The organism is Nocardia niigatensis NBRC 100131, from assembly GCF_000308655.1.
Lineage (GTDB): Bacteria > Actinomycetota > Actinomycetes > Mycobacteriales > Mycobacteriaceae > Nocardia > Nocardia niigatensis.
Window position 1 is genome coordinate 287,548 of the sequence record NZ_BAGC01000071.1, and the last position, 57,671, is coordinate 345,218.

Here is a 57,671-nt window from a genome sequence, read left to right on the forward strand (position 1 = left end):
CATGCACGCGAGGCTGAAGTAGGCGCCGCGCAACGGAATCCGCGTCAGTCGAGCCTGCGGAAGCGGAGCGCCTGGCCCGGGCGCGCCTGCGCCACACAGTCCACATCGGCGTCCACGACCACCGCGATCACCGGATAGCCCCCGGTGATCGGGTGGTCCGCCAGGAAGACCACCGGCTGGCCGCTCGGCGGCACCTGCACCGAGCCCAGAGCCATGCCCTCCGTGGGCAATTCACTCGGCACACTGCGGCACAGGGCGGGACCGTGGCGCCGGTTCAGGCGCGCGCCGATCCGGTCGGTGTCCGAGGAGACCGTCCACTCGCCCGCGAAGAGCGCGGTGGCATCGGTGAACCAGTCGGCCCGCGGACCGGGCACGGCGCGCACCGTGAGCAGGTCGTTGCCCAGCGCGGGCACCGGCGCGACATCCACGATGGGCAGAGCGCGCGGCGGTTTGCCGACCGGGAGCCGGTCACCGGGGTGCAGCGGCTCCGGGCCGATGCCGGAGAGGGTGTCACGGCTGCGGGAGCCCAGCACGGGCGCGACCTCGATACCGCCGCGCACCGCCACATAGGTGCGCAGGCCGGTGCCGGCGAAGCCGAGCCGCAGCCGTCGTCCCTCCTCGATCTCCAGCACGCTGGCCGGGCCCATGGGCCGGTCGTCGACGGTGATCGGGGCCGGTGCGCCGGTCACCGCCACCGTGACGTGCTGATCGGCGAGCAGTTCCAGACCGCCCAGCAGTACCTCGATGCCCGCCATGCCCTCCGGATTCCCGACCAGGCGATTGGCCAGCCGCAGCGAGGCCCGGTCCGCCGCGCCCGCGGCGCCCACCCCGGAGTCGAACCAGCCCGGGCGGCCCAGATCCTGAATGGTGGCCAGCGGGCCGACCTTGACGACATGCAGTCCGCTCACGAGCCTGTCCCCTCATCCACGAATCGGACCGGGGTACCCGCGCGCACCAGGGCGGGCGGTTCCCGATCCACGTCCCACATCGATAGGTCCGTGGTGCCGATCAGCTGCCAGCCACCCGGACTGCGGCGGGGGTAGACGGCCGAGTACCCGCCCGCCAGCGCCACCGCGCCCGCGGGGATGACGGTGCGGGACCGAGTGCGTCGCGGCACGCTCAGGCGAGCGTCCGGCGATTCGAGATAGCCGAAGCCGGGCGCGAAACCCACGAAGGCACAACGCCATACGGCGCCGGTGTGCCGGGCGATGACCTCGGAGACGGTCAGGCCGAGCAGGCGCGCGACCTCGGGCAGGTCCGTGCCGTCGTAGCGGACCGGGATCACGACCGGATCGTTCGGGGAGCTGTCGCCGCCCGCCTCCTCGACCAGACGGTCGGTTCGATCCGGCCGCCGACCGCGCGGAAGACCGTCTCCCGCACTGACAGAAGCCGTAGTATCCAGCCGAACCAGCAAGGCCCGCAGATGTTTTCGCACGGAACCCGCCGACCGTGACGAATCCAGGATTACCAGTACGGTTTCGGCGGCGGGCAGGACATCGACCACTCCCGCCGGGCGCGGCCATAGAGCGGACACCAGATCGGCCACCATGGCGGGCAGCGGCGGAATCACCAGCAGCGCACGGTCACCCGCCGCGCGCACCGCGCCGGCACCGTCGAACTCCCCGAAATCGGTCATTGCCGTTCACCCCGGTTCAGGCGAAAGGCCGGACGGAGGCGCCGGATTCGTCGAGCGCGGCACGAATCCGGCGCGCCATCTCGACCGCTGCCGGCGTGTCGCCGTGTACGCAGATACTGACCGCCGACACCGCCACCGTGCCGCCGTCCATACTGGCGGCCTTCCCCTCCCGCGCGATCGACAGCGCCTGCACCACCGCGGCATCCGCGCCCAGCACCGCACCGGGCAGACCGCGCGGCGCGAGCAGGCCCTCCAGCGTGTAGGCGCGATCGGCGAAACCCTCACCGAAGAACGGGGTTCCGGCGGCCATCGCCGCCTGCTCCAGTTCGGTGGCGGCCGGGCCCAGCAGCGCCAGCCGCGCGTCGAACTCCCGCATAGCGGCGACGATCGCGTCCGCGAGCGCGCGGTCGGCGGCGGCCTGGTGATACAGCGCGCCATGGGGTTTCACGTAGCGCACCCGATCCCCGGCGGCGCGGGCGAAGGCGTCCAGACCACCGATCTGATGCAACGTCTCGTCGCGCAGGTCGGCCGGCGTGATGGAGATGACGCGGCGACCGAAGCCGGGCAGGTCACGATGACCGATGTGCGCGCCGATCCGGACGCCCTTCTCGACGGCCAGCGCACAGGTGCGGCGCATGGTGGCCGGATCCCCGGCGTGGAAGCCGCAGGCGATATTGGCACTGGTGACCACGTCCAGCATGGCGGCGTCGTCGCCCAGGGTGTAGTCGCCGAAACCCTCGCCGAGGTCGCTGTTCAGATCCAGCGTCATATGCGTCCTCCAGCTGTTGTCGTGATCCGATTGTGGGCGCACCCGCATCCGGCGACAAGAATGTCACGTCAGAAACTGTGTCATGGATCACAACTGTGCGCTGTCACTTCCGGCGGGCATTCCTTGTCCCATGGACATGAACGACACCAAGAACATTCTCCTCGCCGGTGCGAGCGGCGTCCTCGGCGGCCACATCACCCGCGCCCTGCGGCAGCGCGGCTACACCGTGCTGGCCCTCGGACGGGGCGCCGGCAACGACGTCGTCGCCGACCTCATGGACCGTGACCAGCTGCTGCGCGCGGTGGACGGCCTGACCGTCGACACGGTCGTGCACGCGGCCACGGCGCTGCGCAAGGCGCCCATGCGGCACCGGGACATGTTCGCCACCGACGACCTGCGCGTCACCGGCACCGCCCACCTGGTGGAGGCCGCACAGCAGCTCGGCGCGCGGCGCATGATCGCCGAATCGATGGTCTTCGGCTACGGCTACCGCGACTTCGGCGACCGGGTCCTCACCGAGACCGACGAATTCGGGCGCGGCGGAAGGGGGTCGGCCGTGCGGCACCTGGAAGGCATGCGCGTGAAAGAGGAACTCATGCTGAACACCCCCGGCATCGAAGGGATCTCACTGCGTTACGGCCTCTTCTACGGGCAGGGTGGCACCGAAGCGATCGTCGAGATGCTGCGCAAGCGGCAGCTGCCCGCGGTGCACGACCACGGGCGGGTGCTGCCCTGGATCAACCTCGCCGACGCGGGGGCGGCCATGGCGGCCGCCGTCGAGGGTGGGACCCCGGGCCGCGCCTACAACATCGTCGACGACACCCCGCTCGGCTTCGGGGCGCACGTGCGGCTGGTGGCCGAAACCTTCGGCACCCCCACGCCGTTCACCGTGCCCGGCGCACTGCTGCGTCCCATGTCGTACCTGTACGAGATGACGCGGGCCGGCATGCGGGTCGCGAATACCGAGGCCAAGGCCGAACTCGGCTGGAAGCCGCGGTACCCGAGCTGCGCCGGCGGCCTGCGCGCCCTGGCCGCCGCCTGAACCCGGCGGCCACACGTCAATATGGGTAGACCTCCACCTCGGTCGCCTTCACCGCGAAGTACACCTCGATCCCGGGGGCCACGCCCAGCTGGGCCACCGCGGCCGGAGTCAGATCCGCCGCCAGGCCCGCGGCCGCCCCCGGACCGTCCACAGCACGCACCCGCACGATCCCGCCGCGATCCTCCAGCTCCGACACCCGCACCCGGAACACATTGCGGGGACTGCCCTCCGGATGCTCCCGGTGCACCGCCACCGCCACCGGCGAGAACACCGCCGCCGCCCGTCCACCGGCGGTCCACTCGCCCTCGGACCTGCCGAACACCTCGGCCGTCCCGTCCGTCACCGCGCCCAGACCGGCGCTGCCGCCGCTCACGGCGGCACCCATGATCAGGTTGACGCCGGCGATCCGGGCGGCGAACCGGCTGCGCGGCCGCGCCAATACCGTAGCCACCGAACCGGATTCGATGACCCGGCCGGACTCGAGCACCGCGACCCGATCGGCCAGGGTCACCGCGTCGATGATGTCGTGGGTCACCAGAATCGTCGCGCGCGGACGAGCATCGGACGCGGATTCCCGCAGGACTCTCCGGAGCAGCGACCGCATGGCGGGAGCCACCGTCACATCGAGCGCAGCCATCGGCTCGTCGAGCAGCAGCACCTGGGGGTGCACGGCCAACGCGCGCGCCAGGGCCACGCGCTGCGCCTGACCACCGGACAGCGAACCTGGTGACCGGTCAGCGAATTCCTCCGCGTCGACCGCCCGCAACCATTCCCGAGCCAGCGCCCGCGCCGCACGACCTCGCAGGCCCCGGCTGCGCGGCCCGAACGCCACATTCGCCTCGACCGACAGATGTGGAAACAGCAGGGCGTCCTGCGCCAGCAAAGAGACGGACCGCTGATGCGGCGGGACCGCAACGCCTTTCGCGACATCGGTCAGCACCCGGCTGCCGAGCCGGACCTCCCCTCGGTCCGGAACCGCCAGTCCGGCAACCACATCCAGCAATGTCGACTTCCCCGCGCCGTTGGGACCGAGCACCGCCAGCACCTCACCGGCCGGAACATCCAGCTCCACCTGGAAATCCCGGGCGGCCAGGCATGCCGACACCGCCAGTCCATTCATCCCGGTGCCCCCTGACGAGGTGTCCGCACGGCAGCGACCGACGCGCAGGGGCGACAGCCGTCACGATGGCGGGCGCACGGTATCGGGCAGGTCATCGACTCAGCTCCCGTCGATCCCGAGCAGGGTGCGCAGATGGCGCGGAGCAGGGGAGCCGTGGGCGAGCATGGCGTCGTGCCAGGCGCGCGGGGGAGTGGTGGCCGGGCGAGCGGCGGCGATGGCGGCGACCTCGGTGTAACCGACGAAATAGGTGGAGAGCTGGGTGGAGCTGAGGAGGGTACGGCGCCACTTGCCGGCGGCCTCGCCCTCCTCCTGGAAGCCGCGGTCCAGCATCAGGCGCATGGCCTCGGATTCGGTCATGCCCTCGCAGTGCACCGACTGGTCGAGGATGGCGTTGACGGTCATGCGCAGGTGGGACTTCAGCTGCTGCAGCCGCACCGGCAGGCCGCCGAAACCGGTGTCGGCCATGAGCTTCTCGGTGTAGACCGCCCAGCCCTCGATGAAGGTGCCGCTCCAGCACAGCGCGCGGACAGGGGTGGAACCGCGAAAGCGGCGGGCCCGGGCGAGCTGCAGGTAGTGACCGGGCATGGCCTCGTGCACGGTCAGATTGCGCATCATGTGGTTGTTGTATTCGCGGTAGAACGAGGTCACGCGCTCGGGCGACCAGTCCGCCGGGGTCGGCGCGATGGCGAAAAAGGTGGGCAGCTCGGCGGTTTCGAGCGGGCCGACCGGATCGCAGTACGCCACCGCCACCCCGCGCGCGAACGCCGGCATCTCCTGGATGACCAGCGGATCGTCCACCAGGGTGACCAGGTCGTGCGCGCGGACGAAGGCGGTGGCCTCGGCCAGCGCGTCCGCCGCCACCGCGACCACCGTGTCATCGGCGGGTCGGTCCGCCGACAACTGCGCCAGCGCCCGGCGGACGGTCTCCGTGTCCGGATTCGCGACACCGAGCATTTCGCCTGCCGCGGAATGGATTTCCGCCGTCAGCTGGTCCAGGTGCCGATGCGCGCGGTCCAGGATCTCGCGTGAACTCAGCTCGGTGTCCAGGGTGTGCCAGAGCTTGGCCTCCCACACCCTGCGGCCCAGCCGCGGATCCCGGTCGGCGCCGTCCACCCGGCCGGTGAGCCACGTGGTGAACTCGGTCAGCGCCGAGATCGCCGCGGCGGCAGCGGGTTCGATTTCGAAGCCGGGCACCTCGGCGGCCAGCGCCGGCACCTGGCCGCGCACCATGGCGGCCACTCCGCCGAACTGCCCGATGGCGGTCTCGACGTGGACGCGCGGCATGTCGCCGAGCAGCGCGCGAGCGGTGGCCAGCGCGTCTGGCAGTGCCGTCAACCGGGAGCGCAGCGCCTCCAGCCGCACCTCGGCCGGCGCGAACGGGCGCGCCAGCAGGTGGTGCAGCAACGGTCCGGGATTGTGCACCAGCGGATTCCACTCGTGCTCACGCAGTTCGGTGAGCGCGAACAGCAGCTGGTCGACCTGCTGCTGCAGCAGCGCGAGATCGACGCCGTCCTCCGGGGCCAGGTCGTCCGCGTCGACCTCGGCCAGGGTGTGCGAGGCCTCGCGCAGCAGCTCGGCGTCCCCGCGCACCGCCTCCGCCGACCAGTCGGGGAGCCGATGGTCGGCGCGATGATCGCCGACCGAGGCGGCCAGCTGCGGGTCGGCGGTCAGCAGCGCCTCGACGATGCGCTCGGCACGGGAAGCGAAAATCGGCGACATGGCAGCCACGCTAGCGCGCCTCCGGCCGGCGATACGCGACCAGCACGATCACCGCCGCGACCAGCACCAGCAGCAGCGAAAGCGCCACCGCGGCATCCGGATCGGACTCGCGCTGCAGATAGATCTCCAGCGGCAGGGTGCGGGTCCGGCCCTGCAGGCTGCCCGCGAAGGTCAGCGTCGCGCCGAACTCGCCCAGCGCACGGGCGAACGCCAGAATCGTGCCCGACACCAGCGCCGGGCGCAGCAGCGGCAGCGTTACCCGCCACCACACCGCCGACGGCCGCGCGCCCAGGGTGGCGGCGACGCGCTCGTACCGGTCACCCGCCGTCCGCATCGCACCCTCCAGCGTGATCACCAGGAACGGCAGCGCCACGAAGGTCTGTGCCAGTACGACCGCGGTCGTACTGAAGGCGATCCGAACGCCCAGCGACTCCAGCTCGTGGCCCACCAGGCCGTTCCGCCCGAACAGGTACAGCAGCGCCAGACCACCCACCACCGGCGGTAGGACCAAGGGCAGCAACACCAGCGCCCGCAGCACCGGCAGCACCCGCCAGCCCGAACGGGCCAGCACCGCGGCCATCGGCACCCCCAGCAGCACGCACAGCACCGCGGCCGCCAGCGAGGTGCGCAGGCTCAGCAGCAGCGCCACCCGCGACGACTCCGAGGTGATCAGGCTCAGGAAATGCGACCAGTCCACCGCCCCGGTCAGCGCCACCAGCGGACCGGCCACCAGCACGAAGCCGATGGCCGCCGGCAGCAGCAGCCAGACCGGGGGCTTTCTCACGGCTGCCCGAAACCGGCCTGCTGCAGCGCCTTCCGGCCATCCGGACCGGTGACCAGCGTGACGAAGTCCTTGGCGGCCTGGGCATTCTTCGAATCCGCCACCGTGGCAATGGGATAGGTGTTCACCGCGGTCGTGGACTCCGGGAAGCTCACCGTCGTCACCTTGCTGCCCGCGCCCGCGGCATCCGTGACATAGACCAGGCCCGCATCGGCCTGGCCCGAGGTGACCTTGGACAGCACATCGGTCACCGAGGACTCCTCACTCACCGGCGAAATCGACACGCCCGCACCGGAGGTCACCTTCTTGGCGGCCGAACCACACGGCACCTGCGGTGCGCACACCACCAGCCGCAGACCCGACTTGGACAGATCCGCCAGCGAAGCGACGTGCGCCGGGTTGCCCGGCGGCGTCACTATGGTGAGGACATTCGTGGCGAAGGTCTGCGGCTGGTCGGTGATCCGGCCGCCCTTCACCGCCCTGTCCATGTTCGCCTGATCGGCGGAGGCGAAGACGTCGGCGGGCGCGCCCTGGTTCAACTGCGCCGCCAGATCCGAGGAACCGGCGAAGGAGAAGGTCACCTTCGTGCCCCGGTTCCGATTCTCGAACTGAGTACCCAGCTCGGTGAACACCTGCTTCAGCGAGGCGGCGGCGAAGACCGTGATCGTCCTGGCGTCCCGGGCGTCCGAGTCCGAACCGCAACCCGACAGCAGACCCGCGCCCAGCACCGCGGTCGCGGCAAGCGCCGCACCGGAACGGAAACCTAGGCTGTGCCACCGGTTTCTTTGAACGTTGGGGCCGCGGCGGTCTCCACCACCACCGTGGTGGCCTTCACGCTCGCCCACGCCACGCTGCCGGGCTGCAGGCCCAGCTCCCGCACCGATTCGCTGCTCATCAACGACACGACTGTGAACGGTCCGCATTGCATCTCCACCTGTGCCATCACGGTATCGGCCACCACCCTGGTGACCAGACCGGGAAAACGATTGCGTGCCGAACTGGCACCAGCCATCCGGGTCTGCGGAGTGCGTGCCTGCTCGACGGCCAGTTCCGCCAGCTCGCTGCCCTCCACCACCAGGCGACCGGATTCGTCCTTGCGTGCGGACAGCGCACCGCCGTCGATCCAGCGGCGCACCGTGTCGTCGCTGACGCCCAGCAGCTGGGCGGCGTCACGAATCCGAATGTCGGGCATGACAAGCAGAATAGATCCGCAGATACGGAAATAACAATTGAATTGAACCGTAGATGCGGAGCACAAGACCCCGAGAGGTGTTCCTGTTCACTTTCGTGACGGTGGCGCGGTCACCGGCGGCCAGTACGCTCGAAGCAATCATGGCCACGTATTTCGATCCGAAGGCCTGGTCACCTCTGCGCGCGGTGGACCTGGGCATGGACCTCGGAAGACGCTTGTTCGACCAGAGCTGGCTGGATCAGTGGACCGGATTCACCACCGCCTGGCTCGAACCAGCCGCCGACTTCGGTGCCGGGACAGTCACCGCGCTCATGCCCGACGTCCTCATGACACTGCTGTCCGAGGGCATCCTCAGCCAGTTCGGCGGGCGGGAGGTCAGCGCCACCCTGCTCGGCCACGACCTGCGCGCTACCCTCCACACGCTCAAGGTGCGCCGGCGCGGCGCCCACTTCCAGACCAAAACCGTGCTCACCGGGCTGCTCTGGAACAACCGCCCCATCGAGGAACTCACGGTCATCGCACACGGCGTCCGGCTGATCCCCGGCGTCCCCACCAAACTGCGGACCTCACAGCTCGACCTCAGCGGCGTGATAACCCTTGCGGCACTGCTGGAATGGATCAATACCTGGCAGCCCGACTGGCAACTGGAACCCGCCGCGGACGGGCTCATCCTGGCCCGGCACCGGCGACGCCCGATCCGGGCGCTGGCCACCGCCGAGATCACCGACAACGTCCTGGCCATCACCGTGCACCGAGCCCACTGGCGGAAAGTGCGCGCGCCCAGGCGATTCACCGCACTGAACCCGATCCCGCTGTCGGGCCTGCCCAGCGAGGCGCGCATCCGCCGGGCCGAGCACGTGGGGGAGCACGTGTTCTTCAGCGTCGACCTGCCCGCGACCACCGGCTCGTTCGATCTCGCCCAGATCCGCTCGGCCATCGTCGCGGGGACGACGCTGATCGTCTTCTAGCGCACCCGAACTCGCCGGGCGCTCAGGATTTCCGAGTCGGCCACCACTCGAGCAGGGCCGCCTCGGCCTCCTCGCGCGACATCGGACCGCGATCCAGGCGCAGCTCCTTGAGGAAGCGCCACGCCTTGCCGACATCCGGGCCCGGCTTCAGATCCAGCAGCTCCATGATCGAATTGCCGTCCAGGTCCGGACGCACCCGCTCCAGATCCTCCTGCTCGCGCAGGCGCTCGATCCGGGTCTCCAGATCGTCGTAGGTCGAGCGCAGCGTCGCGGCCCGGCGCTTGTTGCGGGTTGTGCAGTCGGCCCGGACCAGCTTGTGCAGGCGGGGGAGCAGCTCACCGCCGTCGGTCACATAGCGGCGCACCGCCGAATCGGTCCACTGGCCCTTGCCGTAGCCGTGGAAGCGCAGGTGCAGGTACACCAGCCGCGCCACATCCTCGGTGAACTGCTTCGGATACTTCAAGGCGCGCATGCGCTTTCGCACCATCTTCGCGCCCACCACCTCGTGATGGTGGAAGCTGACGCCGCCGCCGGGCTCATTGCGCTTGGTCGGCGGCTTGCCGATGTCGTGCAGCAGCGCCGCCCAGCGCAGCACCAGATCCGGATCGCCCTGCTCCTGATCGATGGCCTGGCGCAGCACGGTCAGCGAATGCTGATAGACGTCCTTGTGCTGGTGATGCTCGTCGATCTCCAGCTGCATCGCCGGCACCTCCGGCAGCACCCGCTCGGCCAGACCGGTCTCGACCATGATGTCGATGCCCTCGGTCGGATATTCGCCGCCGATCAGCTTGTCCAGCTCGGTGCGCACCCGCTCCGCGGTGATGCGATCGATCTCCGGAACCATCTCGACGATCGCCTCCCGCACCCGCGGGGCGAGCTGAAAACCCAGCTGCGAGACGAAACGCGCGGCGCGCAGCATTCGCAGCGGGTCGTCCTGGAACGAATCGTGCGGCAGCGCAGGCGTATCCAGCACCCCGGACAGCAGCGCCTCCACACCGTTCAGCGGATCCACGAACTCCAGCTCACCCAGCGCGCCGATTCGCACCGCCATGGCGTTCACCGTGAAATCGCGACGGACCAAATCACCCTCGAGGGTGTCCCCGAAGGTGACCTCCGGATTGCGCGACACCCGATCGTAGGAATCGCTGCGGAAGGTCGTGATCTCCAGCTGCTGCCCGGCCTTGGCCGCGCTGACCGTGCCGAAGGCCAGGCCGCCGGTGTCCCACAGATTGTCGGCCCAGCCACGCATGAGCTCCTGCACCACCTCCGGACGCGCGTCGGTGGTGAAATCCAGATCGGTGCCCAGCCGGCCGAGCACCGCGTCGCGGACACTGCCGCCGACCAGATACAGCTGATGACCGTGCGCGGCGAACAGCTCGCCCAGCGGGGTCAGCACGTCCGAGAGCCGGCCCAGGGTTATCGCCGCCGCCGCCAGCAAGCGCGTACGACGATCCTCAACGGCTGCTTCCTCGGACTTCGGCGAAACCACGAAAACGCAGCTTAGTCGCTCGGGGTCGCGATCCCCGAAAAGTGCCCGGCCACCCCCGCCGAGCACGCGGCGTGCCGCGCCACGACCGGCGCCTACCAGCTATGGGAGCTCTGTATATATAGGAGCAACCGCGCTGGGGCGGGCAGCAGCGCCGTCCCCTATAGACTGACGCAGTGTCCCCGGCCGATCGCGCGAACAGTCGACGCCGCCAACCCCGGCGGCGTGGTGGTTCGGCCGGTAATGCGGCGAAATCCACCGGTGCGGCCAAGCCCCGCATGCGCACGGTCCGCGAAACCTCCGCGGGCGGACTCGTGGTCGACGGACTCGACGGCCCCAGCGAAAAACGCTGCGCCGCCCTCATCGGACGCACCGACCGGCGCGGGCGACTGCTCTGGTCGCTGCCCAAGGGCCACATCGAAGAGGGCGAAACCGCCGAACAGGCCGCCATTCGCGAGGTGCAGGAGGAGACCGGCATCCACGGCACCGTGGTCGCCGAACTCGGCAGCATCGATTACTGGTTCGTCACCGAGGGCCGGCGGGTACACAAGACCGTGCACCACTACCTGATGCGCTCACTCGGCGGTGAGCTCTCCGATGCCGACGTCGAGGTCACCAAGGTGGCCTGGGTTCCCTTGAGCGAACTAGACTCCCGGCTCGCCTACGCTGACGAGCGCAGGCTGGCCGAGGTCGCCAACCGGCTGATCGACCGGATGGAGAACGGCAGACAATGACGCGCGCGGGATCGCAGCGCACGCTGCTTTCACTCGTCGCGGTAATGCTGGCGGTGCTCACGACGCTGGGAATCGGACCCGGAATCGGCACACCCATTGCCGCCGCCGAACCCACCGGCAGCGGCAGCGGACAGCCCAGCGGACCGAAATTCCTGAAGCTGTCCCTGGATTCGGTGACTCCCAACTCCATCACCGCCACCAGCGACCCCTACTTCGTGGTCTCGGGCACCGTCACCAATATCGGCGACCGGCCCGTGGACGACGTCAGCATCCGCATCCAGCGCGGCGCGGCGGTCAGCAGCCCCAGCGGGCTGCGCTCCACCCTGCGGCTGGACCAGATCAACTACGACATCAACGGCGAATTCCAGGACGTCTCGGAACAATTGACCCCTGGACAGCGCAAGCAGTTCAGCCTCACCGTGGCGCTGCGCTCGGGAACCGATCTGCCCAGCGGCATCTCGTCCCTCGACATCGCCGCGCCCGGCGTCTACCCGCTGCTGCTCAATGTGAACGGCCAGCCCGCGTACGGCGGACAGGCCCGCCTCGACGACGCCCGCTTCCTGCTGCCCGTCCTCGGCGTGCCCGGCACCGACCCCAAACGCGCGCTCGCACAGCCCGCCCCGCCGCCCGCCGTCGATTCCCCACCGGTCGCCACCACCATGCTGTGGCCGCTGGCCGACCGGCCCCGCCTGGTCGCCGGACGGCCCGGCGCCCCCGACGGGCAGGCGCTGCTCACCGACGACGACCTGGCCGCCTCCCTGGCCCAGGGCGGACGCCTCGACCAGCTGCTGTCCGCGCTGGAGAGCGTGGTCAAACCCGACAGCGGACGCGACCGCACCCTCATCAACGCGCTCTGCCTCGCCGTCGACCCGGACCTGCTGCTCACCGTGTCCGACATGACCAGGGATTACCGGGTGCTGGCCAGTCCCTCCGACCCCGACGGGCCCACCCGCTCCGGCGCCGGCGGCCACGCCGCCAAAGCCTGGCTGGAACGGCTGCGCGCGCTCGCACCCGGAATGTGCGTGGTGGCACTGCCGTTCGCACAGGTCGACCCGGCCGCGCTGGCCGCCGCCGGGGACGTCACGCTCGCCGACCGCGCGCTCAACGCGCCCGCCGACCTCATCGACTCCCTGCTCTCGGTGAAATCCGTGCGCGGCGTGGCCATTCCGGACGCCGGCGCCGTGGACACCGACGGCGCCACCCTGTTCGCGCACCACGGCTTCACCACCACCGTGCTCGCCGACAACACCGTGACCACCGGTGACAACCGAGCCAACTTCACCGCCGCCAAGACCCCGCCCGGCGGCGGCGCCCCCGAACCCGGCACCCCCGACATGGTCAACCTCGCCGACATCGCGCTGCCGGCCGCCGCGGGCGCGAACCCGCCCGCCGCGCCCACCGCGCTGCACGCCGCCACCTTCGACATCTGGGCCGCGACCGCCCTGGCCGCCATCGGATCCAATCCGCCCACCCCGCCCTTCACGCCCGACAAGGTCCGCTACGACGTCACCAACGACTCACGGGCAGCACGCCTGCAGGACGCGCTCGGGGCCATCGCGTGGACCGCGCTCAACCCCGAACCCGGCCGGCCGCGCTCGGCGCTGCTGATGCCGCCCCAACAGTGGGGCGCCAATCGGGACGAAGCCTCCGCCGTGCTCGGACAACTGGACCTGCTGGTGAAGAACGGCCTCGCCACGCTGCGGCCCTTCACCGATCTGCTTGCGCAGCAGCCGGATCCGCAGCCCTACCAACTCGACTACCCGAGCGAGGCGGCCGACGACGCGGTGCCCGCGCACTTCGCCGAACCCGTACACCAGCAGGCCCAGCGCATCACCGAGCTGATGAGCGCGCTGGTGGACGTGCCGCAGCAGGAACTCAGCCCACGCGCCTTCCTCACCCCGCTGCGCGACGACCTGATCCGGGTGCTGTCACTGTCCGACCGCCGAGCCGGAGCCGCCGCCGCGGACATCAACGCCCAGCGCCGCCTCGACCAGACCACGAAGACCATGGACAACCTCTACGGCTCGGTGACGGTGCTGCCGCCCGGCGGCGTCTACACCCTCGCCTCCGAGCAGAGTCCACTGCTGCTGGTCGCCCGCAACGACCTGCCGGTGGCCATCCGGGTGCGCTTCAAGATCGATGCGCCGGCCGAGACGAACATCACCGATATCGGCGAGCAGCAGCTGCCCGCCAAGGGGAATCGCTCCTTCCAGATCCCCACCGAGGTATCCGACAGCCGAAACCTGGTCATCCCCATCGCGCTTACCACATCCGACGGTGTGGCGCTCGGCAATGCGGTATCGGTATCCGTGCGCTCCAACGCCTACGGTCAAGTGTTGGCAATAATTACGGCGTGCGCCTGTGCGCTGCTGCTCCTGCTGGTCGGCCGTCGGCTCTGGCACCGCTTCCGCGGCCAGTCCGACCCGGCCGACGAAGGGTTCGAACCCGAACCCCGAGGCGGGGACGACAGTGCGGGGCACGCGGGTAAGCGGGACAAGAAACGACAGGAGGCACGGTGAGCGAGTACGGCGGGCCGCGCTCATCCGGCCGACCCGAGGGACCCGACGGGCCGCCGCCGCGGCGCACGCCGTCCGCGCCGTGGGAACGCGGCGCGCCCCGCCCCGGCCCGCGCGGACCCCAGGGTCCCGCCTCCGGACAGCAGCGCGCGGTTCCCGGCAATCCCCAAGGTTTTCCGGGTCAGCCCTATCCGGGTCAGCCCGCCGGTCCACGGCGGCAGCCGCCGCCCGGCGAATCCGGGCCCATCATGCACCGGCCCCGCTCCGAGCAGGGCCGGCCGGACCCCGCGCAGGACGGTCGCGCCCCGGCCGAAGAGCGCTACCACTGGGGACACCCCGGCACCGAGGGCAATCGGCAGCCGGGCCCCGGCCCGCAGCGTTACCAGACACCCCCGATGTCGAACCCGCGCCCGGGCGGGCCGCAACGCCAGGCCCCGGCGACCGGACCACAACGCCACGCACCCGCCACCGGACCGCAACGTTCGATGCCGCGCACCGCGACCGTCTCCGCCGCACAGGTGGAGGAGAAGGCGGACAACTCCAACGCCAAACTGGTCCGGGACACCGGATCCCTGGCCATCGCGACCCTGATCAGCCGCATCACCGGTTTCGCCAAACAGGCGCTACTGCTGACCGTGCTCGGCCCCGCCATCGCCAGTGCCTTCACGATCGGCAGCTCCATCCCGAACATGATCTCGGAGCTGCTGCTCGGCGCGGTGCTGACCGCGATCGTGGTTCCGACCCTGGTCCGTGCCGAGCGTGAGGACGCGGACGGCGGCGCGGCCTTCGTTCGCCGCCTGTTCACCACGGCGCTGACCGTCCTCGGCACCGGCACGGTACTCGCGTTGATCCTCACGCCGGTCCTGACCAAGCACGTCTTCCTCTCCACCGACAGCAAGGTCAATTCCGGGCTCACCACCGCGCTGACCTTCATGCTGGTCCCCGCGGTGCTGCTGTACGGAATGTCCGCGCTGCTCATGGCGATTCTGAACACCCATCAGGTGTTCAAGCCCGGCGCCTGGGCGCCCGTCCTCAACAACTGCGTCGCTCTGGTGGTTCTGAGCCTGTATGCGGTGACCCCGGGTGAGATCACTCTGGATCCGGTTCGAATGGGCGAACCGAAGCTGCTGCTCCTCGGTATCGGCACCACGCTCGGCGTGGCGGTCCAGGTAGCGGCGCTGCTGCCCGCGATTCGCCGGGAGGGCATCGATCTACGGCCGCTGTGGGGGATGGATGCCCGCCTCAAGCAGTTCGGCGGGATGGCCGCGGCCATCATCCTCTATGTCCTGATCAGCCAGATCGGTTTCAGTTTCACGCTGCGAGTCTCCTCGCACGCCGATGTCGCGGGTCCGACCATCTACCAGAACGCCTGGCTGCTGTTGCAGCTGCCATGGGGTGTGCTCGGCGTGACGCTGCTGACCGCGATCATGCCGCGGCTGAGCCGCAACGCGGCCGCCGACGACACTCCGGCGGTGGTGGACGATCTGGGCGCGGCAACCCGGCTGACCATGATCGCCCTGGTCCCCATCGTCACGTTCCTCACCTTCGCCGGACCACAGATCGGCGAGGCGATCTACGGGTACGGCCGCTTCGGCGGCGACGCCGCGCGACTCGGCGAGGCGGTGTCCTGGTCGGCGTTCAACCTGATTCCGTACGCGCTGGTGCTGATTCACCTGCGCGTGTTCTACGCGCGTGAACAGGCGTGGACACCCACCTGGATCATTCTCGGCATCACCAGCGTGCAGATCACCCTGTCCGCGCTCGCGCCCGTCCTCGTCTCCGCGGACCACGTGGTCATCGCACTCGGTGTGGCCCGCGGCCTCGGCTTCGTCACCGGCGCGATCATCGGCGGCTGGCTGCTGCACCGCAGCCTCGGCGATCTGCGCATGGCGAATGTCGGCCAGACCATCACCCGCGTGGTGCTGGCCTCGCTGGCCGGTGGCGCGGTCCTGCTCATCGTGGACAAGGTGCTGGGCCTGCACCGGCTTTCGGACAGCTTCGGCGGCATCGGCTCGCTGGTGCGGGTCGGCCTCACCGCCCTCGTCATGTTCGGCGTGGCCTTCGGCCTGATGCGCCTGCTCGGCATCCCCGAGATCGTGGCCATCACCGTCGCCGTCTCGCGGCGCCTCGGCATCACGCCGCCCGCACCGGATCTCGACCTCGACGGCACCCCGCTCGAGGACATCCACGAGACCACGCTGCTGCCCAAACCGGACCTGCGCGCCGCACCGTACTACTACCGCTTCGACCCGTACCTCGACGCGCAGACCATGGTGCTGCCCGTCATCCGGCCCGATGCGGTTGAACTCACCGAAAAGACCGAGTTCCCGTACCCTGTTCGGCAGGCAAGCGCAACTGCCCAGACCGGCATGCCCGCGGACAGCTCTCGCGGCAAGCCGGACGGTGCACGGACACCGGACGGCGGCTTCCGCACGTCGGATGCCGGCGCAGCGTCTCCGATACATCGGTCTTCGACATACCAGGGCGAAGGAGGAACGAGGGTGAGCGACGACGCGGCGGGCGGTGTCCCGGCCGCCGAATCCGCAACGGCCGCGGGCGGCGGTCTCTCCACGGACACCCCTCCCTCCGGTGAGGCCGGCGGAAAGCCCGGTGGCCGAGCCGAATCCGCGGCACGCGGCGGCGGGGCGGAATCCGCGGCCCGCTCCGGCGGGAACGGCGACCACGAGGAGCCGGACCACCTACCGGAGGAAGCGGACCACTCCGGTCCCGAAACCGGTGTGTACGAGGCCATCTCGCCGCAGATGCCGCCCATGCGGGTGGAGTCGCCGACCAAGCGCATCCAGCGCGGCCCCAAGCTGACGCCCGGCGCGTCCGTGGCGGGCGGTCGGTACCGGCTGCTGGCCGGGCACGGCGGCGCACGCGGACTCAAGTTCTGGCAGGCCCTCGACGTGAAGCTGGACCGCGAGGTCGCGCTCACCTTCGTCGACGCCGACCAGCAGGCCACCGACAACTCCGGACACGATGGGCCGCAGGCCATTCTGTCCCGCACGCTGCGCCTGGGCCGGATCAACTCGCCCGGCCTGGCCCGCGTGCTGGACGTGGTGCGCGGCTCCTCCGGCGGCATCGTGGTGGCCGAGTGGACGCCCGGACGCTCGCTCAAGGAGATGGCCGAGACCGTGCCCTCGCCGATCGGCGCCGCGCGTGCCGTGCGAGCGCTGGCGGCCGCGGCCGAAATGGCGCACCGCGGTGGCGGTTCGCTGTCCATCGACCATCCGGACCGAGTGCGCATCAGTGCCGCCGGCGACGCGGTGCTGGCCTTCCCCGGCACCCTGTCCGACTCGGACGCCCAGTCCGACGTCCGGGGCCTCGGCGCCATGCTCTACGCCCTGATGACCGCGCACTGGCCGATCCGCGTCGGCGGCATCTCGGGCAGCGCGGCCACTGTCGGCGGTCTGCCGCTGGCCGACTTCGGCCCGGACGGAACGCCCGTCGAGCCCAGAACCATCCGGCCCGAGGTGCCCTTCGAGATCTCCGCGGTCGCGGTGCGGTCGCTGGAGTCCAACAAGGGCGTGCGCACCGCCGCCACCGTCCAGCACGTGCTGGAGCAGGCGTCGGTGGTCGACCAGAAGACCGACTTCATCCCCGTGCTGCGCCTGGGCCAGAAGCCGCCCAGCGCCCCCGACGAGACCCTCGCCGATCCGGAACTGCTCGCCGCCGAGAAGGAACGCTCGCAGCGGATGATGTGGATCCTGGTCGGTCTGGGCGTGCTCGCCGCGCTGGTGGTCGGCGTCATCATCTGGTGGCTGCTCAGCGTCTTCGCGCCCGGCTCCTCCAACGCGCCGCTCAACGAACAGCGCAATATCGGCCTCACCACCTCGGCGACGCCGCCGCCCAGTCCCGGCGCGTCCCAGGTGCCGGCGAGCGCCCCGGCCACCGGCGGCGTGCCGGTGCCGGTCACCGGCGCCACGGTGTTCTCCCCGGAGGGCACCCCGGACAATGTGGGAAGCATCGGTGCCGTGCTGGACAACAACCCGGCCACCACCTGGCGCACCGACGCCTACTTCCAGCAGTTCCCGGCCCTGAAGAAGGGCGTGGGCGTGCTGACCACCCTGGGCAGCCCCAGCAAGCTGACCAAGGTGATCATCGAATCGCCCGCGCCCGGAACGCAGGTCGAGATCCGCACCTCCCCGACCGCCTCGCCGACCCTGGATCAGACCCAGCTGATCGGGTCGGCGGTGCTCGGCGACGGCACCACCGAGATCCCGGTGCGCGCCGACCAGCCGGCCCGCTACGTGCTGGTGTGGATCACCCAGCTGGCCAACAACGGCGGCCAGTTCCAGTCCTCCATCGCCGAGATCCGGTTCGAAGCCGCACCGTAGTTCTCGCCCGCTTCATCACCGTTCTCGCCCGCGTCACATTCCGACGGTCATCATCCGTCCGATTCGCCCGGACAGCGCGCCTACCAGGGCTTATTTCGCGCGATCCGGTGCTACCGAATCGTTATCTTCGATATGATCTTGCATACTCTCGGCAAGGGGAGCTCCCGGGCGCCGGCCTCTACGGTCCCGGATGACAGCCGCACATCTCGGTGACGCCCGGCCCGTGAACAGGCCGCGCCCACCGGTCTGAGGGGAAGCATTGTCGTCAGCGAACGAACTCGTGGAAGCACCGCAGGTCAGCGATCGCGACCTGCTCGCCGCCCACGCCGGAGGGGCGCCCTACGCCTTCGCCGAACTGCTCCGCCGCCACCGCGACCACCTCTGGCAGACCGCGCTACGCGCCTCCTACGGTCCCGAGGACGCCGCCGACTCACTCCAGGACGCCCTGCTCTCCGCGCACCGCGCCGCCGGCGCCTTCCGCGGCGACGCCGAGGTACGCAGCTGGCTGCACCGCATCGTGGTCAATGCCTGCCTGGACCGCATCCGCCGCAACAAGCTGCGCCGCACCGAACCCCTGTCCGAGGACGCCGCCGACGAACCACGCTGCCCACGAGACGATTTCGCGGCCCTGGAAGCGAGCCTGCTGGTCGACGCGGCACTGTTCACGCTGCCCGCCGACCAGCGCACCGCCCTGGTCGCCATCGAGCTCGAGGGCTACTCCATCGCGGATGCCGCTGCGCTACTGGGCATTCCGGAGGGCACCGTCAAGAGCCGGTGCGCGCGGGGGCGGCGGCGGCTCGAAGCCCACTTCCGCGCCGCGAACACCGGACATCCGATGAACACCTGAATTTCGCTCGAACACCGCACTATTGGGGGAACCTTGAACGGTTCCGCTGCGTCGGATACAAAGACAGGTCTGCGATTCCTACTCGAGGCCCTGGAGGGGCAATGGAGGACACCGGAGGAGCAATGGCGGGTACCGCGGTACCCACGCCGCCCTTCTCCACCGAGCTGCTCGCCGATCTGCACGGCGGCAGTCTGCCGCCGGAACAATCCGAGCGGCTCTGGCCCGCGGTCCGGCGCGACCCCGAGGCCATGCGCTATCTCAACTCACTCGACCGCGTCGACGATCGCCTGCACGAACTCGGCCGCGACGAACACATCGCCCACCCCATGCCCGCCGAGGTGACCGCCCGACTGGAACGCATGATCGAAGACCTCGCCACCGGCGGTCAGAACCCGGCCGCCGGCCCGGCCCCGGCCGGCCGGAAGGCCACCGTGACCCGGCTACCCGTCGCGCCGCCACCCGTCACCCGCTCCGCCCCGCCGTCCACCACGCCCATGCCGGCGCTCGACGGGTCCATCTTCGACACCGGCCGGCTCGACCCCCGCGAACTCGAGGATCCCGAAACCCCGGCCGTGCCCGAGGACGACACCGACCCCGGCGAGCCCATCCCGCTCGAGACACCCTCCCGCCGCCTGCGCTGGCTCACCGTCGCCGCCGCGGCCGCGGCGGCGATCGCGGGCGCCGTGGTGGCCGTGGACGCCGTCAGCACCCACACGGTCGCCCCGGCCGCCCAACCGGCCGCCGACGCCAATCTGGACCCCGGCCTGGCCCCCGCGGCCGTCCTCACCGCCATGGGCCGCCACGACATCACCGGCCCCCTGGCGGCCGGCAACGCCCTCGCCGCGTGCCTGCAGGCGACCGGGCTGGACCGCCAGGTGCTCGGCTCCCGCAGCGTCGTGTTCTCCGGTACACCCGGCGTCCTGGTCCTGCTGGCCGGCCCCAAACCCCCGCAGATCACCGCCGCCGTCTTCGGAACAGCCTGCGGCCCGGGCAATCCTCAGGTCCTCGCACGTGCCGACATCGGCTAGCGCCCAACGATCCTGGAGATCGGCCTGTGTTTGGCGGCCCGGTTCGATTCTGGACCGACGCAGCGGGGGAGCGAAGCGGAGGAGCGGAGGAGGGAAGAATCGAGCTTGCAGGGCCGCGAACCGCCCCGGAGCGAAGCGGAGGGCAAATAGGAACGGGAACAACACCGATTAGGCTGTTGTTGACCGACACGCTCACGTTCGAGCGATCGAGATTCTGCACAACAGCTTCGGAGGGCCACCTTGAGCACGCCTGTTCGCGACCTGATCATCGTCGGTTCCGGTCCGGCCGGCTACACCGCCGCGGTGTACGCCGCCCGGGCGGAACTGGAACCGCTGCTCTTCGAGGGCACCCAGTTCGGCGGCGCGCTCATGACCACGACCGAGGTCGAGAACTTCCCCGGCTTCCGCGAGGGCATCATGGGCCCCGACCTCATGGAGGAGATGCGGGAGCAGGCCAAGCGCTTCGGCACCGACATCCGCACCGAGGACGTCGACGCCCTCGACCTGACCGGTCCCATCAAGAAGGTGACCGTCGGCGGCGAGGTCCACCAGGCCTACGCTGTGATCCTCGCCATGGGCTCCGCGGCGCGCTACCTGAACGTCCCCGGCGAGCAGGAGCTGCTCGGCCGCGGCGTCAGCGCCTGCGCCACCTGTGACGGCTTCTTCTTCAAGGGCCAGGACATTGTGGTGGTCGGCGGCGGCGACTCGGCCATGGAGGAGGCGACCTTCCTCACCAAGTTCGCCAGCTCGGTGACCATCATCCACCGCCGCGAGGAGTTCCGCGCGTCCCGGATCATGCTGGAACGCGCCAAGAGCAACGACAAGATCCGCTTCATCCTGAACTCGGAAGTCGTTGCGGTGCACGGTGATACCAGCGTCACCAGCCTGACCCTGCGCGACACCCGCACCGGCGAGACCTCCGAGTTCGCCGCCACCGGCCTGTTCGTCGCCATCGGCCACGACCCGCGCAGCGAACTGGTGCGCGGCCAGGTCGATCTGGACGACGAGGGCTACGTGCTGGTCCAGGGCCAGGGCACCCACACCTCGCTGCCGGGCGTCTTCGCCGCCGGCGACCTGGTCGACCACACCTACCGGCAGGCCATCACCGCCGCCGGTACCGGCTGCCGCGCGGCCATCGACGCCGAGCGCTGGCTCGCCGAACAGGGTGACATCACCACCAACACCCTCGATCACGCCGGTCAGCCGGTGGAAGTGAACAACTAAGGAGCTAGGCAATGCCCGACGCCAAGACCAGTGCCACCAAGACGGTGACCGACGCCACCTTCGCCGACGAGGTCCTGCTCAGCGAGAAGCCCGTGCTGGTGGACTTCTGGGCGGCCTGGTGCGGCCCGTGCAAGATGGTCGCTCCCGTGCTGGAGGAGATCGCCGCCGCCAACGCGGACAAGATCACCATCGCCAAGCTCGACGCCGACAACAACCCGGAGTCCGCCAAGCACTACGGGATCCTGTCCTTGCCGACCATGGTCCTGTTCCAGGGGGGCAAGGAAACCAAGCGGATCGTCGGTGCAAAGGGCAAAGCCGCCCTCTTGCGCGAACTGGAAGAAGTTCTTTAACAAGGCTGGATAGAATTTCGGCGCCGCCGGGGGTCTTCGTTCTCACGCATGCTGCCTCCTTCGGCCCCTCGCGCGGGCGCCAGGGTTAGGATGCCTGCACTCGACAGTTGCCGAAATTCGGTCCGGGTCTGAAACAATCGTTCGACGCTCCGGTCGTGCGTAGGTATGAACCGCCGCATGAATGGGTACCCGGGTTGGCGGAAGGAAAGGGCTCTCACGCATGCACCGACTTCGTCACGGCGATACAGGACCAGCCGTAGCAGAGGTTCGGAGCACTCTGGCAAGCCTCGGGTTCCTGCATTCCCGCCCCAACAGCGACCCCTCGGGTCCGATCGGGGAGTACTGGAAGGACGCCGACGCGACCTTCGACCATGATCTCGACTCCGCAGTGCGTGCCTTCCAGCAGCACCGCGGACTCCTGGTCGACGGCGTGGTTGGTCCGGCGACGTACCGCGCGCTGAAGGAGGCGTCCTACCGCCTCGGCGCGCGCACTCTCATCTACCAGTTGTCCGCGCCGCTGTATGGCGACGATGTCGCCACTCTGCAACGGCGACTGCAGGATCTGGGCTTCTATGTGCACCGGGTGGACGGCTATTTCGGCCCGCACACTCACGACGCGCTCACCTCGTTCCAGCGCGAGATCGGGCTCTCCTCGGACGGCATCTGCGGTCCGGACACCCTACGCTCGCTGGATCTGCTGGGCGCCCGCGTCACCGGCGGCAACCCGCACCGCATCGCCGAGGAAGAGGTGGTGCACCGGGCCGGGCCGCAGCTCACCGGTAAGCGCATCGTCATCGACCCGGGTCTGGGCGGACCGGACAAGGGCTCGCCCGTGCCGACCGAATTCGGTGACGTCTACGAGTCGGAGATCCTCTGGGATCTGGCCAGCCGGCTCGAAGGACGCATGGCCGCAACGGGTATGGAGACCTTCCTGTCCCGGCCGTGGGGGGCCAACCCCTCCGACGCCGAGCGGGCCGAGACCTCCAACACCTTCGATGCCGACCTGATGATCTCGCTGCGCTGCGCCAGCAATGACAGCGGTTCCGCCAGCGGCGTGGCCAGCTTCCACTTCGGCAACTCACACGGCTCCACGTCCATGATCGGGCAGGTGCTGGCCGGGTTCATCCAGCGCGAGATCGTGGCGCGAACCTCGTTGCAGGACTGCCGGACCCACGCCCGCACCTGGGATCTGCTGCGGCTCACCAAGATGCCGACCGTCCAGGTCGACATCGGTTACCTGACCAGTGAATACGACTCGTCGGTGCTGACCAACCCGCGCATGCGCGACGTGATCGCCGAGGCCATCCTGATCTCCGTGAAGCGGCTGTACCTGCTGGGTCAGGACGACCAGCCCACGGGGACATACACATTCGCCGAACTACTCGCCGAGGAACTGGCGGCCGCGGACCGGCTCTGATGTTTCACATGAAACAAACCCCTCCAACCCTTTCGGGCTGGAGGGGTTTTTCGTTGGGGGAGTGGCCTGCCTACCGCGTGGCGATGCGGGTGGGCATGGTCAACTCGGCCGCCGCGAGCAGTTGATCGAGCGCACGCTCGACGTCTTCCTTCCACAGGTGCTCGTGATCCAATTCCAGGCGCAGACGCGGGAATCGGTGATGCGAGGCGACCACCTTGAAACCGACGTCCTCCAGGAAGTCGGCCTCGATCATGCACCGCTCCGGTGAGCACCCGGACGGCGCCGAGCCAGGGGAGCGCTGCGGCGTGCCGATCCGCTCGCGCAGCGTCATGGAACCCGTGGATGGCATGGAGGTGGTCGGCGGATCCCGGCGAATGCCGAATGCCTCGATCGCCCGCACACCGCGGCGAACCAGATCGGCCACCACGGCCTGGATGAGCTGTAGACCTATGTCGGTGTCCCGGAACGGCATTTCGGCGCTCAGCGTGGTCAGCAGCACCGCGTCCGGGCTCACCGGGGAAGTCGGGAAGAGACCGGCACGCGGCACCGCGCTCGGCGGTGCGTAGAGCGCGCAACCGGCCGACCGGTCCTCCACCAGAGCGACCTGTCCACACGACCCCCACTGCAACATGACGGTCGAGAGCCAGGCCTCCTTCTCGAAGGTCGGGTCGCTGAAGCTATGGGAATCCGCCGCCACGGCCGGGTCGATCTCCCAGAACACGCATTGCCGCGCATGTACCGGAAGTTTGTCGAGTCCGCCGAGGGTAAGTGCGGTCACGCTGGTCGACACCGCTCTGCTCAGCCTCCAGCTGTCTGATTCATCCACACTCACGCCGCATCACACAGTGCTCGCCAGCAAGAATAAGCGATCAACGCTTTACGCCTCTCCAGGGTCATAGACCCGAACGTCACAGTGACGTTTCCACTGTGACCCCCGGGATGGACCCACTCTAGGGCTTCGACTGCTCCATGAGACTGACGATTCGCTCCAGATCATCGATGGAGCCGAACTCGACAGTGATCTTGCCCTTGCGCTTACCGAGACTCACCGTCACGCGAGTATCGAAGGACTCCGACAACCGCTCCGCCACATCCTGCAGACCGGGCATCTGAATCGGCTTGCGCTTGGGCGCCTGGGGAGTGACCGCCTCCGGATCCCGGTTCGCCAGGGTGACGGCTTCCTCGGTCGCCCGGACCGACATGCCCTCCGCCACAATCCGCGCGGCCAACGCCTCCTGCGCGTCTGCCCCCGCCTCCAACGCCAGCACAGCACGGGCATGCCCCGCCGACAGCACGCCGGCCGCCACCCGGCGCTGCACCGGAATCGGAAGCTTCAGCAGCCGAATCATATTCGTGACGACCGGACGCGAACGGCCGATCCGCGACGCGAGTTCCTCGTGGGTGACGCCGAACTCCTCCAGCAGCTGCTGGTAGGCGGCCGCCTCCTCGAGCGGATTCAGCTGCACCCGATGGATGTTCTCCAGCAACGCGTCGCGCAGCATGGAGTCGTCCGCGGTCTCACGCACGATGGCCGGGATGGCGGGCAGACCCGCCTCCTGACTCGCCCGCCACCGCCGCTCGCCCATGATGAGCTGATAGCGGGGGAGTGGTGCGGACTCGACCTGACGCACCACGATGGGCTGCATCAGACCGAATTCCTTGATGGAGTGCACCAGTTCGGCCAGCGCCTCCTCTTCGAAGACGGAGCGCGGCTGCTTGGGATTCGGCTCGATCTGATCCGGCGGGATCTCCCGATAGACTGCGCCCGCGCCATTCCCGTCGGTGGCCCCCTCGACCGGATCGGGCACCCGATGCAGGTGCGCCGCCGCCGGCTGCGGACCGGCCGGATCGAGGCCGATGACAACATTGGCGGCGGCACTGCCGAGCCCGCCGGGCGTGGTCGCCGGGCCGGTCGGGATCAGTGCCGCGAGGCCGCGCCCCAGTCCACCCTTCTTAGCCTGACTCATCGGCCTACCGACCCCTTCCGTTGTTCACCGTTCACCGCCGCCGAGATTCACTACACACCGGATTGTGCGTCCGCAACGGGCGCCGACGCGGTCTGGCGCGCCGAGTTCCGCGACGCGATCTCACGTCCGGCATCGAGGTAGCTCATCGCACCCCGCGAGCCCGGATCGTAATCGAGGACGGTCATGCCGTAGCCGGGAGCCTCCGACACCTTCACGCTGCGGGGGATGACCGCGCGCAGCACCGCGTCGCCGAAGTGCGAGCGCACCTCCTCCGCCACCTGATCCGCGAGCTTGGTGCGGCCGTCGTACATGGTGAGAACCACGGTGGAGACATGCAATCCGGGATTCAGGTGCGCCTGCACCAGACCGATATTGCGGAGCAACTGACCCACGCCCTCGAGTGCGTAGTACTCGCACTGGATGGGGATCAGCACTTCCTTGGCGGCAACCATCGCATTGACGGTGAGCAGACCCAGCGACGGCGGGCAGTCGATCATCACGTAGTCGATGTCGTACCCGGCGAGGTTGGCCTCCTGGATGGCGGCCTTGAGGCGACCCTCGCGAGCGACCATGGAAACGAGCTCGATCTCCGCGCCGGCGAGGTCGATGGTGGCGGGGATGCACAGCAGGCGCTCATTGTGCGGGCTCTGCTGGATGGCGTCGCTGATGGAGCATTCGCCGATGAGGAGTTCGTAGCTGGACGGGGTGCCCGACTGATGCGGAATGCCGAGCGCGGTGCTGGCATTGCCCTGCGGGTCGAGATCGATGACGAGCACACGCATGCCCTGAATGGCGAGCGCGGCAGCCAGATTCACGGCGGTGGTGGTCTTGCCCACGCCGCCCTTCTGGTTGGCGATGGTAATGACGCGCTGTTCCTTGGGACGCGGAATGTGGGCGTTCGTGCCCGACAGCACCTGGCTCGCGCGCTGCGCTTCCGCGGCAATCGGGGTGTCAGCGGAGATGTTCCCGAACGGGGTACGGCTGAACTCGTCGGCATCGAAGGGACCGTTATCGAGCATGCCGGGAACCCGGGACGTTGTTTCCCGTGAAACATTCGCCGGACCGTTGGACATACAGGCTCCTAACCCGAAGAACTCAAAGACACATGGCCGAGCAGAATTTCGCGCACCTGGCAGCAACGGCCGCGACGCTGCGTTGTCACCGGGGCTGGCTCGAATCGGCTGGAAGTCGTTCACGCTCGACGTTCATTAGCTTGCCAGTAGAGGACACAATACGGAAGTTGAACGGACAGCTTCGCACCACGACACACCTCTAAGTCGCGAAAACTCACCCATGAAGGCGCTCAAAGATCGCAACCGGCTTCATGTTTCACATGAAACATCGCGAGTCCCGGTGTGCGCCCGAGCTTCGCCCCATCCAGCGGAGCTTCGTCAGTGACGCTTCGGGCGGCTGGTCCCCCGACCCCCACCCTTGCGCTCCGCACGGCGCTCGGCGCGCGCCAGCCGCTCGGCACTGATGACATAGGTGGGCGTCTCGAGCACTCCCACACCACATTCCAGTACCTCGGCATGCCCCGCGCCCGCCTTGGTCAGATCGTCGCGATCGCGCTCGAGTTCCTCCGCGGCGCTGATTCCCTTGAGCGCCAGCATCCGTCCGTGTTCATGAACCAGCGGCATGGACCACCCCGCCAGCTTCGCCAGGGGAGCGACCGCGCGGGAGGTGACGATATCCGCGCCGCCCGCCTCCTTCTTCACGCCCGCCTGCTCGGCCCGGCCGCGCACGATGAGGACATTGTCGAGTCCGGCCTCGGCCACGAACTCGGCCAGGAAGACCGTCCGGCGAAGCAGCGGCTCCACCAAGGTGATTCGAAGATCGGGCCGGGCAATGGCGAGCGGGATGCCGGGCAGGCCCGCGCCGCTGCCGATGTCGACCACGCGCACCCCGTGGGGGATCAGGTCACCGATCACCGCGCAGTTGAGAATATGGCGATCCCACAACCGGGGAACCTCACGCGGACCGATCAGTCCGCGCTCCACGCCCGCGGTGGCGAGGGCGGTGTAGTAGAGGCGAGCCTTGTCGAGCCGATCGCCGAAAACGACCGCGGCTGCGGCCGGGGGATCGACCGGACCCGGAGCGGTCATCTCGGTGTCAGGTTCCACGTGAAACATCCTTCCGAACGAACTTGCCCAACCCTGCGGGACTCTCGGGGATCTTGCCCCCGAACCCCCTCGCACGGTGGCGAATTGCGACGGGGGACGACTTCAGATAAGCGTAGGGCCCCCGGGTTTTCACAACCCGGGGGCCCTACCGCACGTGTCCGCGTGTCAGGCGGGGAGCACCACCACGCGGCGGTTCGGCTCCACGCCCTCGCTCTCGCTCACCACACCGTCGAGGGCGGCCACGGCATCGTGGACGATCTTGCGCTCGAACGGGGTCATGGGGGAGAGGGCTTCACGCTCGCCGGTCTCCAGCACGCGCTTGGCGGCCTCGGCGCCGAGCGCGCTCAGCTCCGAACGACGATTGGCGCGCCAGCCCGCGACATCCAGCATGAGCCGACTGCGGACGCCGGTCGCCTGCTGCACGGCCAGCCGGGTCAGCTCCTGGAGCGCGTCCAGCACTTCACCGCGACGGCCCACCAGCTTCGCCAGATCCTTGCCGCCGTCGATGCTCACGACGGCGCGGTCGCCCTCGACATCGAGGTCGATATCGCCGTCGAAGTCGAGCACATCCAGCAGCTGCTCGAGGTAATCGCCGGCGATCTCACCCTCTTCGATGAGCGCTTCCTCGGCGTCGGTCGCGGCGTCCGGTGCCGCAGTCGCTGCCGTCACAGTGGGATTTCCTCCGTCGGTTTCAACAGTCATGGTTGTTTCCTTCATCTGGAGTTGCAAGTCTCAGCGACGCCGCTTCTGATTGGCGCGACCACGATTACCCGACCGCTTCTTACCGGTGGTGGGCTTCGCACCGGGCGCGGGCTTGGCACCGTTCTGGGACGCCTGCGGCGCGTCGGAGACGGCGTCCTCGACGGCATCGGCCCGAGCGTCCTCGACCTTGGCGGCCGCCTGCTTCTTGCGCACGTCGACCGGCTTGGCGCCCGGCTTCGGGGCGTTCTGCGCGCGGCGCTCCAGGGCGGCCTGCTTCTTCTCTTCTTCTTCCTTCTCGATGCGACCGAAGACCAGATGCTGCTGCCCGTAGGTCCAGATGTTGTTGGAGACCCAGTAGATCAGGATGGCGACGGGAAGGAACGGACCACCGACGAGCACACCGAGCGGGAACACATACAGCGCAAGCTTGTTCATCATGGCGGCCTGCGGGTTGGCCGCGGCCTCCGCAGACTGCCGCTCGACCGACGCGCGCGCGTTCAGGTGGGTCGCGATACCGGCGATCACCATGAGCGGAATCGAGACCAGCGCGATGGCCAGCTTGGTCGGCACGCCGCCGTAGTCGGCGAACGACTGCAGCACGGTGGCAGGCTCGGTGATGTACGCCGAGAGGGGAGCGCCGAAGAGCCGCGCGGTCAGGAAGGACTGGACGTCGGCCGCGGAGAAGATGTAGTTCGGGGTGTGAGCATTGTCGTAGGGCGACATGCCCAGCTGCCCGATCCCGTGACCGGTCCGGTTGAACGACCGCAGCACGTGGAACAGACCCAGGAACACCGGAACCTGCAGCAGCACCGGCAGACAGCCCATGAGCGGGTTGAAGCCGTGTTCCTTCTGCAGCTTCTGCATCTGGACCGTCATCTCCTGACGGTCGTTCTTGTACTTCTTCTGCAGTTCCTTGATCTGGGGCTGCAGCTCCTGCATCTGCCGGGTGGTGCGCACCTGCTTCACGAACGGCTTGTAGAGCACGAGCCGCAGTGTGAACACCAGGAACACCACGGCCAGTGCCCAGGCGAATCCGCTGTTCTTGCCCAGCACATACCCGAATGCCTGGTGCCAGAACCACAGAATGGCCGACACCGGGTAATAGATGAAGTCGAGCACGGCGCTATGCACTCCCGTCGTTCGTATCGCCGGTCACCGCGGGCGATGATCCTTCGTAAGCTGATGCCGCGTGCCGGTGCTTGCGCTCCGGTACGGGGTCCCACCCACCAGGGTGCCAGGGCGCACATTTCGCCAATCGGACGGCCGTCAGTCCGAGCCCGACGAACAGTCCGCGGGTGCGCAACGCCGTCACCGCGTACTCACTGCACGAGGGGGTGAAGCGGCACACCGGCATACGGGTGGGGGAGATATAGGTCCGATACAGCTCGATGAGGAATATCAGAGCTTTGGCCGGTAGCCGCGCAGCGGCGCGCAAGGCATTCATGAGAGAGTGCCGAGCTTGCGCAGACCACTGTGCAATTGGCGCAGCAGCTCGTCCGAGGGCGCGTCGGCGGCACCCGGCAGGGCGCGAATGACAATGTCTGCGCCGCCGGGCAATTCGGCCGTCAAGCTTGCGCAGATATGACGCAGGCGGCGGGCCACCCGGTGGCGTACCACCGCCGGACCCACCGCCTTGCTGACGATCAAGCCGAAACGCGGACCGCCCACCCGGATGGCCGGGGTCGATCCGCTCGACTGATCGTCGTGTAGCAGTACGTGCACAACGAGGTCCCGTCTCCCGATCCGCCGGCCCTGGCGCACCGTCCGGGAAAAGTCGATGCGCCGGTGCAGCCGGTAGGGCTCAGGCAGCACCTGAGCGTCCAGCGGAGTGCGGGCGAATGGGGGACCGGAGACCGGACAGCGAGTCGCTCATACGACGCCGCATCCGGGGTTACCGAATCAGGCGGTCAGCTTGGCGCGGCCCTTGCCACGTCGAGCCGACACGATGGCGCGGCCCGCACGGGTCCGCATCCGGAGACGGAAGCCGTGAACGCGCGCCCGACGACGGTTGTTCGGCTGGAACGTCCGCTTGCCCTTGGCCACGGTCAACACTCCTCTAGGTGGTGGGCATCCGGTGACGCCCGAAGCTTGTCGGTGAAACGGTGCTCTCGACGGACCGGAGTCCCTCGGCGCAATACCCTTGTCGGCACGGGCAGCAGACAGCCGCCACCGCACCATAGGGTGACTGTAGAAGGGTACTTACCCCCCGGACGAGGGTCAAACTCGGGGGTAGACGCCCGATTTCGGCACTGGATCGATCGTTCCGCGTGGCGTTTCCTGGGCGTTCGTGTCGCGGCGTGGGCGTCGTGTACGGTCCTTTCCAGTCCTTCGCTGCGACCGCGGTTGACTTTGCCAGCTGATTGCTGTGAACCCGCAGGTACGCGCCCGATTCGGGGAATCAGACACGCGGTCGCGTGTATCCCCAGGTTGTCCACATCTGTGGATAATTGTGTGGAAAGACCCCTGGAGTGGCATATTCGTAGGGCCGACGGTGCTTCGCCGACGCCCGGTGACTGGGGGAGCCGAGCAGCGAGACCGTCTGCTCTCCAATCGACCTACATCCGGGGAGGACTGCGTTCGTGGACGACGAGCAGAATGTGCTGACGGCTGTCTGGCCGGAGGTGATCGCCGAGTTGGCGAGTGGTTCCGCGGATGGGGAGATCCAACCGGTCAGCAAGGCCCACAAGGCGTGGCTCAACACTATCGAACCCATTACCTTCGCGCAGGGGTTCGCGCTGTTGTCGGTGCCGGGCACGATGGCGCAGGTGACGGTCGAGCGCGACCTGCGTGAGCTCATTCTGCGATCTCTGGCCCGCCGCGGTCTCCAGGTCGAGGGACTGGGTGTGCGCATTCGCGCGCAGCAGCATCCGCCCGCCGGTCGCTCGGGGAATGCCCCGCGGCACGCGCGCATGACCTCCCGGCCCGAACGCCCGCGCGAACCCGAGCCGGCCCCGCCCGCATACCAGCCCGAGCCGCCGATGGCGGAACGTCCACAGCCGATGTATCAGAATCCACAGGAGTACGCGGCGCCGCGCTACCTGCCTCCCCAGGACTACCCGGCCGAGTACGACGACCACGATGCTTATCCACCTGTGGAATTCGGGCAGTCGCCGATGGCCGAAGAGTTGCCGATGTCTGCGCCGGATCGTCCGATGCCGATCGGGGAGCCGCCGACCGCGCCCCGGCGGCGAGACAACCATCGCAGCGCGCCCATGCCGCCCGGGCAGGAGTCGCTGTTCTCACCCGACCCCGACGACGAACCGGTCCGGCCCGCTCCGCAGCGGTATTCCGACGAACCGCAGCGGTATTCCGATGAAGCGGCCCCGCAGCGGTACTCGGATGAGCCCGCGCCCCAGCGTTATTCGGACGAGCCCGCGCCGCGGTATTCGGATGAACCGGCCGCACGCCGTCCGGTGGACGAGTCGCACGACGACGAGCCGGTGGTCAATGTCCGCAATTCCTGGCCGACCTATTTCAACCGGACGCCCGAACGCGAGCCCGCGCCCGCGCAGTCCTCGGCCAGCCTGAACGCGAAGTACACCTTCGACACCTTCGTCATCGGCGCCTCCAACCGCTTCGCGCACGCCGCGGCGGTGGCCATCGCGGAGGCGCCGGCACGCGCCTACAACCCGCTGTTCGTCTGGGGCGCTTCGGGTTTGGGCAAAACACACCTGCTCCACGCGGCCGGCCACTACGCGCAGCGGCTGTTCCCGGGCATGCGGGTGAAGTACGTGTCCACCGAGGAATTCACCAACGACTTCATCAACTCGCTGCGTGACGACCGGAAGGTGGCGTTCAAGCGCCGCTACCGCGAGACCGACATCCTGCTGGTCGACGACATCCAGTTCATCGAGGGCAAGGAAGGTATCCAGGAGGAGTTCTTCCACACCTTCAACACCCTGCACAACGCGAACAAGCAGATCGTGGTGTCCTCCGACCGGCCGCCCAAGCAGCTGGCGACGCTGGAGGAGCGGCTGCGCACCCGGTTCGAGTGGGGTCTCATCACCGATGTGCAGCCGCCGGAGCTGGAGACCCGCATCGCGATCCTGCGCAAGAAGGCCCGCATGGACCGCCTGGACGTGCCGCACGATGTGCTCGAGCTGATCGCCAGCCGGGTGGAGCGCAATATCCGGGAGCTGGAGGGCGCGCTGATCCGCGTCACCGCGTTCGCGTCGCTGAACGGGCAGCCGCTGGATCTGTCGCTGGCCGAGGTGGTGCTGCGGGATCTGATGCCCGACACCGCGACGCTGGAGATCACAGCGGCCACGATCATGGCCGTGACCGCGGAGTACTTCAACACCACGCTGGAGGAGCTGACCGGTCCGGGTAAGGCGCGGCCGCTGGCGCAGGCCCGGCAGATCGCCATGTATCTGTGCCGCGAGCTCACCGATCTATCCCTGCCCAAGATCGGCCAGGCCTTCGGCCGCGACCACACCACGGTCATGTACGCGGAGAAGAAGGTGCGCAAGGAGATGACCGAGCGGCGCCGGGTGTACGACCAGGTTCAAGAACTCACAGCCCGAATCAAACAACGTTCCCGCTGATCCACAGTCCACAGGACCCCACGTCGTCTGACGTGGGGTTCTTTGTTTTCCAGGGGTGTGGATTCCTCGAGGAGTCCTCGAGGAAGACGTGTGGACTCCTCGAGGAATCCCACTGTTGTGCACCGGTTCACCCCCAGGTCGTCATACACAGGGGTGCACAACTTTTCGTGCACAGTTCCCACAGGTGAATTCATCCTCGAGGGCTGACCTGCCCGGATGCGCTGAGAGGGTTGTGGATTCCTCGAGGAGTCCTTGTCAGGTCCTCGAGGAATCCTCGAGTTGTCCCCGGTTTCGCTCAGATGTGGGCAGCATGGCCCGGAACGGGGGACCAACTCGAGGATGGCTCGAGGAGCAATGTGGAGTAGCGGGTCAACTCCACAGCCACGCGTTGTTCATCCTCGAGCCACCCCGACGACATCCACACGCCGCCGCACCCTCCGACCTGGGCGAATGGCCGAAGTCCACAGAACTAACAGGACCTACTACTACTTCAGTTCTTCATCTAGAGAAGGTTCTTCTAAAACAGGGTGTGTGGAAACTCGGGTTGGGAGCGCACGGTTCGACGGCAGCCCCTCCCCAACCCGATCGGGAGGCAAGGAGGAGAAGGGAATCCGATCCGTACTCATCGCACGGATCGCCGGATGGCCCGGAGGGTCGGCGTAGGCACGTCGGTACCGCGCGGGTACGGTTTGGTGTCGGCCCCGTGTGCGAGACTGCCGATTACCGATCAGAAGATCCGAACGACCGACAGTGGAGAGGACAGACCGGGCGATGGAGCTTGCAAGCATGAAGTTTCGAGTCGCCCGCGAGGACTTCGCCGAATCCGTAGCCTGGGTGGCCCGTAGCCTGCCGTCGCGGCCTCCGGTTCCCGTGCTCGGCGGCGTGCTCCTCGTGGCTGACGAGGACGGCCTGACGGTGTCGGGCTTCGACTATGAGGTCTCCGCGCAGATGCGGGTGGCCGCCGAGGTCGCCGGTCCGGGTCAGGTGCTGGTGTCGGGCCGCCTGCTGGCCGATATCACCAAGGCCCTCTCCAACAAGCCCGTCGACGTGTCGGTGGACGGCACCCGGGTGCTGATCGCCTGCGGCAGCGCCAAGTTCTCCCTGCCGACCATGCCGGTCGAGGACTATCCCCAGCTTCCCGAGCTTCCTCCCCAGACCGGTGAGCTCGCGGTGGAGCTGTTCTCCGAGGCGGTCTCGCAGGTGGCCGTGGCCGCCGGCCGCGACGACACGCTCCCCATGCTCACCGGTATCCGCGTCGAGATCGAGGGCCCCAAGGTGGTCCTGGCCGCGACCGACCGCTTCCGGCTCGCCGTGCGCGAGCTGGAATGGCAGCCGGGTCGCGCCGACGTGGAGACCGCGGTGCTGGTCCCGGCCCGCACCCTGTCCGAGTCCGCGAAGACCCTCGGAGCCTCCGATCAGCCGGTGCAGCTGGCGTTCGGCACCGGCACCGACGGCCTGCTCGGCATCGTGAACGGCGGCCGCCGCACCACCACCCGTCTGCTCGACGCGGAATTCCCCAAGTTCCGTCAGTTGCTCCCCAAGGAGCACACCTCCCTGGCGACCATCGCGGTGAACGCGCTGACCGAGGCCATCAAGCGTGTGGCCCTGGTGGCCGAGCGCGGCGCCCAGGTGCGGCTGGAGTTCTCCGAGGAGGGCCTGCTGCTCTCCGCCGGTGGTGACGACGCCGGTCGCGCCGAGGAGTGGCTGGAGGCCGAGTTCCGCGGTGAGCCGCTGACCATCGCCTTCAACCCCGGCTACCTGCTCGACGGCCTGTCGGCCTCGCATTCGGACCGGGTGACCTTCGGTTTCACCACCCCCAGCCGCCCGGCCGTGTTCCTGCCGGCGCCGGAGGAGGAGCCCGCCCAGCTGGAGTCGGGCGCGTTCTCGGCGCTCAGCGGCAGCTATATCTACCTGCTGATGCCGGTGCGGTTGCCGGGCTGAGCCGGCCGGCGACCACCTCGACTCGGCACGGACGCCCCACCTGTGCACACTGTTGACAAACCTGTGCAGAACTCGGCGTGCGTGGGTGGTTCGCCGCGTGCGTCCGGGTATCCCCAGCCGGGGCCGGTCGTGGAGCCGATCGCGGGCATGGTGGACTAGCCGAATGCACGTGCGTGCGCTGTCACTGCGCGATTTCCGGTCCTGGGAAGCCGCCGAGCTCGAACTCTCGCCCGGTGGAACGGTTTTCCTGGGTTCCAACGGGAACGGCAAGACCAATCTGATCGAGGCGCTCGGCTATCTGTCCACACTCGGTTCACACCGGGTGGCGGCGGACGCCCCGCTCATCCGCCTGGGCGCGCAGAAGGCCCGGATCGGCGCGACGGTGGTGAACACCGGCCGTGAGTTGCGGGTGGACATGGAGCTGAATCAGGGTGCGGCCAATCGGGCCCAGATCAATCGCTCACCGGTGCGCCGGCCACGGGAGATCCTGGGGATTCTGCAGACCGTGCTGTTCGCGCCGGAGGATCTGTCGCTGGTGCGCGGGGATCCGGGCGAGCGGCGGCGTTTCCTGGACGAACTGGCCACCGCCCGCTTGCCGCGGCTGGCCGGGGTGCGCGCGGATTACGACAAGGTGCTGCGGCAGCGGTCGGCGCTGTTGAAAACGGCTGGGCGCAATGCCCGTTCGGGTGCCAGGGGCGCGGAGATGAGCACCCTCGATGTGTGGGACGGCCATCTGGCGGCGCACGGCGCGGTGCTGCTGGCGCAGCGGCTGCGGCTGGTGCACGACCTTTATCCACATCTTGCACAGGCTTATTCAGGTATCGCGCCCGAATCCCGGCCCGCCACAATCGGTTACCGCAGCGCGAGCCTGCCGCCGGAATTCCTGGATCCCGCGCGTGTTCCCCAGGCCGAGGACGAGGCGGCGCTGGAGGCGATCCTGCTGCGGGAGCTGACTGCCGCGCGTCCCAAGGAGCTGGAGCGCGGGGTGTGCCTGGTCGGCCCGCACCGCGACGATCTGGAGCTGATGCTGGGTTCGGCGCCCGCCAAGGGTTTCGCGAGTCACGGCGAGTCCTGGTCCTTCGCCTTGGCGTTGCGGCTCGGGGCATTCGAGCTGTTGCGTTCCGCCGGAACGGATCCGGTGCTGATTCTCGACGACGTGTTCGCCGAACTGGATCGGCGCCGCCGGACCGCGCTGGCCGCGGTCGCCGCCGGCGCCGAGCAGGTGTTGATCACGGCCGCGGTGCCGGAGGACGTCCCGCCGGAATTGGATGCGGCGCCGCTGCGGGTGGAGACGACGGGCGAGGCCGATCATCGGGCGTCCCGGATCGCCGAGTCGGCGTCGACGTGACATCGCGGTGGAGTTGCGGTGACGTCGCGGCGCGATTGCGGCAGCACGCGTCGTGGCGGTGAGTCCGTCGGTGCGATACGGCAGAATCACGTGACGAACCGACGGTGATCATCGGGATTCCCAGGTGTGGAAGGAGTTGTGGATGACCGAGCCGACCGAAGCGGACGACCGCACCCCGTCCGAGGCGAATTCCGGTGCGGCGGGCCCGGAATCGGAGTTGCGGGGCGTCGACCTGGCCCGGCGCGCGCTCGAGGAGGCCCGTGCCGCGGCGCGCGCGGCCGGTAAGTCGGTCGGTCAGGGCCGGGCTTCGCCACGCAAGGGCGGTGTCCGGGCGTTGCGCCGGCGCAGCGGCTGGTCGGGCGCGCATCCGGATGAACGCGATCCGCAGACCCTGGCCTCGCTGGCCATGCAGCTGGCCAAGGGGCGCGGCTGGTCGGCCAAGGTCGCGGAGGGCACGGTCTTCGGCCGTTGGGCCAGCGTGGTGGGGGAGGACATCGCCTCGCATGCCCAGCCCATCTCGCTGGAGAACGGCATTCTGAGCATTCAGGCCGAGTCCACGGCCTGGGCGACCCAGTTGCGCATGTTCCAGTCCCAGATCCTCGCCAAGATCGCGGCGGCGGTCGGCAACGGTGTCGTCAAACAGCTCCGGATCAACGGTCCGACCGCGCCGAGTTGGCGCAAGGGCGAGCGGCACATCAAGGGCAGGGGCCCGCGCGACACCTACGGGTAGATCGCGAATTCCCGTTCGGGTGCGTTTGTTTCACGTGGAACGTCCGAAGATCGCTGAGAACCCTCGCGCAAACGGCTCCGGGGCCGCGCTCGCATCGCCCGCTGAGGCTTCCGGAACCCCCCGCACCCATAACGGGTCATGTCGCTGGTCGATTTCATGACCCTACGGCCCACTCAGGGGTGTCATAGGTGGGTTCTCTGTCGGTCGTACCAGTAGGATGGGGGAGTAACTAGCGGCGATACCTCCCGGTGCGTTCCGTAGCGCTCGCGCGTGAGCCCCCGTAATTCTCGAGCAGACACCGTCTGGCGTACTCGAGCAGACAGCGTCTGATGGGCTTCACGCGCGCCGCCGCACTGTGCCGGGAGGATCAGCAAGTAAGGAGAGCTACCCACCAGTGGCTGCCATGGACTCCAACGCAGAAGGCTCGACCAAGCAGGGCAATCAGTCGTACAGCGCGAACTCGATCACGGTGCTCGAGGGGCTCGAGGCGGTTCGCAAGCGCCCCGGCATGTACATCGGTTCCACCGGTGAGCGCGGCCTGCACCATCTGATCTGGGAGGTCGTCGACAACTCGGTCGATGAGGCGATGGCCGGGCATGCCACGCGTGTCGATGTCACGCTGCTGGCCGACGGCGGCGTCGAGGTCGTCGACGACGGTCGTGGTATCCCCACCGATATGCACGCGCAGGGGGTGCCGACCATCGAGGTCGTCATGACCCAGCTGCACGCCGGCGGCAAGTTCGACGGCGAGTCCTATGCGGTGTCCGGCGGTCTGCACGGTGTCGGCATCTCGGTGGTGAACGCGCTGTCCACCCGCCTCGAGGCCGAGGTGGACTACGGCGGCCACCACTGGACCCAGGAGTACAAGGACGCCAAGCCGGGCAAGCTGATCCAGGGCGAGGCGACCAAGAAGACCGGTACCACCATCCGGTTCTTCCCGGACCCGGACATCTTCGAGACCACCACCTTCAGCTTCGAGACGGTCGCGCGCCGCCTGCAGGAGATGGCCTTCCTGAACAAGGGTCTCACCATCACGCTGACCGATCAGCGCATCCACGAGGGTGACATCACCGATGAGGTGGTGAGCGAGACCGCCGAGGCGCCCAAGCATCTCGACGAGAACGCGCCCGCGGCCGAGCCGAAGGTGAAGACCCGCACGTACCACTACCCCGGTGGGCTGGAGGACTACGTCCGCCACATCAACCGGACCAAGACGCCGATCCACAACTCGATCGTCGGCTTCACCGGCAAGGGCACCGGCCACGAGGTCGAGGTCGCGATGCAGTGGAACTCGGGTTACTCAGAGTCTGTCCACACCTTCGCCAACACCATCAACACCCACGAGGGCGGTACCCACGAGGAGGGCTTCCGCGCGGCGCTCACCACGGTGGTGAACAAGTACGCGAAGGACAAGAAGCTTCTCAAGGAGAAGGAGGGCAACCTCACCGGTGACGACATCCGTGAGGGTCTCGCCGCCATCGTGAGCGTGAAGATCGCCGACCCGCAGTTCGAGGGCCAGACCAAGACCAAGCTCGGCAACACCGAGGTGAAGTCCTTCGTCCAGCGCACCTGCAACGAGCACATCTCGCACTGGTTCGAGGCGAACCCGGCCGACGCGAAGACGATCGTGCAGAAGGCGGTGTCGTCGGCGCAGGCCCGGGTGGCCGCGCGGAAGGCGCGAGAGCTGGTGCGGCGCAAGTCCGCCACCGATATCGGTGGCCTGCCGGGCAAGCTGGCCGACTGCCGTTCCAAGGATCCGAGCAAGTCCGAGATCTACATCGTGGAGGGCGACTCCGCCGGTGGTTCGGCCAAGTCCGGCCGTGACTCCATGTATCAGGCGATCCTGCCGCTGCGCGGCAAGATCATCAATGTGGAGAAGGCGCGCATCGACCGCGTGCTGAAGAACACCGAGGTCCAGTCGATCATCACGGCGTTCGGCACCGGTATCCACGACGAGTTCGACATCAACAAGCTGCGCTATCACAAGATCGTGCTGATGGCCGACGCCGATGTCGACGGCCAGCACATCTCGACGCTGCTGCTCACCCTGCTGTTCCGCTTCATGCGCCCGCTGGTCGAGCACGGTCACGTGTATCTGGCCATGCCGCCGCTGTACAAGCTGAAGTGGCAGCGCAGCGAGCCGGAGTTCGCCTACTCCGACCGCGAGCGCGACGGGCTGCTGGAGCGCGGCCTGGCGGCCGGCAAGAAGATCAACAAGGACGACGGCATCCAGCGCTACAAGGGTCTCGGTGAGATGAACCCGAAGGAGCTGTGGGAGACCACCATGGATCCGAGCGTGCGCGTGCTGCGTCTGGTCACGCTGGACGACGCGGCCGCGGCCGACGAGCTGTTCTCCATCCTCATGGGTGAGGACGTGGAGGCTCGCCGCAGCTTCATCACTCGGAACGCCAAGGACGTCCGGTTCCTCGACGTGTAATTCGCGCCGGCGGCGGCCTTCCGGGCCTCCGCGTGCGCGCCGCGAGGACCACCCACTACTTCTGACGGAGACCTATCCATGACTGAGACTTCGCTTCCGCCCTCGGGTGGCGACCGCATCGAGCCGGTCGACATCCAGCAGGAGATGCAGAACTCCTACATCGACTACGCCATGAGCGTGATCGTGGGCCGTGCGCTGCCCGAGGTGCGCGACGGCATGAAGCCGGTGCACCGCCGCATCCTGTACGCGATGTACGACAACGGGTATCGGCCCGATCGCGGCTATGTGAAGTCCGCGCGCCCGGTCGCCGACACCATGGGTAACTATCACCCGCACGGTGACTCGGCGATCTACGACACCCTGGTGCGCATGGCGCAGCCGTGGGCGATGCGGTACCCGCTGGTCGACGGCCAGGGCAACTTCGGTTCGCGCGGTAATGACGGTGCGGCCGCCATGCGTTACACGGAGTGCCGCCTGACGCCGCTGGCGATGGAGATGCTGCGCGAGATCGACCATGAGACGGTCGATTTCATCCCGAACTACGACGGCAAGACCCTGGAACCGGTCGTGCTGCCGAGCCGGGTGCCGGCGCTGCTGATGAACGGCTCCAACGGTATTGCCGTCGGTATGGCCACGAACATCCCGCCGCACAACCTGACCGAGCTGGCCGAGGCCATCTACTGGGCGCTGGACAACCATGAGGCCGACGAGGAGGCCACGCTCGCGGCGTGCATGGAGCGGGTGAAGGGTCCGGACTTCCCGACCTCGGGCCTGATCGTCGGGACCCAGGGCATCCATGATGCGTACACCACCGGTCGCGGTTCGGTCCGCATGCGCGGTGTGGTGGAGATCGAGGAGGACAACCGGGGTCGCACCACGATCGTCATCACCGAGCTGCCGTACCAGGTCAATACCGACAACTTCATCAACGCGATCGCCGAGCAGGTGAAGGACGGCAAGATCGCGGGTGTCTCCGACATCCACGACGAGTCGTCGGACCGTGCGGGTCTGCGCATCGTGGTGACGGTGAAGCGTGACGCCATCGCCAAGGTGGTGCTGAACAACCTCTACAAGCACACTCAGCTGCAGACGTCGTTCGGCTGCAACATGCTGTCGATCGTCGACGGGGTGCCGCGCACGCTGCGTCTGGATCAGATGATCCGGCTGTATGTGAATCACCAGTTGGACGTGATCATCCGGCGTACCCGGTACCTGCTGCGCAAGGCCGAGGAGCGGGCTCACATCCTGCGCGGTCTGGTGAAGGCGCTGGATCAGCTGGACGCGGTGATCGCGTTGATCCGCCGGTCGGCCGATACCGAGACCGCGCGCACCGGCCTGATGCAGTTGCTGGAGATCGACGAGATCCAGGCGACCGCCATCCTCGACATGCAGCTGCGCCGCCTGTCGGCACTGGAACGTCAGAAGATCCTGGACGAGTTGGCCAAGATCGAGGCCGAGATCGCCGATTTGAACGACATTCTGGCGAAGCCGGAGCGGCAGCGCGCGATCGTCCGTGACGAATTGGCGGAGATCGTCGACAAGTACGGCGACGACCGCCGCACCAAGATCATCGCGGCCGACGGCGACGTGCAGGACGAGGATCTGATCGCCCGCGAGGACGTGGTCGTGACGATCACCGAGACCGGCTACGCCAAGCGCACCAAGACCGACCTCTACCGTTCGCAGAAGCGCGGCGGCAAGGGCGTGCAGGGCGCGGGTCTCAAGCAGGACGACATCGTCAAGCACTTCTTCGTCACCTCGACCCACGACTGGCTGCTGTTCTTCACCAACAAGGGTCGGGTCTACCGGGCCAAGGCGTACGAGCTGCCGGAGGCCAACCGCACCGCGCGCGGCCAGCACGTGGCGAATCTGCTGGCGTTCCAGCCGGACGAGAAGATCGCCCAGGTCATTCAGCTCAAGTCGTACGAGGACGCGCCGTACCTGGTGCTGGCCACCCGCAAGGGTCTGGTGAAGAAGTCCAAGCTGACGGACTTCGACTCGAACCGGACCGGCGGCATCGTCGCGGTGAATCTGCGCGACGAGGACGAATTGGTCGGTGCGGCACTGTGTTCCGCGGACGATGATCTGCTGCTGGTGTCGGCGCACGGTCAGTCCATCCGCTTCAACGCCAATGACGAGGTGCTGCGCCCGATGGGCCGCGCCACCTCCGGCGTGCAGGGCATGCGCTTCAACGCCGACGATGAACTGTTGTCGCTCAACGTGGTTCGCGACGCCGAGGGCATCTATCTGCTTGTCGCGACGGCGGGTGGGTACTCCAAGCGCACGGCCATCGACGAGTACACCGCGCAGGGTCGCGGCGGCAAGGGTGTGCTGACGATCCAGTACGACGAGAAGCGTGGCAATCTGGTCGGAGCGCTCATCGTCAATGATGATGATGAGCTGTACGCGATCACCTCCGGTGGCGGTGTCATTCGCACCGCGGCGAACCAGGTTCGCAAGGCCGGTCGCCAAACCAAGGGTGTGCGGTTGATGAACCTGGGCGAGGGCGATATTTTGCTCGCGATCGCTCGGAACGCGGATGAGCCCGACCAGGTTGCCGAAGATGACACCAGCGGTTCGGCGAAGCAGTAGTTTCTCCACAGCAGCGGCGGCACAAACGGATCGAAGGATTCACCATTGACCACGAATCAGCCGAATGACCAGCGCGGTCACGCCAATGGCGTGACCGAGAGAATCGCCCCGTCCCCGATTCCGCCGCGGCCTATTCCGCGGACCGGCGGGAACGACGGCGGTGCGCCGCAAGCACCCGAATTGTCGGACCAGTCCGACAATTTCGGGCCGGAAGGTAACAATTCGGCAGAGGCCGCGGCACCGGCCGCCGCGGACGCCCAGGGCGGTTCGCCCTTCCAGGAAGGTTGGTCGCAGCTGCCCCAGCGGGAGCCGCAGTCCAACCTGTACCGCCCGGGCCAGGCCCCGACCCCGGGCAGCACCGCCAGCCTCAAGGGCGGCGGCCTGTCCGGTGGCGGCCTCAACGCCGGCGTCTCCAATGCCCGCACCACCGCCGACCTGGCGGCCAAGGCGGCGCGCAAGGAGGCGGCCATGGTGAAGTCCGTCGGGATCGACGGACCGACCCGCAGCATTTCCCGCCCGGAACTGGTCAAGGACCTGCCGGATCTGTCCGAGCTGCGGCACCCGCTGCCGCCGCCGGACCCGATCGCGCCGGCCGGTCCGGTCTCGCCGTCCGCCCCCGCGGCGGTGGCGCAGGCCGCGGCCACCGGTGAGCCGCTGCGCGCCACCGTGCAGCTGCGCCACATCGATCCGTGGTCCACGCTGAAGGTCTCGCTGGTGATCAGCGTGGCCATGTTCTTCGTGTGGATGCTGGCGGTCGGCCTGCTCTACCTGGTGCTCGAGGGCATGGGCGTGTGGGAGCGCCTGAACTCCACCTTCACCGATATGGTCTCGGACAGCTCCAGCTCGGCGCTCATCGACGCGGGCACGGTCTTCGGCTACGCCGGCGTGATCGGGCTGATCAATGTGGTGCTGATGACGGCGCTGTCCACGGTCGGCGTCTTCGTCTACAACCAGTGCACCGATCTGGTCGGCGGCATCCAGGTCACCCTGGCCGATCCCGACTAGGAAACCGCTGTTTCGATCCGCCGTGACGGCCGGTCCGACCTGCTCCCCGCAGGCCGCTGACCGGCCGTTTTGGTTATCAGCGCTCGGGTACGGTAATCTTCTGCCTCGTTCGAGTGACACACTTCGAACACCCACTAAGGGCCTATAGCTCAGGCGGTTAGAGCGCTTCGCTGATAACGAAGAGGTCGGAGGTTCAAGTCCTCCTAGGCCCACTTACAGGTAAAGATCGAACTGCCTTCCCAGGGGCCTTAGCTCAATTGGCAGAGCACTGCCTTTGCAAGGCAGGGGTTAGGGGTTCGATTCCCCTAGGCTCCACAGCACAAGCCGCAGACCATTTCGGTCTGCGGCTTCTGTCATTTCGGGGCCTTTCCGCGATTCCAGTACTGTGGGATTCATGAAATTCGTTCTCACAATCGTTCTGGTCGCCGCCGTGGTCTTCGGAATCAGCAAGCTGCGTCAGCGAAATGACGCCGATCTGTGGCATGAGGTCACCACTCGCTGAAAGTCCCTGACGGGGCGCCGATCACGTCACCCCGGTGACCGGTCGGCGCCCCTTCGCCACCGGCGGGAAGATCGGGACTGTGACACGGAACAACCGGAGGTTTGGCGCCCGATCGACGCCGTAAGGTCGAAGTATGGCGTCCACTGAGATCTCCGACCTGGTGCAGTCCGTGGTGGAGCCTTACCTGCTGAACGGACCACGCAGATACAACCGCGGCCAAGTGGCCGACCTGACCGGACTGCCCAACCATGTGACCCGCCGACTGTGGGTGGCGCTGGGTTTCCCGGCCGACCCGGACGACGAGGCCGTGGAGTACAGCGACTCCGATATCGAGGCCGCCCGGACCTTCGCCAAGCTGCACGTGCTGGCCTCCGCGGACGTGCACCGGCAGACCACCGCGGCGCGGACGCTGGGCCGCTCCATGGCCCGGCTGGCGGAGTGGCAGGTGGATCTGGTGACCGAGGAGATCCTGGATCGCATCGCCACCATCACCCGCGAGCAGCCGGACATCGACCCGACGGAGGCCGCCCGCATCGCCACCGACGAGGTGGTCACCGAGTTCGAGACATTGCAGCGCTACGCCTTCCGCCGGCATCTGGACGCCGCGCTGGCGCAGTCGATGAACGGGGGAGCGGCGGCCGGGGACACGCTGCGCGTGCTGGCCGTCGGATTCGCCGACATGGTCGGTTACACCCGTCTCACCCGCCACCTGGAGGCCGATGAGCTGTCGGCGCTGCTGGAGGCCTTCGAGACGGCCACCAGCAACGCGATCGTGGCCAATGGCGGCTGGGTGATCAAGAACGTCGGCGACGAGGTCATGTTCGCGGCCAATACCGCCGCGGCGGGCGCGCGCATCGCGCTGGCCGTGCAGGAGGCCGCCATCGCCTCGCACGGCGTCACCCAGGAACTGCGGGTGGGTCTGGCCTACGGACAGGTCCTGCAACGTTTCGGCGACCTGTACGGCTCGGTGGTGAACACCGCCGCGCGGCTCACCGGTGTGGCCCGGCCGGGCACGGTGCTGGTCGACGACGGCGCGGCCGAGGCGATCGAGTCGGACCCGGAATTCATGCTGCGGCAGCTGGCCACGGTGCGGGTGAAGGGCATCAACCGGTTGTACGGGCATGTGCTGCGCCGCAATGTGATTCGGCCGCTGGTCTGAGGAATCCCGCTGCCGGACGGTGAATCCGCCATGGGGCGAACCTGGTCCGGGAATGGGGGCGGGCCTCGGCGAAGGGGGGGAGTTAGCCGAGGCCCGCGTACGGTCGGCCCGGGGGGGAGGGGCCGACGGGAACGATCCTACGCGACGAATTCGCTTTGTGTGGCTATCGGGGGGCCGCGTTCCAAGATTTTTTTTGGGGAAAAAGTGTCGTACCCGGGTGAGACCATACCCGTGTGGCCGAAATGCGCCCTTCGCCGAAATCGATTCGAGTAGTGCACTACTCGCGATCGCGGCCGGTGTGCGGGCGGATCATCGAATCGGCCGCATCCCGTACCGGCAACCCCGAGCACCGCCGGACCCCAACGGGATGCGGTCCCTTTGGTGTAATGGCACTGCAGAGCCGATGCGGCGGATCAACCCCGAGACACCAGGAGAATCATGCCCGACGCGATAGTCGCCGAGGGTCTGGTCAAGAGGTACGGCCAGCTGGTCGCCCTCGACGGCCTGGACCTGTCCGTTCCCGAAGGCACCGTGACCGCACTGCTCGGCCCCAACGGCGCGGGCAAGACCACCGCTGTGCGCGTGCTCACCACCCTGCTGATCCCGGACGCGGGCCGCGCCACCGTCGCCGGGGTGGACGTCCTGAAGGATCCCCAGCTGCTGCGTTCCCGCATCGGCACCTCCGGCCAGTACGCGGCCGTCGACGAATACCTCACCGGCTTCGAGAATCTGGAGATGGTCGGGCGGCTGTACCACATGGGCGTGCAGCGCAGTAAGGAGCGCGCCCGCGAGCTGCTGGACCGCTTCCGCCTCGCCGACGCCGCCGACCGGCCCGTGAAGGGCTATTCCGGCGGCATGCGGCGGCGGCTCGACCTGGCCGGCGCGCTGGTGGCGAATCCGCCCGTGCTGTTCCTGGACGAACCCACCACGGGGCTGGATCCCCGTGCGCGCCTGGATCTCTGGGATGTCATCGAGGAATTGGTGGCGGGCGGCACCACGCTGCTGCTGACCACCCAGTACCTGGAGGAGGCCGACCGGCTGGCCGACTCCATCGCCGTCATCGACCACGGCCGGGTCATCGCCGAGGGCACCTCCGACGAACTCAAGGCCATGGTGGGCGGCGACCGCATCGAACTGATCGTCGACCATGCGGACAATCTGGCGGTCGCGCAGCGGGCGCTGGAAGGCCTGGCGCACGGCGAGATTCGGCTGGAGCCGGGGCTGCGGCGCATCATCGTGCCGGTCGAGGACGGTTCGCAGGCGCTGGTCGACGCGATCGGGCAGCTGAGCAAGCACGACGTGAAGATCCAGGACGTGGGTCTGCGCCGGCCCTCGCTCGACGATGTCTTCCTGTCGCTGACCGGGCACCAGACCGAGGAGCTGATCAACGGCGACCGCGCGGCCGACGAGACGGTCGGGGGCGCCCGATGACCTCCGCGCTCGCCGTCGCCGAAAAGCCTTCGCTCCCACAGCGACTGGCCATGGTGGTCTCCGACAGCATCACCATCACCAAGCGCAATGTCATCAAGATCCGCCGTGTCCCGGACGTGCTGATCTTCTCGACACTGTCGCCCATCATGTTCGTGCTGCTGTTCGCCTACGTCTTCGGTTCGTCGATCCGGCTGCCGGGTACCTCGTACCGTGAGTTCCTGATCGCGGGCATCTTCGCGCAGACCGTGGTGTTCGGCTCCACCTTCACCGGACTGAGCCTGGCCGAGGACATGCAGAAGGGCATCATCGACCGCTTCCGCTCGCTCCCCATGGCCCCGTCGGCGGTGCTCATCGGGCGCACGCTCTCCGATGTCGTCATCAATGTGGTGAGCCTGGTGGTCATGTCGCTGACCGGCCTGGCGGTAGGGTGGCGCATCCGCGGCTCGTTCCTGGACGCGGTGCTGGCCTACGTGTTGTTGCTGCTGTTCGCGTACGCGGTGTCGTGGATCATGGCCGTGGTGGGCCTGCTGGTCCGGGCGCCGGAGGTCTACAACAACGCGAGCTTCATGGTGATCTTCCCGATCACCTTCATCGCCAACACCTTCGTGCCGTCGCAGAACCTGCCCACGGTGCTTCGTGTTGTGGCGGAATGGAATCCGGTGTCGGCGGTGACGCAGGCGACCCGCGATCTGTTCGGCAACACCAGCCCGATGGGCCCGAGCCCGGATGTCTGGCCCATGCGGCATCCGGTCGCCACGACCCTGATGTGGATCGTGGTGATCCTGGCTGTCTTCGTGCCGCTGGCGCTGAAGCAGTACAAGCGGTCGGTCAGTCGCTGACCGGCCGCCGCGACCGCTGCCGCGTCAGCGGGTCGGCGTCAGATCCGGCGTGGGCGCGGAACCGTTGCGCGAATAACCCAGGCGTGGCGGCTCCGCGGCCGGCGCCTGCGGTTGTGGGCGCTTGCCCACGAAGAAAGCGATGACACCGCCCGCGATCGCGACGAGGGCGGCCACGATGACCTTGTTTCGAACGCTCCCCAGCTCCATCCGACCATGCTGGCACAGCAACGGAATTCGTGCACGAACGGGGGAGCGAACGGGTTACTCGACGGTAACGCTCTTGGCCAGATTGCGCGGCTTGTCCACGTCCCGGCCCAGCGCCATGGCCGTCTGATAGGCCAGCAGCTGCAGCGGGATGGTCAGGATGATCGGATCCAGTTCCGGGCACACCGCCGGAACCCGAATCACCGCGTCCGCCAAGCCATTCGGCAGATCGGTATTGGTGACCGCGATGACCGGGCCACCGCGCGCCTTGATCTGCTCGATGGTGGTGATGTTCTTGGCCAGCAGCTCGTCACCGGGGACCAGCACGATGCTCGGCATCTCCGGATCGATCAGCGCCAGCGGGCCGTGCTTGAGCTCGGAGCCCTGATACGCCTCGGCGTGGATGTAGGAGATCTCCTTGAGCTTCTGCGCGCCCTCTCGCGCCACCGGCCAGGCGCGCACCCGGCCGATGAAGAACATGCTGCGCGCCTTGGCGAAGCGGGAGGCGATCTCGGCGATCTCCTCGTCGGCGTCCAGCACCGCGTCGATCGCGTCGGGCAGTGCGCGCAGTCCGCTGACGATGCGCTCTCCGCGGGCCGCGGACAGATCCCGCACCCGGCCCAGCAGCAGCGCCAGCATGGCGAACGACACCGTCATATTGGTGAGCGCCTTGGTGGAGGCCACCGACACCTCCGGGCCCGCGTGCAGGAACACGCCGGCGCCGCACTCCCGGGCGATGGCGCTGCCGACCACGTTGACCGCGCCGATGACCCGGCCGCCCTTGCGTTGTAACTCCTGCACGGCCGCCAATGTGTCCAGGGTCTCGCCGGACTGGCTGATCGCCACATAGAGCGCGTCCGGGTCCACCACCGGATTCCGGTAGCGGAACTCCGAGGCGGGCTCGGCGGTGGCCGGGATCCGGGCCAGCTCCTCGACCAGCTGCGCGCCCAGCTGGCCCGCGTAATAGGCCGAGCCGCAGCCCAGGAAGACCACCTTGCTGATGCCGCGCAGCTCGCGCGCGTCCATGTTGAGGCCACCCAGGTGGGCGGTGGCGAAGCGTTCGTCCAGGCGGCCGCGGAGCGCCCGGCGCACGGCGTCGGGCTGTTCGGCCATTTCTTTGCGCATGAAGTCGGGATAACCGCCCAGCGCGTAGTCCTCGGCCGCCATATCGATGGTGGTGGGGATCTTGTCGGTGCGGCGCGCTTCGAGACCGAGTGTGCTGGTGCGGAATTCGTCCGCGCGCACGGTGGCCAGCTCGCCGTCGTCGAGGAACACCACGCGCTGGGTGTGGTGCACCAGGGCGGCCACGTCGGAGGCCACGAACATCTCGCCGTCGCCGACGCCGAGCACGATGGGGGAGCCGTTGCGGGCCACCACCAGTTCGTCGGGTCGGCGGGCGTCGAGCACCAGCAGGCCGTAGGTGCCCTCGACCCGGTGCAGCGCGGTGCGGACCGCGTCCTCGAGCGTCTCGGCGCCGTCCAGGGCGGCGGCCACCAGGTGGGCGATGGCCTCGGTGTCGGTGTCGGAGACGAATTCCACGCCGTCTGCGGTCAGCGCGGCGCGCAGTTCCTCGGCGTTCTCCACAATGCCGTTGTGCACGACCGCGATGCGGCCGGAGCCGTCGGTGTGCGGGTGCGCGTTGGCGTCGGAGGGCTCGCCGTGGGTGGCCCAGCGGGTGTGCGCGATGCCCACATTGCCGCGCAGCCGGGCACCTTCGGCGTCGGCCCGGTCACGCAGGTCCTGGACCCGGCCCTGGGTCTTGGTGACCCGCAGCCGGCCGCGGTGCGGCACGGCCAGTCCCGCGGAGTCGTAGCCGCGGTACTCGAGCCGGTGCAGGCCCTCCAGCAGGACCGGGACGGCCTCACGGTGCCCGATGTATCCGACGATTCCACACATTGCGCGACGGACTCCTCACCCGTAGACGATGCGACGCAGTTGGCGTTCGGTGAATTCGGGGGCGGCCACCGGGCGTTGCGCGAGCTCCGCCGCCAGGCGGTGCCAGATCTCGGCATTGCGGACCTGACGGCCCTGCAGTTCGGCATGTCTGCGGCGCACGAACTGCTCGGCGGTCTCGTCGAAATATCCGACGACGTCGGCGACCACGCGGGCCGCGACGGCGGGCGGCAGGCCGGTGGAGGCCGCGACATGGCGCACCAGATCGACCGGATCCCCGTCATTCACCCGACCGAACTTGCCATGCCGGGCCCGACTCCGCAAATTCTCTGCCCGATTTCGGGCAGAAAATGGAACGTAGCAACTGATTTGGCGACTTTTGGGGTAACTCGGGGGGTACGTCCAGAATCGGTTCGGCACCCACCCGGTGGCACGGATGCGCGACGCCAACGGCTCACAGCCGCCCGCTGAACGCTAGGAGCGGCGGTATTGCCTAGCATGGCGGCGTGACCTCACCGAATCAGACCGCCGTGGCGACCCTGCACACCAACCATGGCGACATCAAGATCTCGCTCTTCGGTAACCACGCTCCCGCGACGGTCCGCAACTTCCTCGGCCTGGCCGACGGTTCCGCGCCGTACACCACGAAGAACGCGTCCGGCACCGACTCCGGGCCGTTCTACGACGGCGCGATCTTCCATCGCGTGATCGACGGATTCATGATTCAGGGCGGCGACCCCACCGGCACCGGCCGCGGCGGCCCGGGCTACGAGTTCAAGGACGAATTCCACCCCGAACTGCGCTTCGACCGCGGCTACCTGCTCGCCATGGCGAATGCCGGGCCCGGCACCAACGGCTCCCAGTTCTTCATCACCGTGGGCGCGCAACCCCACCTGAACCGGCGGCACACCATCTTCGGTGAGGTCCTCGACCCCGATTCCCGCAAGGTGGTCGATACCATCGCCGCCATCGCCACCGACCGCGACGACCGGCCCAAGGACGATGTGGTGATCAACAGCATCACCCTGTCCTGAATCAGGCCGCAGCCGAAGAGAATTCACATGCATCCCCAGCCGCCCGCACCGACCTGCTATCGCCATCCGGATCGGCCCACCGGTCTGGCCTGCACCCGGTGCGGGCGTCCTGCCTGCCCCGATTGCCTCACCCCGGCCGCGGTCGGACAGCACTGCGTGGAGTGTGTGCGGCAGGGCCGCGACGACGTCCGGCCCGTTCGCAATGCCGTCGGGACACAGGTGTCGCGGGTACCGATCACCTATGTCACCTACTCGCTGATCGCGATCAATGTGATCGTCTACGCGATCACCGCGCTGCAGGCGCACAGCCTGATGGACAACCAGCGGTCGCGCCTGTTCTACGACTGGGTGCTGGTACCCGCCCTCGTCGGCGACGATGGCTGGATCCGGGTGCTGGGTTCGGGCTTCCTGCACTACGGCCCGATTCACCTGCTGGCCAACATGTTCGCGCTCTACGTGCTCGGCCCCTACTGCGAGGTGGCGCTGGGCCGTGGGCGATTCGTGGCCGTCTACCTGGCCTCGCTGCTCGGCGGTTCGGCGGCGGTGACCGCGCTGTCGGATCCGCTCACCGCCTCGGCGGGCGCGTCGGGCGCGATCTTCGGCATCTTCGGCGCGGTGGCCGTGATCATGCTGCGCACCCGGCAGAACCTCACCCAGATCGCGGTGCTGCTGGTGATCAACCTGATCATCACGTTCTCGGTGCCCGGCATCTCCATCTGGGCGCACCTGGGCGGACTGCTGACGGGCACGGTCGCCACCACCGGCATCCTCTATGTGCCGCGCTGGCTGGGGATTCGGGAGACCCGCACCGCGCTGAACATCGGCTGGGCGGTGGTGGCGGTGGTGGCGCTGATCGCGGTGGCGGTGACAGCGCTGGCCGCGCCCAGCCTGTAGCGAACTAGCGCGCCAGGTGAATACGCAGCACCTCGAGGACATCCTCGGGGTGTGCGCCCAGATCCCAGCGGCCCAGGATCAGCAGCTTCTCCTCGCCCAGATGATCCACATCCATCTCCAGCATGGGCATCCGCCGGCCGAGTCGCCGGTAGTACACCACGCGGACGCGGAGAATCTGCTGGGGCGTGTAGCGCTGCGGTCCGGTCAGGCCGCGCACCACGATATGCACAGGGTCACCGGGCTCGATCGCCAGGCGCGGACGCTGCCGCAGGCCCATGCCGGTGAGGAACAGCAGTCCTGCCGCGGCCACCCCGATGAGTACGCGGCCGGGTGCGTCGGTCGTGACGAATGCGGCCACGGCCAGCGCGATGCCGCCGACACCGCAGGCCGCGAGCGCGGCCGGGGGTGTGGACCAGGCGAGACGGGAGGAGGGATCGGCGGCAGTCACTGTCCCCACTCCCTCCTCGAGTTGTCCACAGGCTCATCCACAGGTGTGTATGAATAACAATGGTGTAAGGCACACATGTGCTGGACTCAGCGCCAGCGCATGGTCATGATCAGGCCGACGACCATGAGGCCGAACCCGATCAGGAAGTTCCACGCGCCCAGGTCGCTCATCCAGCCGATGTGCTCGTTCGCCAGGTAGTAGACGAGCAGCCAGGCCAGCCCGGCCAGCATGAAGCCCAGCATGATGGCGACGTACCAGACCGGCGACGGGCCTGCCGATTTCACCCGCACGGGGGTGCGGCTGGCCGGGTTGATCGTGTAGTCGGTCTTCTTCCGGACCTTTGACTTAGGCATGACGTCCTCGTATTCGGCGGTCTGTCTGCGTAAAGGTTATCCCAGCTCACTCGAGGCATCTCGAGGCGACGACCGGTTTCGGGAGGCGAGGGTAACGACGGGTACGTCCAAAATTGTTTCGGCACGCGACCGCCGGCACGGGTGTGGGACAGGAAACGCTCCCCAAGCCGCCCGCTGGAGTTTCGGGGCCATTACTCTCGAACCATGCGTGTACTGGTCGTCGACAACTACGACAGCTTCGTGTTCAACCTGGTTCAGTATCTCGGACAGCTGGGTGTGGAGGCCGAGGTCTGGCGCAATGACGATGATCGGCTCGCGGATGTGGACAGGGTTGTGCAGGAGTACGACGGGGTGCTGATCAGCCCCGGGCCCGGCACCCCGGACCGCGCCGGCGCCAGCATCGCGCTCGTGCACGCCGCCGCGAAGCACGCCACCCCGCTGCTCGGCGTCTGCCTCGGGCACCAGGCCATCGGAGAAGCGTTCGGCGCCACCGTGACCCGCGCCCCCGAACTGCTGCACGGCAAGACCAGCGAGGTCTTCCACATCGGCGCGGGCGTGCTGGCGGGCCTGCCGGATCCGTTCATCGCCACCCGCTACCACTCGCTGACCGTCCTCGAGGAGACCATGCCCCCGGAGCTGGAGGTGCTGGGCCACACCGAATCCGGCATCGTCATGGCCCTGCGGCATCGCGATCTGCCCATCCACGGTGTGCAGTTCCACCCCGAATCCGTGCTCACCCAGGGCGGGCACCGCATGCTCGCCAACTGGCTGGGCGTGTGCGGCGAGCGGCCGGCGGAGGGGCTGGTGCAGACCCTGGAGGCGGAGGTCGCGGCACTCGCGTCATGAGGCCGCACGTCATGCTGTCGGTGGCCGTCAGCATCGACGGCTACATCGACGACACCAGCCCGGACCGGCTGTTGCTGTCCAACGCGGCCGATTTCGATCGGGTCGACGCGCTGCGCGCGGACTCCGACGCCATCCTGATCGGCGCGGAAACCCTGCGCCGCGACAATCCCCGGCTGCTGGTCAACAGCGCGGATCGACGTCTGCACCGGATCGCCGCGGGCAAGCCGGAGCATCCGGTGCGCGTGATCGTCACCGCCCGTGGCGATCTCGACCCGGACCTGCGCTTCTGGCACTGCGGTGGCGAAAGGCTGGTCTACACCACCGATTCCGGCGCCACCCGGATCGGTGACCGTCTGGCCGGGCTCGCCGAGGTCGTACCGCTGGGCGAGGCGATCGAATTCGAGGCCCTGCTGGACGATCTGGGCAAGCGCGGCCTAAAACGGCTCATGGTCGAGGGCGGCGGTTCCATCCACACCGGCTTCCTGTCCGCCGGCCTGGCCGACGAGATCTGGATGGCCGTGGCGCCGGTCGTGGTCGGGGAGGCGGCCGCCCCGCGTTTCCTCGGGCCCGCCGCCTTCCCGGGCGGCCCGAATCACCGCATGCAGCTCGCCGATGTGGGCCGGATCGGCGATATCGCGCTGCTGCGCTATCTGCCGAAGGAGGATTCCGATGTCGGATGAGGCACGGCTGGACCGCGGGTGGATGCGGCACGCCATCGGCCTGGCGCGGTTGTGCCCGCACAGCGACACCGCCTTCGCGGTGGGCGCGGTGATCGTGGGCGCGGACGGGGTGGAGCTCGAGCACGGGTGGTCGCGGGAGACCGACGACAAGGTGCACGCCGAGGAGTCGGCGCTGAACAAGCTGGAGCCGGACGACCCGCGACTGCCGTCGGCCACGCTCTACAGCACGCTGGAACCCTGCTCGCAGCGCGCGAGCCAGGATCGGCTGCCGTGCACGGACCGCATTCTGCGGGCCGGGATCCGGCGCGTGGTCATCGCCTGGCGGGAGCCCGGCACCTTCGTGGACAACTGTGTCGGTGTGGAGAAACTTCGTGAGCACGGCGTCGAGGTGATCGAACTGCCCGATCTGGCCGAGGAGGCCATGTCGATGAACCGCCATCTGCGGCTGTAGGTTTCGCTCGCCGCAGGTTTCACATGAAACAAAGGGGGTTCGCGGACAGTCCGCGAACCCCCTTTTTCACAGTCGAATCGGCATCACGGCGGGCCGAGCGAAAGCACGCCGGTCGTGATGTTCACGGTCTGGCTCTTACCGAGCGGCGAGCCCGCGCTCGGCTGCTGGGCCAGGATGCGCCCGACCTCACCCGCGTTCAGGGTGCTCATCGTGTTCTGGCTGACCTGCCCGTTCCAGCCCTTCTGCCGCAGCACATCCACGGCCTGGGCCGGAGTCATACCGCGCAGGTCGGGCATGGTGAGCTGATCGCCGCTGGAGACCTGCACGGTGATGCTGGAACCCTTGTCGGCCTGGGTGCCCGCGGCCGGATTGGTGGCGATGACCGTGCCCTTGGGCTGGTTGTTCGGCACCTCCTGCACGGTCACCTTGAAACCGGCGGTGTCCGACAGCGTCGACTGCGCCACGTCGATGGACTGACCGACCACGTCGGGCACCCGCACCTTGTCCGGGCCGGAACCCAGGGTGATGGTGACCTGTCCGTCGGAGTCGATCTTCTGCCCGCCGTCGGGGTTCTGCCCGACGACCTTGTCCTTGTCCTCGATGCTGGACGCTTCGCGCTTCACATCCGGGTTCAGTCGCAGCCCCTGGGAATTCAGGTTCTGCTCGGCCTGCTGCTGGGTGAGCCCGGCCAGTTTCGGCACCGGCACCTGCTGTGGGCCGGCCGACACCTGCAGGGTGACGGTGCTGCCCTTGGCGACCCGCGACCCGCCCAGCGGCTGGGTGGCGATCACATTGCCCTGGGCCACCTTGGGATCGTTCTTCTGCTGGATGGCGACCGTGAAGCCGGCCTTCTCCAGATCCCGTTGCGCCAGTTGGTAGTTCTGGTTGGCGACATCAGGCACCGCGACCTGATCCGGATGCGAGCCGCTGACCAGCATCCACACCAGTCCGGCCACGGCCGCGATCGCGGCCACCGCCAGCACGGCGATGAGCGCGGTGCGCCGGCGCGGGCTCGCCTCGACGATCTCCTGCTCAGTGGTGTCGTCGCGGCGTTCGACGGTGCGGTAGCTGCGCGGCGGCGGCAGTTCGTCGTCGAAGCTGCGGTCCTCGTCGGTCAGGATCATGGGTGCGGTGGGCTTCTGCCCGCCCAGCACCCGGATCAGGTCGGCGCGCATCTCGGCGGCGGTCTGGTACCGGTTGGCCGGATTCTTGCTCATGGCCTTGAGCACGACCGAGTCGAGCTCGCGGGGGACGCCCGGATGCACCGTCGAGGGCAGCCGCGGGTCCTCGCGAACATGCTGATAGGCCACCGCGACCGGGGAGTCACCGGTGAAAGGCGGTTCGCCGGTGAGGATCTCGTAGAGCACACAGCCCACCGAGTACACGTCGGACCGCGCGTCCACCTGCTCGCCGCGGGCCTGCTCGGGCGAGAGGTACTGGGCGGTGCCGATGACGGCGGCCGTCTGGGTCATGGGATTGGAGCTGTCGGCGAGGGCCCGGGCGATGCCGAAGTCCATCACCTTCACCGCGCCGGCGCGGTTGATCATGATGTTGGCGGGCTTCATGTCCCGGTGCACGATGCCGTTGCGGTGCGAGAAGTCCAGCGCCGCACACACATCCGCGATGACCTCCATGGCGCGCCGCGGCGGTAGCGGACCCTTGCCGCGCACCAGGTCGCGCAGGGTGTCGCCGTCCACGTACTCCATGACGATGTAGGGCAGCGGGCCGCCGTCCACCTCTGCCTCGCCGGTGTCGTACACCGCCACGATGGCCGGATGGTTGAGAGCGGCCGCGTTCTGCGCCTCCCGCTTGAAGCGCAGATAGAACGTGGGGTCGCGGGCCAGGTCGGCGCGCAGCACCTTGATGGCGACGTCCCGGCCCAGCCGGAGATCCCGGGCCTTGTGGACCTCGGACATGCCACCGAACCCGATGATCTCGCCCAGCTCGTAGCGAGAGGAGAGGTTCTTCGGGGTCGTCATGGCAATCCTTGCTGCGGGACTGTGGATGAATAGGGGTCCTGCGGGTACACCCGGCTGCGGTCACTGCCCGGACTCACCCCGCCGCCGGAGTTCCCTCCGCCGGGGTTCGCACCGGGAGTCACTGGCCATGATGGTATGTCGTTGTTCGGCCACGGCCAGCGACCGGTGGTGGTGGTCGGCTTCGCCGGCGTGGTGGTGGGCGCGGTCGTCGTGGGCTTGGGCGGAGTCGTGGTGGTCGGCGGCGGTGTCGTCGTGGGCTCGGGGGTGGTGGTCGGGGGCGGATCGTAGGTGGTCACCGCGGGCGGTGGCACCGGTCTCTCCCGGGTGGTGGTCGGCGGGGCCGTGGTGGTGCTCGGCGTGATCACCGGGGGCGCCACCACCGCGCTGGTGCGGGCGGGCGGCGTGGAATCGTGCGATGAGCTGCTCATCAGCACGATCGCGGCGGCCGCGCCCAGGATGAGCGCGCCCACACCGAGTCCGGCGATGGCCTTCTGGCCGGCGGTGAATCGCCCGGTTCCGGGGTCCTCGACGCCGGTGATGGTCATCGGGCCGACCGGGGTGCGCGGTCCGGGCATCACGGTGGTCGCGCCGACGGGCGGCTCGGCGACACCGCGCATGGGCTGCTGGGGCGGCGGCGCGTAGCGGGTGGTGGCCTGGTCGGCCCGGGCCCCCGGAATCATCATGGTCGGTCCGGGCGGCGCCACCCGGGTGGCGCCGGTCATCGGCACGGCCGGCATGCCGCCGGGCGGGGTGGGCCGGCGGCCCGAGCGCACCGCGGCCACCGCGTCGGCGAACTCGCCGCCATTGGCGTACCGCTGGCCCGGTTCCTTGGCCATGGTGATCTCGATGAGTTCCCGCACATTCGGCGGCAGATCGGCGGGCAGCGGCGGCGGGGCCTCCCGCACGTGCTTCATGGCGACGGTCAGCGCGCCGTCGCCGGTGAACGGCCGCGCGCCCGAGAGCGCCTCGTAGCCGACCACGCCCAGCGAGTACACGTCGGAGGCGGCGGTGGCGTCCTCGCCGGTGGCCTGCTCCGGGGCGATGTACTGGGCGGTGCCCATCACCATGCCGGTCTTGGTGACCGGGGACGCGTCCACCGCCTTGGCGATACCGAAGTCGGTGATCTTCACCTGACCGGTCGGGGTCACGAGGATATTGCCGGGCTTCACGTCCCGGTGCACCACGCCCGCCAGGTGCGCGACCTGGAGCGCCCGGCCGGTCTGCTCGAGCATGTCCAGGCCCTGCGCCACCGACAGCCGGTTCAGCCGCGACAGCACCGCGTTGAGCGGTTCACCCTGCACGTATTCCATGACCAGGTAGGCGATCTCGCCACCGGACCCGTCCTGGGTCTCGCCGTAGTCGTAGATGCTCGCGATGCCCGGGTGGTTCAGCTGCGCGGTGGTCCGCGCCTCGGTACGGAAGCGCTGCCGGAAGGTCGGATCGGCGGAGAATTCCGCCTTCAGCACCTTCACGGCGACCCGGCGATCCAGCCGGGTGTCCAGCGCTTCCCAGACCTGCCCCATTCCGCCGGTCGCGATCAGCCGCTGCAGCCGGTACCGGTCCGCGATCATCGCACCGTTGTTCAGCATTCGAGACCCTGTCTACCTTGCACTTTCATGTCGTTCAGCCCCCCAGCCCGGCATCCAGCACCGCGCGCGCGATCGGGGCGGCCACGGAGCCGCCGGTCGCTGCCAGCGCCCGGTCGCCGCCGTTCTCGACGATCACCGCGATCGCGATCTTCGGGTTCTGCGCCGGCGCGAAGGCGATGTACCAGGCGTGCGGCGGAGTATTGCGCGGATCGTTGCCGTGCTCGGCCGTTCCGGTCTTCGACGCGATCTGATACGAGCGCGGCTGCGTCCCTCCCTGCGTGTTCTTCTCCGACTCCAGCATTAGATTGGTGACCTGGGTGGCCACCTGCGGTGTCACCGCCTGACCGACCGAGGTCGGCTTGGTGGTCTCCAGCGTGCTCAGGTCGGGCGCCTGCAGCTGGTCCACCAGGTACGGCTTCATCCGCACGCCGCCATTGGCGATGGTGGCCGCGATGACCGCGTTGTCCAGCGGGGTGAGCGCGACATCGCGCTGGCCGATGCTGGACTGGGCCATGGCCGCATTGTCGGGAATCGTGCCGACGGTGCTGTCCGCCCACGGGATCGGAATATTGGGATGCTGGCTTCCGATCCCGAATGCGCTGGCCTCGTCTTTGAGTTTCGCGGCTCCGACCTTCATACCGAGCTCGGCGAAGGCGGTGTTACACGAGTACTTGAAAGCTTCGGTGAGAGAAGCGGTTTGGGCGTCGCCGGGACCGCAGTGGCTGCCGTTGTAGTTCTCCAGCGTGGTGGAGGTGTCGGGCAGTGTGATGCGCGGCGCCGCGGTGAACTGATCCTCGGGCTTGGCGATGCCGTT

At 68.3% G+C, this 57,671-nt stretch carries 53 protein-coding genes and 2 tRNA genes (2 of these 55 only partly in view); 29 read left to right on the top strand and 26 right to left on the bottom strand.

Annotated elements, in window-relative coordinates:
- Positions 1-22: the 3' end of a glycoside hydrolase family 183 protein gene (locus ON33_RS30580; RefSeq protein WP_040862547.1), read on the top strand. The gene continues 1,643 nt to the left of window position 1, outside the view; only the last 22 of its 1,665 coding nucleotides appear in the window; its start codon lies off the left edge, out of view; its stop codon occupies positions 20-22.
- A 22-nt stretch (positions 23-44) separates the two neighbouring features.
- On the opposite strand, the gene ON33_RS30585 is transcribed toward ON33_RS30580, so the two are convergent.
- The 3 genes from ON33_RS30585 to ON33_RS30595 are packed head-to-tail and all read right to left on the bottom strand — an operon-like array spanning position 45 to position 2,405.
- Positions 45-908: a 5-oxoprolinase subunit C family protein gene (locus tag ON33_RS30585; RefSeq protein WP_040862548.1), complete on the bottom strand. Its 864-nt coding sequence runs from the start codon at positions 906-908 to the stop codon at positions 45-47.
- Complete coding sequence (locus ON33_RS30590; protein WP_051153098.1) at positions 905-1,636, bottom strand: 5-oxoprolinase subunit B family protein; 732 nt, start codon at positions 1,634-1,636, stop codon at positions 905-907. Before ON33_RS30590 ends, ON33_RS30585 begins: the two co-directional genes overlap by 4 nt.
- A 16-nt stretch (positions 1,637-1,652) precedes the next feature.
- Positions 1,653-2,405, bottom strand: coding sequence for a LamB/YcsF family protein (locus tag ON33_RS30595; protein ID WP_040862549.1), 753 nt, complete (start codon positions 2,403-2,405; stop codon positions 1,653-1,655).
- 130 nt (positions 2,406-2,535) lie between these two features.
- On the opposite strand from ON33_RS30595, the gene ON33_RS30600 reads away from it, so the two are divergent.
- A complete protein-coding gene (locus ON33_RS30600) occupies positions 2,536-3,447 on the top strand; it encodes an NAD-dependent epimerase/dehydratase family protein (protein ID WP_040862550.1) in 912 nt (303 codons plus the stop codon).
- Positions 3,448-3,463: 16 nt separating this feature from the next.
- Here the strand turns inward: ON33_RS30600 and ON33_RS30605 are convergent, their stop codons facing one another.
- From ON33_RS30605 to ON33_RS30625, 5 genes are all read right to left on the bottom strand, one after another.
- Entirely contained in the window at positions 3,464-4,567 is a 1,104-nt protein-coding gene (locus ON33_RS30605; protein ID WP_040862551.1) for a sulfate/molybdate ABC transporter ATP-binding protein, read from the bottom strand.
- 99 nt (positions 4,568-4,666) lie between these two features.
- The gene (locus tag ON33_RS30610; protein WP_040862665.1) at positions 4,667-6,286 is read right to left on the bottom strand and encodes a DUF885 domain-containing protein; all 1,620 of its coding nucleotides are present in this window, start codon (positions 6,284-6,286) and stop codon (positions 4,667-4,669) included.
- Between the two features lie 10 nt (positions 6,287-6,296).
- Positions 6,297-7,070: an ABC transporter permease gene (locus tag ON33_RS30615; protein WP_040862552.1), complete on the bottom strand. Its 774-nt coding sequence runs from the start codon at positions 7,068-7,070 to the stop codon at positions 6,297-6,299.
- Entirely contained in the window at positions 7,067-7,795 is a 729-nt protein-coding gene (gene modA / locus ON33_RS30620) for a molybdate ABC transporter substrate-binding protein (protein ID WP_040862553.1), read from the bottom strand. The genes ON33_RS30615 and modA overlap by 4 nt, the downstream gene beginning before the upstream one ends.
- Positions 7,796-7,830: 35 nt before the next feature.
- Positions 7,831-8,259 (bottom strand): TOBE domain-containing protein, encoded by a 429-nt coding sequence (locus tag ON33_RS30625; protein ID WP_040862554.1) that lies wholly within the window; start codon positions 8,257-8,259, stop codon positions 7,831-7,833.
- Positions 8,260-8,399: 140 nt separating this feature from the next.
- On the opposite strand from ON33_RS30625, the gene ON33_RS30630 reads away from it, so the two are divergent.
- A complete protein-coding gene (locus ON33_RS30630; protein WP_040862666.1) occupies positions 8,400-9,227 on the top strand; it encodes a hypothetical protein in 828 nt (275 codons plus the stop codon).
- 22 nt (positions 9,228-9,249) lie between these two features.
- On the opposite strand, the gene ON33_RS30635 is transcribed toward ON33_RS30630, so the two are convergent.
- Entirely contained in the window at positions 9,250-10,716 is a 1,467-nt protein-coding gene (locus ON33_RS30635; protein WP_040862555.1) for a CCA tRNA nucleotidyltransferase, read from the bottom strand.
- A 173-nt stretch (positions 10,717-10,889) separates the two neighbouring features.
- Between ON33_RS30635 and ON33_RS30640 the strand changes: the two genes are divergently transcribed.
- From ON33_RS30640 to ON33_RS30680, 8 genes are all read left to right on the top strand, one after another.
- Positions 10,890-11,447 (top strand): NUDIX hydrolase, encoded by a 558-nt coding sequence (locus ON33_RS30640; RefSeq protein WP_083869402.1) that lies wholly within the window; start codon positions 10,890-10,892, stop codon positions 11,445-11,447.
- Entirely contained in the window at positions 11,444-13,966 is a 2,523-nt protein-coding gene (locus tag ON33_RS30645) for a DUF6049 family protein (RefSeq protein ID WP_040862557.1), read from the top strand. The genes ON33_RS30640 and ON33_RS30645 overlap by 4 nt, the downstream gene beginning before the upstream one ends.
- A gap of 482 nt (positions 13,967-14,448) precedes the next feature.
- Complete coding sequence (locus tag ON33_RS30650; RefSeq protein WP_040862558.1) at positions 14,449-18,303, top strand: lipid II flippase MurJ; 3,855 nt, start codon at positions 14,449-14,451, stop codon at positions 18,301-18,303.
- Between the two features lie 259 nt (positions 18,304-18,562).
- Positions 18,563-19,150, top strand: a complete 588-nt coding sequence (sigM, locus tag ON33_RS30655; RefSeq protein ID WP_245550851.1) for an RNA polymerase sigma factor SigM — start codon at positions 18,563-18,565, stop codon at positions 19,148-19,150.
- A 122-nt stretch (positions 19,151-19,272) separates the two neighbouring features.
- Complete coding sequence (locus ON33_RS38710) at positions 19,273-20,178, top strand: RsmA family anti-sigma factor (protein ID WP_051153100.1); 906 nt, start codon at positions 19,273-19,275, stop codon at positions 20,176-20,178.
- A gap of 240 nt (positions 20,179-20,418) precedes the next feature.
- Positions 20,419-21,402, top strand: coding sequence for a thioredoxin-disulfide reductase (gene trxB / locus ON33_RS30670; RefSeq protein WP_040862560.1), 984 nt, complete (start codon positions 20,419-20,421; stop codon positions 21,400-21,402).
- An 11-nt stretch (positions 21,403-21,413) separates the two neighbouring features.
- The gene (gene trxA, locus ON33_RS30675; protein WP_040862561.1) at positions 21,414-21,752 is read left to right on the top strand and encodes a thioredoxin; all 339 of its coding nucleotides are present in this window, start codon (positions 21,414-21,416) and stop codon (positions 21,750-21,752) included.
- A gap of 220 nt (positions 21,753-21,972) precedes the next feature.
- Entirely contained in the window at positions 21,973-23,169 is a 1,197-nt protein-coding gene (locus ON33_RS30680) for an N-acetylmuramoyl-L-alanine amidase (protein ID WP_040862562.1), read from the top strand.
- Between the two features lie 70 nt (positions 23,170-23,239).
- Here ON33_RS30680 and ON33_RS30685 read toward each other — a convergent pair whose 3' ends face one another.
- The 9 genes from ON33_RS30685 to rpmH form a co-directional block, all read right to left on the bottom strand.
- Positions 23,240-23,959, bottom strand: a complete 720-nt coding sequence (locus ON33_RS30685; protein ID WP_083869403.1) for a hypothetical protein — start codon at positions 23,957-23,959, stop codon at positions 23,240-23,242.
- A 160-nt stretch (positions 23,960-24,119) separates the two neighbouring features.
- Positions 24,120-25,136 (bottom strand): ParB/RepB/Spo0J family partition protein, encoded by a 1,017-nt coding sequence (locus tag ON33_RS30690; RefSeq protein WP_040862564.1) that lies wholly within the window; start codon positions 25,134-25,136, stop codon positions 24,120-24,122.
- Between the two features lie 50 nt (positions 25,137-25,186).
- Entirely contained in the window at positions 25,187-26,155 is a 969-nt protein-coding gene (locus tag ON33_RS30695) for a ParA family protein (protein ID WP_174391588.1), read from the bottom strand.
- 372 nt (positions 26,156-26,527) lie between these two features.
- Positions 26,528-27,265, bottom strand: a complete 738-nt coding sequence (gene rsmG / locus ON33_RS30700; protein ID WP_051153107.1) for a 16S rRNA (guanine(527)-N(7))-methyltransferase RsmG — start codon at positions 27,263-27,265, stop codon at positions 26,528-26,530.
- A 156-nt stretch (positions 27,266-27,421) separates the two neighbouring features.
- The gene (locus ON33_RS30705; protein WP_051153144.1) at positions 27,422-27,958 is read right to left on the bottom strand and encodes a Jag family protein; all 537 of its coding nucleotides are present in this window, start codon (positions 27,956-27,958) and stop codon (positions 27,422-27,424) included.
- Between the two features lie 30 nt (positions 27,959-27,988).
- The gene (yidC, locus tag ON33_RS30710) at positions 27,989-29,077 is read right to left on the bottom strand and encodes a membrane protein insertase YidC (RefSeq protein WP_040862566.1); all 1,089 of its coding nucleotides are present in this window, start codon (positions 29,075-29,077) and stop codon (positions 27,989-27,991) included.
- 4 nt (positions 29,078-29,081) lie between these two features.
- A complete protein-coding gene (gene yidD / locus ON33_RS40100) occupies positions 29,082-29,402 on the bottom strand; it encodes a membrane protein insertion efficiency factor YidD (protein WP_083869404.1) in 321 nt (106 codons plus the stop codon).
- A complete protein-coding gene (rnpA, locus tag ON33_RS30715; RefSeq protein ID WP_040862567.1) occupies positions 29,399-29,770 on the bottom strand; it encodes a ribonuclease P protein component in 372 nt (123 codons plus the stop codon). The genes yidD and rnpA overlap by 4 nt, the downstream gene beginning before the upstream one ends.
- An 87-nt stretch (positions 29,771-29,857) precedes the next feature.
- A complete protein-coding gene (rpmH, locus tag ON33_RS40105; RefSeq protein ID WP_033085250.1) occupies positions 29,858-30,001 on the bottom strand; it encodes a 50S ribosomal protein L34 in 144 nt (47 codons plus the stop codon).
- A 536-nt stretch (positions 30,002-30,537) separates the two neighbouring features.
- Between rpmH and dnaA the strand changes: the two genes are divergently transcribed.
- The 13 genes from dnaA to ON33_RS30775 all read left to right on the top strand — a co-directional run bounded on the left by dnaA (position 30,538) and on the right by ON33_RS30775 (position 46,486).
- Complete coding sequence (dnaA, locus tag ON33_RS30720; protein WP_040862568.1) at positions 30,538-32,502, top strand: chromosomal replication initiator protein DnaA; 1,965 nt, start codon at positions 30,538-30,540, stop codon at positions 32,500-32,502.
- A gap of 771 nt (positions 32,503-33,273) precedes the next feature.
- Positions 33,274-34,443 (top strand): DNA polymerase III subunit beta, encoded by a 1,170-nt coding sequence (gene dnaN, locus ON33_RS30725; RefSeq protein WP_040862569.1) that lies wholly within the window; start codon positions 33,274-33,276, stop codon positions 34,441-34,443.
- Positions 34,444-34,606: 163 nt separating this feature from the next.
- Positions 34,607-35,791, top strand: a complete 1,185-nt coding sequence (gene recF / locus ON33_RS30730) for a DNA replication/repair protein RecF (protein ID WP_040862570.1) — start codon at positions 34,607-34,609, stop codon at positions 35,789-35,791.
- A gap of 142 nt (positions 35,792-35,933) precedes the next feature.
- Positions 35,934-36,521, top strand: a complete 588-nt coding sequence (locus tag ON33_RS30735) for a DUF721 family protein (protein WP_040862671.1) — start codon at positions 35,934-35,936, stop codon at positions 36,519-36,521.
- 403 nt (positions 36,522-36,924) lie between these two features.
- Complete coding sequence (gene gyrB / locus ON33_RS30740) at positions 36,925-38,958, top strand: DNA topoisomerase (ATP-hydrolyzing) subunit B (protein ID WP_040862571.1); 2,034 nt, start codon at positions 36,925-36,927, stop codon at positions 38,956-38,958.
- 78 nt (positions 38,959-39,036) lie between these two features.
- Positions 39,037-41,550 carry a DNA gyrase subunit A gene (gene gyrA, locus ON33_RS30745; protein ID WP_040862572.1) on the top strand — a complete coding sequence of 838 codons (2,514 nt, stop codon included), beginning with the start codon at positions 39,037-39,039 and terminating at the stop codon, positions 41,548-41,550.
- A 45-nt stretch (positions 41,551-41,595) separates the two neighbouring features.
- The gene (locus ON33_RS30750; RefSeq protein ID WP_040862573.1) at positions 41,596-42,555 is read left to right on the top strand and encodes a DUF3566 domain-containing protein; all 960 of its coding nucleotides are present in this window, start codon (positions 41,596-41,598) and stop codon (positions 42,553-42,555) included.
- A gap of 138 nt (positions 42,556-42,693) precedes the next feature.
- Positions 42,694-42,767 (top strand) — tRNA-Ile (locus ON33_RS30755).
- Between the two features lie 30 nt (positions 42,768-42,797).
- Positions 42,798-42,870, top strand: a tRNA-Ala gene (locus ON33_RS30760).
- Between the two features lie 79 nt (positions 42,871-42,949).
- Positions 42,950-43,057: a DLW-39 family protein gene (locus tag ON33_RS42895; RefSeq protein WP_218001530.1), complete on the top strand. Its 108-nt coding sequence runs from the start codon at positions 42,950-42,952 to the stop codon at positions 43,055-43,057.
- Between the two features lie 133 nt (positions 43,058-43,190).
- Entirely contained in the window at positions 43,191-44,216 is a 1,026-nt protein-coding gene (locus ON33_RS30765; RefSeq protein ID WP_040862574.1) for an adenylate/guanylate cyclase domain-containing protein, read from the top strand.
- Between the two features lie 438 nt (positions 44,217-44,654).
- On the top strand, positions 44,655-45,647 hold the full coding sequence (locus ON33_RS30770; protein WP_040862575.1) for a daunorubicin resistance protein DrrA family ABC transporter ATP-binding protein: 993 nt from the start codon (positions 44,655-44,657) through the stop codon (positions 45,645-45,647).
- The gene (locus ON33_RS30775; protein ID WP_051153109.1) at positions 45,644-46,486 is read left to right on the top strand and encodes an ABC transporter permease; all 843 of its coding nucleotides are present in this window, start codon (positions 45,644-45,646) and stop codon (positions 46,484-46,486) included. Before ON33_RS30770 ends, ON33_RS30775 begins: the two co-directional genes overlap by 4 nt.
- Positions 46,487-46,510: 24 nt before the next feature.
- On the opposite strand, the gene ON33_RS30780 is transcribed toward ON33_RS30775, so the two are convergent.
- Genes ON33_RS30780 through ON33_RS30790 form a run of 3 tightly spaced genes read right to left on the bottom strand, consistent with a single transcriptional unit; the run spans position 46,511 to position 48,871 of the window.
- A complete protein-coding gene (locus ON33_RS30780) occupies positions 46,511-46,693 on the bottom strand; it encodes a hypothetical protein (protein WP_040862576.1) in 183 nt (60 codons plus the stop codon).
- 54 nt (positions 46,694-46,747) lie between these two features.
- Positions 46,748-48,586 carry a glutamine--fructose-6-phosphate transaminase (isomerizing) gene (glmS, locus tag ON33_RS30785; RefSeq protein WP_040862577.1) on the bottom strand — a complete coding sequence of 613 codons (1,839 nt, stop codon included), beginning with the start codon at positions 48,584-48,586 and terminating at the stop codon, positions 46,748-46,750.
- Positions 48,587-48,601: 15 nt separating this feature from the next.
- Entirely contained in the window at positions 48,602-48,871 is a 270-nt protein-coding gene (locus tag ON33_RS30790; RefSeq protein ID WP_040862578.1) for a hypothetical protein, read from the bottom strand.
- A gap of 218 nt (positions 48,872-49,089) precedes the next feature.
- On the opposite strand from ON33_RS30790, the gene ON33_RS30795 reads away from it, so the two are divergent.
- On the top strand, positions 49,090-49,617 hold the full coding sequence (locus ON33_RS30795; RefSeq protein ID WP_040862579.1) for a peptidylprolyl isomerase: 528 nt from the start codon (positions 49,090-49,092) through the stop codon (positions 49,615-49,617).
- Between the two features lie 27 nt (positions 49,618-49,644).
- Positions 49,645-50,511, top strand: coding sequence for a rhomboid family intramembrane serine protease (locus tag ON33_RS30800; protein WP_040862580.1), 867 nt, complete (start codon positions 49,645-49,647; stop codon positions 50,509-50,511).
- Positions 50,512-50,515: 4 nt separating this feature from the next.
- Here the strand turns inward: ON33_RS30800 and ON33_RS30805 are convergent, their stop codons facing one another.
- The gene (locus ON33_RS30805; protein ID WP_040862581.1) at positions 50,516-50,959 is read right to left on the bottom strand and encodes a PH domain-containing protein; all 444 of its coding nucleotides are present in this window, start codon (positions 50,957-50,959) and stop codon (positions 50,516-50,518) included.
- Between the two features lie 86 nt (positions 50,960-51,045).
- On the bottom strand, positions 51,046-51,312 hold the full coding sequence (gene crgA / locus ON33_RS30810; protein WP_040862582.1) for a cell division protein CrgA: 267 nt from the start codon (positions 51,310-51,312) through the stop codon (positions 51,046-51,048).
- Between the two features lie 204 nt (positions 51,313-51,516).
- Between crgA and ON33_RS30815 the strand changes: the two genes are divergently transcribed.
- The 3 genes from ON33_RS30815 to ON33_RS30825 are packed head-to-tail and all read left to right on the top strand — an operon-like array spanning position 51,517 to position 53,289.
- Positions 51,517-52,158, top strand: coding sequence for an aminodeoxychorismate/anthranilate synthase component II (locus tag ON33_RS30815; RefSeq protein ID WP_040862583.1), 642 nt, complete (start codon positions 51,517-51,519; stop codon positions 52,156-52,158).
- Positions 52,155-52,838, top strand: a complete 684-nt coding sequence (locus tag ON33_RS30820) for a RibD family protein (RefSeq protein WP_040862584.1) — start codon at positions 52,155-52,157, stop codon at positions 52,836-52,838. Before ON33_RS30815 ends, ON33_RS30820 begins: the two co-directional genes overlap by 4 nt.
- Positions 52,828-53,289, top strand: a complete 462-nt coding sequence (locus ON33_RS30825) for a cytidine/deoxycytidylate deaminase family protein (protein WP_063711094.1) — start codon at positions 52,828-52,830, stop codon at positions 53,287-53,289. The genes ON33_RS30820 and ON33_RS30825 overlap by 11 nt, the downstream gene beginning before the upstream one ends.
- Positions 53,290-53,372: 83 nt before the next feature.
- On the opposite strand, the gene pknB is transcribed toward ON33_RS30825, so the two are convergent.
- The 3 genes in view from pknB to ON33_RS30840 are tightly spaced (at most 34 nt apart) and all read right to left on the bottom strand, a layout consistent with a single transcriptional unit that may run on beyond the window.
- Positions 53,373-55,268 (bottom strand): Stk1 family PASTA domain-containing Ser/Thr kinase, encoded by a 1,896-nt coding sequence (gene pknB / locus ON33_RS30830; RefSeq protein WP_040862585.1) that lies wholly within the window; start codon positions 55,266-55,268, stop codon positions 53,373-53,375.
- Positions 55,265-56,857 (bottom strand): protein kinase domain-containing protein, encoded by a 1,593-nt coding sequence (locus tag ON33_RS30835; RefSeq protein ID WP_083869405.1) that lies wholly within the window; start codon positions 56,855-56,857, stop codon positions 55,265-55,267. Before ON33_RS30835 ends, pknB begins: the two co-directional genes overlap by 4 nt.
- A 34-nt stretch (positions 56,858-56,891) precedes the next feature.
- Positions 56,892-57,671: the 3' portion of a peptidoglycan D,D-transpeptidase FtsI family protein gene (locus ON33_RS30840; RefSeq protein WP_040862586.1), read on the bottom strand. Its footprint extends 696 nt past the window's final position; the window shows 780 of its 1,476 coding nt (coding positions 697-1,476); its start codon lies off the right edge, out of view — the gene reads right to left on this strand; its stop codon occupies positions 56,892-56,894.

Coding starts and splice junctions, on each gene's coding strand:
- ON33_RS30590 (WP_051153098.1), bottom strand. CDS start 1,636: ATGACCGATTTCGGGGAGTTCGACGGTGCCGGCGCGGTGCGCGCGGCG.
- ON33_RS30595 (WP_040862549.1), bottom strand. CDS start 2,405: ATGACGCTGGATCTGAACAGCGACCTCGGCGAGGGTTTCGGCGACTAC.
- ON33_RS30600 (WP_040862550.1), top strand. CDS start 2,536: ATGGACATGAACGACACCAAGAACATTCTCCTCGCCGGTGCGAGCGGC.
- ON33_RS30605 (WP_040862551.1), bottom strand. CDS start 4,567: ATGAATGGACTGGCGGTGTCGGCATGCCTGGCCGCCCGGGATTTCCAG.
- ON33_RS30610 (WP_040862665.1), bottom strand. CDS start 6,286: ATGTCGCCGATTTTCGCTTCCCGTGCCGAGCGCATCGTCGAGGCGCTG.
- ON33_RS30625 (WP_040862554.1), bottom strand. CDS start 8,259: ATGCCCGACATTCGGATTCGTGACGCCGCCCAGCTGCTGGGCGTCAGC.
- ON33_RS30630 (WP_040862666.1), top strand. CDS start 8,400: ATGGCCACGTATTTCGATCCGAAGGCCTGGTCACCTCTGCGCGCGGTG.
- ON33_RS30645 (WP_040862557.1), top strand. CDS start 11,444: ATGACGCGCGCGGGATCGCAGCGCACGCTGCTTTCACTCGTCGCGGTA.
- ON33_RS30650 (WP_040862558.1), top strand. CDS start 14,449: ATGCCGCGCACCGCGACCGTCTCCGCCGCACAGGTGGAGGAGAAGGCG.
- ON33_RS38710 (WP_051153100.1), top strand. CDS start 19,273: ATGGCGGGTACCGCGGTACCCACGCCGCCCTTCTCCACCGAGCTGCTC.
- trxA (WP_040862561.1), top strand. CDS start 21,414: ATGCCCGACGCCAAGACCAGTGCCACCAAGACGGTGACCGACGCCACC.
- ON33_RS30680 (WP_040862562.1), top strand. CDS start 21,973: ATGCACCGACTTCGTCACGGCGATACAGGACCAGCCGTAGCAGAGGTT.
- ON33_RS30690 (WP_040862564.1), bottom strand. CDS start 25,136: ATGAGTCAGGCTAAGAAGGGTGGACTGGGGCGCGGCCTCGCGGCACTG.
- ON33_RS30695 (WP_174391588.1), bottom strand. CDS start 26,155: ATGCTCGATAACGGTCCCTTCGATGCCGACGAGTTCAGCCGTACCCCG.
- rsmG (WP_051153107.1), bottom strand. CDS start 27,265: ATGTTTCACGTGGAACCTGACACCGAGATGACCGCTCCGGGTCCGGTC.
- ON33_RS30705 (WP_051153144.1), bottom strand. CDS start 27,958: ATGACTGTTGAAACCGACGGAGGAAATCCCACTGTGACGGCAGCGACT.
- yidD (WP_083869404.1), bottom strand. CDS start 29,402: ATGAATGCCTTGCGCGCCGCTGCGCGGCTACCGGCCAAAGCTCTGATA.
- dnaN (WP_040862569.1), top strand. CDS start 33,274: ATGGAGCTTGCAAGCATGAAGTTTCGAGTCGCCCGCGAGGACTTCGCC.
- recF (WP_040862570.1), top strand. CDS start 34,607: ATGCACGTGCGTGCGCTGTCACTGCGCGATTTCCGGTCCTGGGAAGCC.
- ON33_RS30735 (WP_040862671.1), top strand. CDS start 35,934: ATGACCGAGCCGACCGAAGCGGACGACCGCACCCCGTCCGAGGCGAAT.
- gyrB (WP_040862571.1), top strand. CDS start 36,925: ATGGACTCCAACGCAGAAGGCTCGACCAAGCAGGGCAATCAGTCGTAC.
- gyrA (WP_040862572.1), top strand. CDS start 39,037: ATGACTGAGACTTCGCTTCCGCCCTCGGGTGGCGACCGCATCGAGCCG.
- ON33_RS42895 (WP_218001530.1), top strand. CDS start 42,950: ATGAAATTCGTTCTCACAATCGTTCTGGTCGCCGCCGTGGTCTTCGGA.
- ON33_RS30765 (WP_040862574.1), top strand. CDS start 43,191: ATGGCGTCCACTGAGATCTCCGACCTGGTGCAGTCCGTGGTGGAGCCT.
- ON33_RS30770 (WP_040862575.1), top strand. CDS start 44,655: ATGCCCGACGCGATAGTCGCCGAGGGTCTGGTCAAGAGGTACGGCCAG.
- ON33_RS30775 (WP_051153109.1), top strand. CDS start 45,644: ATGACCTCCGCGCTCGCCGTCGCCGAAAAGCCTTCGCTCCCACAGCGA.
- ON33_RS30780 (WP_040862576.1), bottom strand. CDS start 46,693: ATGGAGCTGGGGAGCGTTCGAAACAAGGTCATCGTGGCCGCCCTCGTC.
- glmS (WP_040862577.1), bottom strand. CDS start 48,586: ATGTGTGGAATCGTCGGATACATCGGGCACCGTGAGGCCGTCCCGGTC.
- ON33_RS30800 (WP_040862580.1), top strand. CDS start 49,645: ATGCATCCCCAGCCGCCCGCACCGACCTGCTATCGCCATCCGGATCGG.
- crgA (WP_040862582.1), bottom strand. CDS start 51,312: ATGCCTAAGTCAAAGGTCCGGAAGAAGACCGACTACACGATCAACCCG.
- ON33_RS30815 (WP_040862583.1), top strand. CDS start 51,517: ATGCGTGTACTGGTCGTCGACAACTACGACAGCTTCGTGTTCAACCTG.
- ON33_RS30820 (WP_040862584.1), top strand. CDS start 52,155: ATGAGGCCGCACGTCATGCTGTCGGTGGCCGTCAGCATCGACGGCTAC.
- ON33_RS30825 (WP_063711094.1), top strand. CDS start 52,828: ATGTCGGATGAGGCACGGCTGGACCGCGGGTGGATGCGGCACGCCATC.
- pknB (WP_040862585.1), bottom strand. CDS start 55,268: ATGACGACCCCGAAGAACCTCTCCTCTCGCTACGAGCTGGGCGAGATC.
- ON33_RS30835 (WP_083869405.1), bottom strand. CDS start 56,857: ATGCTGAACAACGGTGCGATGATCGCGGACCGGTACCGGCTGCAGCGG.